Source organism: Vibrio sp. 2130-1, from assembly GCF_033339515.1.
Map to the genome: position 1 here is coordinate 1 of NZ_JAWOUT010000020.1, position 57,671 is coordinate 57,671.

Consider the following 57,671-nt stretch of genomic DNA (forward strand, 5'->3'; position numbering starts at 1 on the left):
GGAGCGACACACGAGGTTCGAACTCGTGACCTCAACCTTGGCAAGGTTGCGCTCTACCAACTGAGCTAGTGTCGCATCAACAACGTTTCCGCTGTTTAGGGCTGCGAATTATAAGAGCATTTTTTTGTGATGCAAGTCCTTCCTTCAAAAAAACTTTATTTTTTTACTGAACGACGAAAAAGCAATCAAAAGCGATATAAATTACAACAATTTGGATCGCAACCTTAACAGTTAAATCTTGAAAATAGTACCTCGATAGTACTTAAGTTCTGCGATGGACTCACGAATGTCGTCCAAGGCCAAATGTGTTCCCTGTTTTGTGAACCCATTTAGCACCTCAGGTTGCCAGCGACGTGCTAGTTCTTTAAGAGTACTAACGTCAACATATCGGTAATGGAAGAACTCTTCCAACTCAGGCATATGCTTGTATAAAAAGCGACGATCCTGCCCAATGCTGTTACCACATATTGGCGACGCCCCTTTTGGCACCCATTTTTCTAAAAATTCAATGGTTTGTGCGACTGCGTCTTGTTCTGAGATTTGACTGTTTCGAACGCGCTCCACCAAACCGCTTGCCGTATGCGTATTAGTACACCAGTCGTCCATTTTCGCCAGTTCTTCTTCCGGCTGATGAATCGCTAACACTGGACCTTCAGCCAAAATATTTAGTTCGCTATCCGTGACAATAGAAGCAATTTCGATGATTTTGTGCGTTTCAGGATCAAGCCCTGTCATCTCTAAATCAACCCAAATTAGGTTTTGATCGCTAAAGGACATGGTTACGCCGCCTATTTGTTTATCGATAAAAGAGGTACTATACCTCAAAATACGAGAAACACGATACTCATACACGGAGCCAAGAGTACGGCTCAACCATTTGAGTAAATTCACATAAAGTACAGAATTGTGGCAAAGAAGAAAAAGTTAACCAAAGGTCAGGTGCGACGCGTACGTAGCAACCAACAAAAGCGTTTGAAGAAGCAAGAAGATTCCATCCAGTGGGATGAAAACATGCTAGGCGCCAGCAAGCAAGGTCTCGTGATCACTCGTTTTGGTCAGCACGCGGACATTGAAGACCTTGAAACAGGCGAAATTCAACGCTGTAACCTCCGCCGTGGTATTGAGTCTCTAGTATCTGGCGATCGTGTTTTATGGCGCGAAGGATTGGAGTCTATGGCGGGCATCTCTGGTGTTGTTGAAGCGGTAGAACCTCGCTCTTCAGTGCTCACTCGTCCAGATTATTACGATGGCCTAAAACCCGTTGCAGCCAATATTGATCAAATGGTCATTGTCTCTTCGGTATTACCAGAGCTATCGCTAAATATTATTGACCGCTATCTCGTTGCATCAGAAACACTGAATATTGCGCCATTGTTGGTCTTAAATAAAGTCGACCTTCTAGAAGCCGATGATCGTGCAATGTATGAAGAATGGCTCAAAGAATATGAACGCATTGGCTATAAAGTGCTTCTGGTCAGCAAGAAGTCTGGAGAAGGCATTGCTGAACTAGAAACCCTGCTGCGTGACCGAATTAATATCTTTGTTGGTCAATCAGGCGTAGGGAAATCCAGCTTAGTCAACGCGTTAATGCCGGAACTAGAGAGCGAAGTGGAAGAAGGCGAAGTCTCTGAGAACTCTGGCTTGGGCCAACACACCACGACGGCTGCACGTTTATACCACATTCCAACGGGTGGCGATTTGATCGACTCACCTGGAGTACGTGAATTTGGTCTTTGGCATTTGGAAGCAGAAGAAGTAACAAAAGCATTCGTTGAATTTCGACCATATTTAGGCGGTTGCAAGTTCCGAGATTGTAAACACAATGATGACCCAGGCTGCCTTCTACGCGAAGCTGTCGAGAACGGGGAAATTAACGAAACTCGCTTTGAAAACTATCATCGCATTTTGGAAAGCATGGTTGAAAACAAAGCAAATCGTCAGTATTCACGTAATAAAAAAGCCGATCTGTAATTGAGTTAAGGCTGTAACTGTGTAAAAAGTCTTCACCTAATACTGACAAGCAAATTAAATTTCAGTAACATCACGCGCCCTAAAGCGCGAATCTAACAGAAGTATCGGAATTAAAGATGGACAAGTTTAAAGTTGGACTGCAGTACTGGATCCCACAACACGGCCTCACTCGCCTAATGGGTAAACTGGCTTCAGCAAAAGCTGGCGGTCTAACAACAGCAGTTATTCGTTGGTTTATCAAACAATACAATGTGAATATGGATGAGGCAAAGCACTCAGATCCTAAGCATTTTAAAACGTTCAACGAGTTTTTCGTTCGTGAGCTAAAAGAAGGCGCACGCCCAATTTCTGAAGGCGAAAACGTCATCACTCATCCAGCCGACGCTTGTGTTAGCCAGTTTGGCCCTATTGAAGATGGTCAACTTATCCAAGCAAAAGGTCATCACTTCTCAGCACAAGAATTGCTGGGCGGTGACGCGAATTTAGCTGACGAATTTAAAGATGGTTCTTTTGCGACATTGTACCTATCTCCGCGCGATTACCACCGTGTACACATGCCATGTGACGGCACTCTGCGCCAAATGATTTACGTACCAGGTGACCTGTTCTCAGTAAACCCTCTGACAGCAGAAAACGTACCAAACCTATTTGCACGTAACGAGCGTGTGGTGTGTATCTTCGATACTGAGTTTGGTCCAATGGCACAGGTGCTTGTTGGTGCGACAATTGTTGGTAGCATTGAGCAAGTATGGGCTGGCACGATCACTCCGCCTCGTGGAAACACTGTCTACAAATGGGATTACCCAGCAGAGGGTGACAAGGCCGTGATCTTGAAAAAAGGCGAAGAGATGGGCCGCTTCAAACTGGGTTCTACTGTTATTAACCTGTTTGCCAAAGACGCGATTGAGTTTGACGCAAGCATGGAAAACGGTAAGCCAACCGTTATGGGCACACCTTACGCCTTAAAAAATTAAGTAAAACACCGTTAAGAGCCCTTTATTCAGGGCTCTTTTTATTGATAAAAAGCAAAACTCCGTTCGAAATTTAGCCTCTATTTCTCAAACTCATACCTGCCTCTAAGACCCTCATTCCACAATCAATTATCCTGCGCTTAGAATGAATATTTAGAGGGGCAGCCAATGCCAAAGATGAGTGTAAACACGTTGGCGAAATTGCTGGTGTGCTTTTTAATTCCGCTCGGTGTTTTGATGATGCCGATCGATGCTATTCCTATTGACGATCTCACTTTAATTCAGCATCGCCTGTTAGCTATTTTTCTTCTTGCTGCCCTACTTTGGGTTCTCGAGCCGGTTCCCGTTTTTGCTACGTCCATTCTTATTATCGCTCTTGAACTGATCATGATATCGGATAAAGGTTTGCATCTATTTCGCAATACACCAGCGGGGCATGATTTAGGAGAGTTAATTGCTTACACCGATATTTTCTCGGCCTTCTCTTCACCGATCATTATTCTTTTTATGGGTGGTTTTGCTCTCGCGATTGCGGCTTCCAAATACGAGCTCGACAACAACCTCGCCCGAGTTCTATTAAAACCATTCGGCACCCAACCTAAGTTCATCATGCTGGGCTTGATGTTAATTACCGCCGTTTTTTCAATGTTTATGTCCAATACTGCCACGACCGTGATGATGCTAGCCCTGCTTGGCCCCATCGTCGCTTCAGCACCTAAAGGGGATTTAGGCATTAAAGCACTGGTGTTGTGTATTCCAATTGCAGCGAATACAGGCGGCATTGCGACTCCGATAGGCACGCCACCTAATGCGATAGCGCTTCAATATCTCACTGGAGAAAACGCGATAGACTTCCTATCGTGGATGACAATGGGTCTACCCTTTGTGTTGGTACAACTCACTGTAGCTTGGTTCTTGTTGCAAAAGCTGTTTCCGTCTAGCGAACCAGAAATGAAACTAAAGCTAGATGGTACATTCAAAAAGAGCTGGCGTGCGATCGTCGTCTACATCACTTTTGCACTAACCATTTTGCTTTGGATGACAACGAAAGTGCATGGCATGAATACATATGTTGTCGCGATTATCCCACTAGCAGTGTTCACGTTAACGGGCATTATGGGAAAAGAAGAGCTCAAGCTGATTAACTGGGATGTTTTATGGCTGGTTGCCGGTGGTATAGCAATTGGTATTGCCTTAGACAAAACGGGCTTAGCCGAAGCATTAGCGCACGCCATTGATTACAGCCTGCTATCACCATTTGCCGTTGTTTTAGCCCTATCAGTAGTGTGTTGGTTAATGGCGAACTTTATGTCTAATACCGCAACGGCAAACTTATTGATGCCTATTGCTGCCGCTATTGGTACATCCATGCCAAGCCTTATTGCGGTTGGTGGCCTACAAGGTTTACTGGTTGTCGTCGCCTTCTCCGCATCACTTGGCATGATCTTACCGGTTTCCACACCACCAAACTCTTTGGCTTATTCAACAGGCCTCATCGAGAGCAAAGACATGGCGAAAGTGGGGCTGATTCTTGGTTTGATTGGTCTACTTATCGTGTATGGCGCAGTTTTGGTACTGTTTTAATCGAAGAGCTCCATGAAAAAGCGTGTTGTCATGGAGCTGCTCTCCAGCTACTGCCCTTACAGAGCGGCTTTTACATCCCATAAATTTCGTGCATATTAAGACTCCTCTACTCTACAAGGACGTCGACACATCATGGGTTACGAATGGCTTGCTTTATGCGCCGCTTTTCTGTGGGCAGTTTCTAGCCTAATTTCGGTCATTCCTGCACAACACCTAGGCGCATTTTCTTACAGCCGCTGGCGTATGGGCTGCACAGCCGTGATCTTATCAACAATGGCCTGGATAACTGGCGGCTGGTTAACGGTTTCTTGGGAACATGTAACGCCAATGATGGCCTCAGGACTGATTGGTATTTTTATTGGCGATACCGCTCTATTCGCGTGTTTGAATCGTATGGGGCCAAGACAAGCCGGGTTACTCTTCTCTTGCCACGCCGTGTTCTCTGCCATCTTGGGCTACTTCTTATTTAGCGAAGTCATGACCACAATAGAACTACTGGGCGCATCATTGGTATTTAGCGGCGTGGTGATGGCGATATTCTTTGGCCGAAGAGGTCAAGTGAATAACGTCTTGGAAGACATTAAAGGTAACATCTGGGTGGGTATTGGACTTGGCTTAACCGCAGCAATGTGCCAAGCATTGGGCGGCATCATCGCCAAGCCAGTAATGCAAACCAGTATTGACCCAGTTGCGGCTTCTGCTATTCGAATGATCAGTGCCTTTTTCGCCCACAGCATGTTGTTAATTCTAGGAGTCAAAGTCGCTCGCTCGACGCAACACATTACTTGGCGCATATTTGGTATTACTGCCCTTAATGGTTTCTTGGCGATGGCCGTCGGCATGACGCTAATCTTATACGCACTGCAAGAAGGAAATGTAGGTATGGTTGCACTTCTATCTTCAACCACGCCAATTATGTTGCTACCACTGCTCTGGATTTACACTAAACGCCGACCAAACCGATTTGCATGGTTGGGCGCAGCCCTAGCTGTGATTGGTGCGGGCATTTTGGTTCAGTAACCTTACAGACCAGCCCTTATTGCCAGATACAAAAAAGCCCGAGTTTAAACTCGGGCTTTTGTCATTCGGAGCCGTTAGTTAATTATTTATTTAACTAATACTTCACCCGTCATTTCTGCTGGGATTTCTAGACCAGCTAGAGAAAGCATGGTTGGTGCAAGGTCAGACAGTTTACCGCCTTCTTTGAATTCAACCGCTTTGTCACCTACATAGATTAGAGGCACTGGTAGGTTAGTGTGAGCAGTGTGGATGCCGCCAGTTTCAGGGTCGATCATCATTTCTGCGTTACCGTGGTCCGCAGTGATCAATAGTTGACCGCCAACTTCTTTGATTGCTTCAACCACTTTACCCACGCTTTCATCTAGAGCTTCGATTGCTTTCTCAGCCGCTTCATAAACGCCAGTGTGACCAACCATATCTGCGTTCGGGTAGTTACAAATGATGGTATCGAACTTACCTGATTTGATAGCCGCAACCATCTTCTCTGTTAGTTCTGGAGAGCTCATTTCAGGCTGCATGTCGTACGTTGCAACTTTTGGAGAAGCAACCAACTGACGCTCTTCGCCTTCGAATTCGTTCTCAACACCACCGTTGAAGAAGAAAGTCACGTGTGCGTATTTCTCTGTTTCAGAGATACGTAGCTGAGTTTGACCTTGTTTAGATAGCCACTCACCGTAAGTGTTTTCTAGAGACGCAGGTGGGAATGCGATAGCTAGAGGGATATCAGCCGCGTATTGAGTCAGCATCACAAAGTTGATTGCTGGGAATACTGCACGCTCAAAGCCGTCAAACGCAGGAACGAATGCACGAGTGATTTGACGTGCACGGTCAGCACGGTAGTTCATGAAGATAACCGCATCACCATCTTGCATGATTGCGTCTTCTTGACCTTCCGCTTTGATAGTTGTTGCTTTAACGAATTCGTCGTTTTCTTCACGAGCGTAAGCCGCTTCTAGACCTGCAACTGCCGTTTCTGCTGTGAACTCAGCTTTAGCTTGAGTTAGAAGATCGTAAGCAACTTGGACGCGATCCCAGTTGTTGTCACGGTCCATTGCGTAGTAACGACCTACTAGAGAAGCAACGCGGCCTTTACCTAGTTTCGCAAATAGGTCTTGGAAACGTTGTAGTGAGTTTTCAGCACTACGTGGTGGTGTGTCACGGCCGTCTAGGAAGCAGTGTAGGTAGATTTTCTCTGCGCCACGCGCCGCTGCCATTTCAACTGCAGCGTAAATGTGGTCTTCGTGAGAGTGAACACCGCCTGGAGACATCAGGCCCATGATGTGTACTGCTTTTTCAGCTTTCACTGCAGAGTCGATAGCTTCAACTAGCGCAGGCGTTTCTTCGAACTCACCATCCGCAATTGATTTAGTGATACGAGTCAGGTCTTGGTATACAACGCGGCCTGCACCAATGTTAGTGTGACCAACTTCAGAGTTACCCATTTGACCATCAGGAAGGCCAACATCCATGCCTGAAGCAGAGATTAATGTGTGTGGGTTATTCGCAATCAGAGCATCCATTACTGGTGTTTTCGCATTCGCAATTGCGTTACTTGCTGTGTCTTCACGGTAACCGTAACCGTCAAGGATAACTAGAGCCAGTGGCTTCTTAGCTGACATAGTGATGACCTCATCAAATTTAAGTAACTTTTGGCGTAGGGCCTCGCTGCCCTATCTAACCTTGAAACAAAACTAGCGTAATTTTACTACACTTTTTAACCAAAACTGTAGGTTAAGATCAAATAATGTTTGCGATTTATTGTTGCTATCTTACAAGTTAAGCGAACAACGAGTCAGTGCCGACAATCGTGTTCCACAAGCATAGTCATTTCTAATACGCTTTGTACACCCCAGTCTAAGTTCGGTTTTCTTACGCTTCTCATTCTTATTTTTGCACTTGAAACAGCGCTAATTTAAAGCAACATCAAACAAGATGGGTTAATACCTATTGTTCTCTTTTCTCAGTAAAACAGAAGTCACTTAAACCGATAAGTCCAATAGGCCAAAGCAATCAAGCTACCAGAGCGAAATGTACGGATAGTAAGGGCATAACGGGATTATAGAGATCTCAATTATTCGTTAGAAAATTTTAACCCTCTCGCCTAAGAGCCGTAACCTCGCTATACTCCTGCTTTATTTTTCCGCCAACAGCGTAAGAGCTCAAGACATGCAAGAGTACATTGAATTTTTCCAACAGAACATGATTCTATCTTTGGTTTGGGTAGGTCTTCTTGTCGCCTTTATCATGAACATCGTGAAATCAGCGACAGCCGCATACAAAGAAATCAACGTAAACCAACTGACTCATCTTATGAACCGTGAAAACGGCGTTGTAGTGGATATCCGTACCAAAGACGAGTTCAAAAAAGGTCATATCACCGACTCACTTCACATTTTACCGTCAGACATCAAAGCGGGTAACTTGGGTAGCCTTGAAAACCACAAATCAGACCCAATCATTGTTGTATGTAAGACAGGACAGACCGCTCAAGAAAGCGCAAACCTACTAGTAAAAGCTGGCTTCGAAAACGTGAGCCTACTAAAAAATGGTTTGATTGCGTGGAACGAAGCGAACCTGCCGTTAGTTCGCGGTAAGAAGTAGGAACGTGGCAAGAACGAAAGTTCGCGTTTAAACGCGCTTTTACCAAGCCTCGCGGACAAAAAACTGAGCAAATTGAAAGCAGTTGGAGCACTAAGTTGTGACGCTTTGCACGTAATACACGCTTCATCTAGTCAAGGTAGATTGGCTCAGTTAGTCTCAGGACATACCAGTTTTCTGAGCTTAGACGTTTCTAGGCTCAACAAATATTGATTTAAGGATTAAAAAATGGCTGAAGCAGCACCTCAAGACGCACAACAAAACTTCGCAATTCAACGCATCTTCCTAAAAGACGTTTCTTTTGAAGCGCCGAACTCTCCAGTAATTTTCCAGAAAGAGTGGAACCCAGACGTTAAACTAGACCTAGACACTCAAAGCCGTGAGCTTGGTGAAGGCGTTTACGAAGTTGTTCTACGCCTAACCGTTACTGTGAAGAACGAAGAAGAGACTGCGTTCCTATGTGAAGTTCAACAAGGTGGTATCTTCACTGCTGAACAAATGGAAGCTGGTCAACTTGCACATTGCCTAGGCGCATTCTGCCCGAACATCCTATTCCCATACGCTCGTGAAACTATCTCAAGCCTAGTCGTTAAAGGTACGTTCCCTCAACTGAACCTAGCGCCAGTAAACTTTGACGCGCTATTCATGAACTACCTACAACAGCAAGCTCAACAAGGCGAAGCTGAAGCGTAATTCACGTTTTATAAGTGACGAATAGCCACAGTGCTGACGTCACCGACTCAAATAAAATGCACAGAGCGTCTACCATTCGATGCAATGTGCATTTTTTATTTCTGACAAAAGTTCCTAGTTCCTAATCGCCAGAAGGCGTAAAATTTGACGATTAGGAACTAGATTCTACTAGTAGCAAGACAATTAGGCGGTAGCATGACACAAGCAAATACAAACAATGCTTACGGTAAAGACATCGCAATGACTGTGATTGGCGCAGGCTCATACGGCACCTCTTTGGCGATCTCACTCGCTCGTAACGGCGCGAACGTTGTCCTTTGGGGACACGAGCCAGAGCACATGGCTCGCCTAGAAGCAGACCGAGCTAACCATGCCTTCTTACCAGGTGTTGATTTCCCTGAAAGCTTGATCATTGAATCGGATTTAGAAAAAGCCGTTCAAGCAAGCCGAGATTTGTTGGTTGTGGTTCCAAGCCATGTCTTTGGCATCGTGCTAAACAGCTGTAAACCATTCTTGCGCGAAGACTCTCGCATCTGTTGGGCAACCAAAGGGCTTGAACCTGAAACGGGACGCCTGCTGAAAGACGTCGCTTATGACATTATCGGTGAAAACTACTCACTAGCAGTATTGTCTGGCCCAACGTTTGCGAAAGAGCTCGCAATGGGTATGCCGACTGCAATTTCAGTTGCGTCTCCAGATTCTGAATTTGTTGCGGATCTACAAGAAAAAATCCACTGTAGCAAAACCTTCCGCGTATATGCCAATAGTGACTTTATTGGTATGCAATTGGGCGGCGCTGTGAAAAACGTTATTGCGATTGGTGCGGGTATGTCTGATGGTATCGGTTTTGGCGCCAACGCCCGTACTGCATTAATTACTCGTGGCTTGGCTGAAATGAGTCGCCTTGGTGCTGCGCTAGGTGCACAGCCAGAAACCTTTATGGGCATGGCGGGTTTAGGCGATCTTGTCCTGACATGTACCGATAACCAATCACGTAACCGACGCTTTGGCTTGGCATTAGGCCAAGGTAAAGACGTTGATACGGCTCAAGAAGAAATTGGCCAAGTGGTTGAGGGTTACCGCAATACAAAAGAAGTATGGCTACTTTCTCAACGTATGGGTGTTGAGATGCCGATAGTTGATCAAATTTATCAAGTATTGTATCAAGGAAAAGATGCGCGCTTAGCAGCGCAAGATTTACTTGCTCGTGACAAAAAAGCCGAAGGAAAGTAGCAATCTACCGCCCTTTGCAGCTCATCTGAGAAAAATTGAAGTTGTCGGGTCACGGAAGAACCACTCTGGATATTGAGAATGAAACACTGCGAAAAACAAAAAGTCTGGAACAAAATTGTCTCAGAAGCCCGTGAAATGTCAGAACAAGAGCCTATGCTGGCGAGCTTCTATCATGCCACCATTATCAAGCATGAAAGTTTGTGTGCCGCTCTGAGTTATATTCTGGCTAACAAATTGAACACCGCTTCCATGCCAGCGATGGCTGTGCGTGAAGTGGTTGAAGAAGCCTTTGCGGCTGATCCAACCATCACTGACGGCGCGGCTTGTGATATTTGTGCCACGGTCAATCGCGACCCTGCTGTTTCAATGTACTCAATGCCATTGCTGTACCTAAAAGGCTATCACGCACTGCAAGGCTACCGAGTAGCAAACTGGCTGTGGAAGCAAGGTCGTCACGCTCTTGCGACTTACCTACAAAATCAGATTTCGGTAGCATGTCAGGTCGATATCCACCCTGCAGCGCGCATTGGTAGTGGTATCATGCTCGACCATGCAACAGGCATCGTGATTGGTGAAACTGCCGTGGTCGAAAACGACGTGTCTATACTGCAAGATGTCACCCTTGGTGGTACTGGTAAAGAATGCGGTGATCGTCACCCGAAAATTCGCGAGGGTGTGATGATCGGAGCTGGTGCAAAGATTCTTGGCAATATCGAAGTCGGTGAAGGCGCGAAAATCGGATCTTGCTCTGTGGTATTGCAAGCCGTGCCTCCTCACACAACGGTGGCTGGCGTGCCTGCAAAAATCGTCGGACGTCCAAAAACAGACAAACCCTCTCTCGATATGGATCAAGGCTTTAACGGCAAGTCGCAAAGCTTTATCCATGGAGATGGTATTTAATCGTCAACAAACCTTTTTGACAACAACGTGGTAGGTAACTCTCAAGTGCGAAAACAAAATCACCCTGTTCTACGCTCGGCTATTTTATTAACTTGTGCTTTATCTGCCACTTATCCCATTACCTCCTCTGCTGTGAGTCAGCAAGAGCTCAAAGGCGTATCCAGTGAGATAAGCCGTCAGCGCAAATCGCTCTCTTCCCAAGAAAAGCAGCTCAATGAGTTACAGAAATCACTAAAAGATCAAGAGCTTGGTATTTCTAAGCTTGAGCGTGAAATACGACAAACCAAGTCTAACCTCGCACAAGCAGACAAAAACATAGAAAACCTGGAAGAGAAAATTGCCTTGCAAGAAGCACAGCGTCAAGAGCAAGAAGAAGAACTCAAACAGCTGCTGCAAACGTATTACGTAACCGAGCGAGCGAAGGCCAATGGTCACTTGTTAAATCAAGGTGTGGAAGAAGACCGCATGAGCCAATACTTCCAGCATTTAGCTAAAGCACGTGCTGAAGTGATTGATGCGATCACCAAAATAACCCAAGAATTAGCGCACAACAAAAACCAGCTCGAGCTAGAAAAAGAGCAAATCGAGACTCTGCTCAAGCAGCAATCCGAAAAACGTACAGCGCTAGCGAGTACACAATCCAAGCGTAAGCAAACCCTGAATAAAATTCAGAGCAGTATCAAGAATGACAAACGCTACTTAGCCGAGCTGCAACGCAACGAAACCCGTTTAAAAGCAGAGATCGCCAAAGCAGCGAAGCGTAATGCGGTGCCAATGGACGGACTCGGCAAACAGCGCGGTAAGTTGCCTTGGCCACTCAAAGGCAGTGTGTTACACAACTTTGGTACGCGACAAACTGGGCAGGTAAACTGGAAGGGTATGGTGTTGTCTGCCAACTATGGTCAACAAGTGAAAGCCGTTTATCCTGGTACTGTCGTATTTGCTGAGTATCTGCGCGGATACGGTTTAGTGGTACTGCTCGACCACGGAAAAGGTGACATGACCCTCTATGGTTACAACCAAGCGTTAACTAAAAAAGAAGGCGATCGAGTCACCGCCGGCGAAGTGATTGCTCTCGCGGGTGATACGGGTGGTCAAGACAGGCCATCGCTGTACTTTGAAATTCGTCGTAATAGTGAAGCGCAGAATCCGAAATCTTGGTTAAAACGCTGATTATCTGACTCATCGACTTATAATAAAAAAGGAGCCACTCGGCTCCTTTTTTGCATTCATATTTTGGAAAATGCTATGCGTAGTAGGTTCCTACCGCATCAATAAAAGCATGCACATCATCTTTGCTTAACGCGTTGATTCCTGCCGCCGCCTCTCGGCCCCCACCTGTCGGGAACTGACCACACACGGCCACGGCACCTTGTTTATTGTTTAACGGGGCACGAAGTGAAACCGTATAAGTCCCATCTGCATTTTCAGTAAGTACCGCATGCGCAGAGTCAGGGTTTTGGTTTGCCAGCCAGTTGCCATAAACACCACTGATTCGGCGTGATGCCGCCGTGTTTGGTAACTCAAACAACTTTAGCTTACCGCTCTCATGCATGGCAGGCACTGCGAGAGCCGCCTCCATGTCTTGTTGGTAAGCCGATTGCAATTGGTAGTATGGCGAGGCCGTATCTTCAATAGCTTCAAATGGTGACATGTACTTCAGCAAAGCTCGGTACAGCTCCGCAGGATGAAAGTGTAAATCTTCGACTTTCGAGCCGTAGCCGTTGTAGTTAATTAAAGTACCCAGCTCTTTTAGCTGCTCTTTCTGTTGCTGCGACAAGCCCGCGTTATTCGCTAACTCATCGGCTTTAGCAATCATGTTATCGCCATAAGCCGCCGTAATCGCCCAGTCATGAAAACGCCCATCAAGCAACTTATCGACAATCAACGCCGTGCACATGTTGGCATCGAGATCGATGTGCGCATACAAATTACCATGCTGAGGAATGTCACCCGCTTTGTGATGGTCGGCGTAAAAGACGTGAGCGCCTTGAGCCAAAGCTTGCTCTAGACCTGCCATGTTCTTTTCCATCGAAATGTCTAACACAGTCAGCTCATCACCCGCTTGCACGTCTACTTTTTCCACCAGTTTGATGTCGCGCTTTACACCGGTTATTAACTGGGCATCGACAGGATCAGCCAAACGTAATTGCAGAAGAGCAATGATGCCATCAGCATCACCATTAAAAATGTCGTACTTCATGGGGCGATAGTTCCTTTATCGAGAATCTTATCCCTGCAAGGGTTTTTAGCGTATGGGACTATTGTGCGCGGCATATTTGACAAGTCAACTCGAGCCACGACTCGAAAATGAGAGCGACTCTCGAAATATTAAGCAGTTTGACGTTTAACTGTGTAGATTGCTAACCGCATCTTCTAATAACAGTAGCTGCTCTAAGCCCTGCTCAGTTGCTAATGGCTTAACGACATTAAGCATCTGCAGCATCCCTTGCTTCACCATTTGCTCGGTAATGTTGGTTTTTGAAGCCATCGCGGATTGATACGCCAACCAACTACACGCAATCAAGTGTAATGTACATACCAATGACTTCAACTGTTGTTGATCGACATTCAACAGCTTCATCGTTACGAACTCTTGCATAATAGCAATGAGGTTCGCTTGCAGCTTCTCTTGCACATCGATGTACTGCTCGTGTAGCTGTTCATCTCGTGACAAGATTTCTGGTAGGTTTGCGTAGAAAAAGCGGTATTTCCACATCAAGGTAAAAATAGAGTCTAGGTAGCTCTTCAGCATAGTCAGGCTCTCTTGCGAACCTTGAATAGGGGTAAATCTTTCTAAAAGTTCTGCTGAATAAAGCGCAAAGATCTCACGAACGATTTCTTGCTTATTGCGGAAGTGGTAATACAGATTACCAGGGCTAATTTCGATGTGATCGGCAATGTGATTGGTGGTGATGTTTCGCTCACCATGTTGGTTGAACAACTCCAGTGCCGCGTAGACGATTTTGTCGCGCGTTTTCATTGTTATCGTGTTCCCTCTTCATTAACGAATCGAGTATAGCGACTTCACCAACCTAGGTCGATAGAGGCTCCAAATACGGTAACATAACAGACCAGTTAAGATGCCAGTTGAGTTGGCGACAAGGTCTAACCAAGAAGTTTGTCGCCCTACATACCCTTGCAACCACTCAATAACGGCGCTGAATAGCAAAATACTAATCGCCACCGCCCAACGTTGACGCCAACGCCACACACAAAAACAACCTAAAAACGCAAAGCCGCTGTACGCCATAGCGTGCTGAATTTTGTCGAGATACGCGATATTGCCCCAGTCTTGCAGTTCACCTGAACTCAGAGATAAAAAAGCGATCAATATGGCGTAGCTAAAGATAACGAAACGTGCAGCCGTCAGGTTCATTGGACGTCCTTATGCAATTGGAAATGGAAAGGCCGTCACTTGATCAATGTGGTCACAGCCTAGCGCCAGCATGATCAAACGATCGATACCCAACGCGACCCCTGCACAATCTGGCAACCCTGCTTCCAGTGCAGAGATCAGATGATAATCGATCGGCTGTGGTTTTAAACCCATTTCGATACGCTTTGCGTTATCTTGTTCAAAGCGCGCTAATTGCTCTTTCGGGTTATCCAGTTCATGAAATCCGTTCGCCAGCTCTATCCCCTTAAAGTACACTTCAAAACGATCCGCGACGCGATGATCTTGAGGATTGATTTTCGCAAGCGCCGCCTGTGATGCAGGGAAGTCGTACACAAAAGCCGGCACGTCCTGACCAATTTTGTTTTCTACTCCCACGCTAAATAGTAGTTGCAGCAGCGTATCGCGATCTTCTTCTGGCTCAGCAATGTCACTCAAACCCAGCTTGCTTGCCGCCGCTTTCAGCTCAGTCATCGAGCCTTCCAGTGGACACACACCCAACACATCAATGAAGGCTTGCTGATACGTCATGCGCTGCGCTGCGCCACACTTCAATACCAGCTGCAACAGGTCATCCATTTCATCCATCAATTTATGATGGTCAAAGCCAACGCGATACCACTCCAACATCGTGAATTCAGGGTTGTGGTAGCGACCATTCTCTTCATTACGAAATGCTTTGTTGATTTGATAAATACAACCGCTGCCCGCAGCCAAAAGGCGCTTCATATGGAATTCTGGGCTGGTCATAAAAAACAGCTTACTGCCATCGGCATAGCCTGGGCCAACAAACTCGGTTTGGAAAGTATGCAAATGGATGTCAGTCACGGTTGCGTGACTCATGGCTGGCGTATCGACTTCCATCACCTGTCGGTCAGCGAAGAATTGTCGAATCGACGCGATTAACGTCGCACGTTGACGAAGTTGGTCAATGGAAGCAGTAGGTTGCCAGTTGGTTTGCATAACAAGTCTCTCAAACTTTAATTCAGCGAGGAAAGGCTCATTCTACATGCTTTTTACTCTTCAAGAAGAGAGGAATATCCCTTCTTCTTTTTACTAATGTGCTCGCCAATTTGAGGCAAGAATTACTCGTGCCGCAGAACAAAAAACACTCAGTTAAAATCCTATTATCCATGCGGTTAATGTCACGCAACACGGGTTTAACATCCCTAATATTAATGCTTGAGGACCAAAACCTCGATGCCGTGATAGCAGTCACATAACCTATAAATTCTATGCCCTTAAGTGCATTACCGAAGCAAAAACCCAATTACATCAATTTTTCTGCCATGTGGCTCATCTACACTAACCCTACTACTTTTGGGGAGTTCTTTTTAAGGAGCGCCTCGTAATGACAATAACAAGCGGATTTCCGCAATCACACACTGGAGGATAACTGTGCAAATTATCACCACAGATATCGCAGTCATCGGCGCAGGCGGCGCTGGTCTTCGTACTGCTATTGCAGCGGCTGAAGCAAACCCAGACTTAGAAGTCGCTCTGATTTCTAAAGTTTATCCAATGCGCTCCCACACGGTCGCTGCAGAGGGTGGCTCAGCAGCAGTTATCAAGGATGAAGATAGCTTAGACAACCACTTCAACGACACTGTTGGCGGTGGTGACTGGCTATGTGAACAGGATGTTGTTGAATACTTTGTAGAGAACGCGACTCGCGAAATGATCCAAATGGAGCAATGGGGTTGCCCATGGAGTCGTAAAGAGAACGGTGAAGTCAACGTACGCCGCTTTGGTGGTATGAAGGTTGAACGTACCTGGTTCGCTGCAGACAAAACTGGCTTCCACATGCTTCATACGCTATTCCAGACATCAATGAAGTACAGCAACATCAAACGTTTTGATGAGTACTTTGTGGTGGATCTGCTTGTTGATGAAGGCGAAGTTCAAGGTCTGATTGCTATTCACATGTCTGAAGGCGAGCTTGTTACTATCAAAGCAAAATCTGTTGTTCTAGCAACAGGTGGCGCGGGCCGTGTTTACCACTGTAACACCAACGGCGGTATCGTAACGGGCGATGGTATGGCAATGGCTTACCGTCACGGCGTTCCTCTACGTGATATGGAATTCGTTCAATACCACCCAACCGGTCTTCCTGGTACAGGTATCCTGATGACGGAAGGTTGTCGTGGTGAAGGCGGTATCATCGTTAACAAGAATGGCTACCGTTACCTACAAGATTACGGCATGGGTCCTGAAACTCCAGTTGGCCAACCGAAGAACAAATACATGGAACTGGGTCCTCGTGACAAAGTTTCTCAAGCTTTCTGGCACGAACAACAGAAAGGCAACACCATCAAACACCCACTGGGTGACGTGGTGCACCTAGACCTTCGCCATCTTGGTGAAGAGTACCTACAAGAGCGTCTACCGTTCATCTGTGAGCTAGCAAAAGCTTACGTAAACGTGGACCCTGCAAAAGAGCCAATTCCAATTCGTCCAACCGTTCACTACACCATGGGTGGTATTGAAACGGACGGCGGATGTGAAACTCGCATTAAAGGCCTATTCGCGGTGGGTGAATGTGCGTCTGTTGGTCTTCACGGTGCAAACCGTTTAGGGTCTAACTCACTGGCTGAGTTCGTGGTATTTGGCCGCGTAGCGGGTGAAAACGCAGTGAAACGCGCAGCAGAATTCAAAGGTTGGAACGACGCGGCAATTGACGCGCAAGTCAAAGCCGTTGAAGAGCGCATCGCGAAACTGATGAACCAAGAAGGCGACGAAAACTGGGCAGAAATACGCACAGAAATGGGCCACACCATGGAAGCGGGCTGTGGTATATACCGCCAAGAAGATTTGATGCAAGCGACTATCGACAAAATCACTGAGTTGAAAGAACGCTACAAACGCATCAGCATCAAAGACAAAGGTAAAGTGTTCAACACAGACCTTCTATACGCAATCGAAGTGGGTTACGGCCTAGAAGTCGCAGAAGCGATGGTTCACTCTGCGATTCTACGTAAAGAGTCGCGCGGCGCGCACCAACGTCTAGACGACGGTTGTACAGAACGTGATGACGTGAATTTCCTAAAACACTCACTTGCTTTCTACAAGCCAGAGTCAGCACCAAGTATCGATTACAGCAATGTGACCATCACTAAGTCACAGCCAAAAGCTCGTCTATACGGTGAAGCAGCAGAAAAAGCAGCGGCTGAAGAGAAGAACGCAGAGGAGCAAGCATAATGTCAGCAAATCGCATTCAAAAAGTAGACATCCTGCGTTACGACCCAGAGAAAGATGCAGAACCATACAAGCAAACATTCGAAGTCCCATTCGATGAAACCATGTCTGTACTTGACGCACTTGGTTACATCAAAGACCACCTAGACAAAGATCTGTCTTACCGTTGGTCTTGCCGTATGGCGATCTGTGGTTCTTGCGGCATCATGGTGAACAACGTACCGAAACTTGCTTGTAAGAGCTTCCTACGTGACTACCCAGACGGTGTGACTATCGAGCCTCTAGCGAACTTCCCAATCGAGAAAGACTTGATTGTTGATATGACGCCATTCATCGAGCGCCTAGAAGCAATCAAACCATACATCATTGGTAACGATCGTAAACCAGAAGACGGTACGAACTTGCAAACGCCAGAACAGATGGCGAAATACAAACAGTTTGCTGGCTGTATCAACTGTGGTCTGTGCTATGCAGCATGTCCTCAGTTTGGTCTTAACCCAGAGTTCATCGGTCCTGCTGCACTAACGCTAGCCCACCGCTACAACCTAGACAGTCGTGACAACGGTAAAGATGAGCGCATGAAGCTTATCAACGGTGAAAACGGTGCTTGGGGTTGTACGTTTGTTGGTTACTGTTCTGAAGTTTGTCCGAAGAACGTTGACCCAGCAGCGGCAGTAAACCAAGGCAAAGTGGAGTCTTCTATGGACTTCGTGATTGCTATGTTGAAACCTGATGGTTCACCAAAGAAAGTGGAGGCATAAGGATGAGCAATCGTAAACCTTACGTTCGTGAAGTAAAACGCACTTGGTGGAAGAACCATCCTTTCTACCGCTTCTACATGCTACGTGAAGCTACGGTGCTTCCGTTAATTCTATTCACTCTGTTCCTAACTTTCGGTTTAGGTTGCTTGGTGAAAGGTCCTGAAGCATGGCAAGGTTGGTTAGCGTTCATGGCGAACCCAATCGTAGTCGCAATCAACATCGTTGCACTACTCGGTAGCCTATTCCACGCTCAAACTTTCTTCAGCATGATGCCACAAGTAATGCCAATTCGTTTGAAAGGCAAACCAGTGGACAAGAAGATCATCGTATTGACTCAGTGGGCCGCGGTTGCGTTCATCTCACTGATCGTTCTCATCGTGGTGTAAGGAGCTGAGCAATGAAACCGAATTATAGTGTAAACACATCACCAAAACGTTCTGATGAGCCAATCTGGTGGGGTCTGTTTGGCGCAGGTGGTACTTGGTTCGCGATGATCACGCCAATCACCGTTCTTGTGCTAGGTATCTTGGTCCCACTAGGCGTGATTGACGCAGAAGCGATGAGCTACGAGCGTGTCTCTGCCTTCGCAACCAGCATCATCGGTGCGCTATTCATCATTGGCACGCTAGCATTGCCAATGTGGCATGCAATGCACCGTGTACACCACGGCATGCACGACCTTAAATTCCACACTGGTGTGATTGGTAAAATTGCATGCTATGCATTTGCAGGCCTCATCACTGCACTAGCAGTTATCTTTATCTTCATGATTTAAGAGACTGACCAAAAAAGAAAAAGCTGGCTAAATGCCAGCTTTTTTATTGCTTTGGGTTACCCATGATCTTTTTGCTTTTTAAGCTTTTGACCACCCATGATCTTATTGCTGTGCGACCTTCTTTGTCTGGTCCATAAGACCCAGAGCACCAAAGCCAGTAATCACATCTAGGTTTGTTTTCAAGCCCGTTTCGTCACTTCCACCAATGTAATTTTGTGGCATCTGAACTTGGAAGTTTTGCAAATTGTTGTACAGCGAGTTCGCTACGTCTCGATTCAATTCTGCCAAGTAAACTTCACGGTTTGCTCCTAACGCCGCATACTTACCTTTTAGGACTTCAGATTCTGCGCGACCTTTCGCTAATATCGCTTTCGCTTCAAACTCAGCAGAAAGTGCGTTCGCTTTTTGAATCGCTAAGTTAGCCTCTGCGATAGCTAGCTCTTTCTCCTTCTCGACTTCAGCAAGTCGTTTGGTTTTTTCCACTTCAACGATTTCACGCTCTGCAATCTGACGTGCAACTTCCACTTCTTTTTGCTGAGCAATAATTGCGAGTTCTTTACCACGCTGAGCGTCTTGCACCTCACGTGTTCGTTGAATCTCTTTGCGTAACTGCTCGGTCTCTGCCTGTGCTTTCGACGTTTCTTGTTCCTGAATCGCGCGAATACGATCCGCCACTAAACGCTTTTTATCTGCCAATAGCTGATCTAATTGCTTTTCTGGCTGCGGGTCACCAATGGTCACCTGCGTCACTTGAATACCGTATTGTTGTAACGGATTGTCTTGACGAATCGGTTGCCCGGTTTTGTCTACGACAGGTACGGTTTTCCAAACCAGTTGATTGGTGCGCTGTAATTGGTTCGGATTAGCTTGATTCGCCCCAACAGGCGCAAGATCCAACTCTTCCACTTCAACCTGACGTCGCTCTGTTAGATAAATCCCCTCTCGTAACTGATCGCCAAGTTTCGATTTGAACTGGTTCAAACCACCTTGGAAAAACTCTTCACCCGTGTATTGGGTTGCGGTAATCACCGTTACGTTACGTGCGTTCTTTACAAGCAGCGCATCGATCAAGTTACTGTTGTTGCGGAACTCTTTATGCATCTTCTTCACCGCTTCAGGGTCATTACTGAGCTTAAAGCGGAATGTTACGGGGATCTGACCAATATAGGTGTCGGCAAATCGAACCTGAATCGCATCAAGACGTTGATAAAAATCTTCGCCCTTGCTGTTACCGAATGACACGGTGATCACTTGGTCATACTTGGTGATTTTGGACAGAAATGGCATACGAAAATGAATGCCAGGTTCAGTAAACACATCCAACTCACCAGTAATATTATTCTGATGCACGTAGCTGTAACCCGCATCGGTCATCAGCACCGAGCTATTAATCGTTAAGCCTATTGCCAACAGCGGTACGCCAAATACGGCTGCTTTTAATCCTTTATGTAGTAACTGACGTCTTTCTTCCACCTTTAAACCCCTTCCTAAACCTCTGCTTTCCATTTTGTTCTCCTTTTTTGGATTGTTACTGAGTTAAATCGATAAAAATCAGATTGCTATGCAACTCAGCAACAAGTACTAATGTATCAAAATGTTACATTAAGGAATAATCGACAGATTCATGGAATAAATAAGATTTTTACGAATAATACAAAATCATCAAAAATTTGCGGAGGATATCGATGTTTTACGCAGAGGGATTAAAAGAGAAGAATCACAGGCAATAAAAAAGGCCGCCGAAGCGACCTTTCTAACAATCATATAAAGTGCTTACTTCACACGACCTACGTATTCAGCAGTACGAGTATCTACGCGAATCACTTCACCAATTGAGATGAACAGAGGAACACGAACAACAGCGCCAGTTGATAGCGTCGCTGGTTTACCGCCAGTACCTTGAGTATCACCTTTCAGGCCTGGGTCTGTGTCTACAACTTCTAGCTCAACGAAGTTTGGTGGAGTAACAGTAATTGGGTTACCGTTCCAAAGAGTGATCATACAAGTGTTGTTTTCTACCAACCACTTAGCGTTTTCACCTACCGCTTTTGCATCCGCTGCGATCTGTTCAAACGTTTCACTGTTCATAAAGTGGTAGAATTCGCCGTCTGAATATAGATAATCTAGGTCGATATCCATTACGTCTGCCACTTCACAAGTGTCACCAGACTTGAATGTTTTCTCTAGCACTTTACCAGAAAGAAGTTTACGAATTTTAACACGGTTGAACGCTTGGCCTTTACCTGGTTTAACGTATTCGTTTTCCAGAATTACACAAGGCTCGTTATCAAGCATTAACTTAAGACCGCCTTTAAATTCATTGGTGCTAACTGTAGCCATTTTTTCCTCTTACATTCTTAGAGCTAAATTCAATGCCGCACATAATAACCCGAAAAGTCGAATCTGTTGAGCAAAACTGGCTCAAACAGTTGGCGAATGGGATCTCTGATCCTGCAAAATTGCTCGAAATACTGGAAATTGATCCTTCACCGTGGCAAGACGGGTTTGCCGCGCGCAAGCTGTTTGCACAGCGTGTACCGCAAAGTTTTGTCGATAGGATGGAGAAAGGCAACCCTAAAGACCCTCTTTTACGTCAGGTTTTACCACTGAGCGACGAATTTGAGGTGCATCCGGGTTACTCCAATGATCCATTGGAAGAGCAGGACAATGAAGTCCCTGGCCTGCTACACAAGTATCGCAACCGCGCCCTGATGATTGTCAAAGGTGGCTGCGCGGTAAATTGCCGTTACTGCTTTCGTCGTCACTTCCCTTATCAAGAGAACAAAAGCGGGAAACAAGCCTGGACCAAGTGCTTAGAGTACATGGCACAACAACCAGAGTTGAACGAAGTCATCTTCTCAGGTGGTGATCCATTAATGGCAAAAGACGATGAGATTCATTGGCTTTTAGAGCACATTGCTCACATTCCTCACATCAAACGTCTGCGTATTCATAGCCGTTTACCTGTGGTGATTCCTGCTCGAGTCACTGATGAACTATGCCAACTTCTGCAAGCATCAAGGTTACAAATCATCCTCGTCACTCACATCAACCATGCCAACGAAATCAATGACGAATTTGCTGAACAGATGTTCAAGCTCAAAAGAGCGGGCGTTACGCTTCTAAACCAAGGCGTTCTGCTGAAAGGCGTGAATGATTCGGTAGAAGCTCAAGTGGCGTTAAGTGAGGCCTTATTTGACGCGGGTATCTTGCCTTATTACCTCCACGTTCTTGATAAGGTGCAAGGCGCAGCGCACTACTTTATTTCGGACGCAGAAGCGAAAGCTATTATGCGCGGACTCATCACGCGTGTATCGGGTTATCTGGTACCAAAACTCACACGAGAAATTGGTGGCAGGCCAAGTAAAACGCCGTTGGATTTGCATTTAGAGTAAGCTCTGACGCTCAATTAAATTTGTCGTCTAGATTGATTATTTTTGTTCGCTTTGCACGGTAAGTCTATGCATACTCCGCACTTTTGGAGGTCAAGATGCATACAGCATTCGAACAAATTTTCGATCTTGGCCCATTCAGTTGGCCTGCCCTACTATGCTGCGCCATTAATGGGCTCATGATCGGTATAGAGCGCCAAACTCGTGGTAAACCGGTTGGCATTCGCACAGCAATATTAATTATTTCAGGCACCTACCTGTTTATGTCGATGGCAGTGTCGTTATCGCCAAATACACTTGATCAAGCACGAGTGCTTGGTCAGATCATTACTGGCGTCGGCTTCTTAGGCGCTGGCGTTATGATGACACTTGATGGAAAAATCCATGGCGTAACATCCGCGGCTGTAATATGGGTACTAGCAGGTTTAGGTTTGATGATAGGTTTGGGTTATTTAACGCAGTCGGTGGTTATTACTCTCCTGACACTAACCGTGTTGTTAGGTGTGGATAAAGCAGAAAACCACATCAAAGCATTACGCCGCGGTGTTCATCAAAGAATTCAACAACGCAAAACTTCATCACGATTAATTAAATAGTTAACGCTCCGAGACACTCGCTTCATCTCATCAGTAATTAAAGAACCCTCGACGAACATCGAGGGCTTTCTGTATATAAAGATTCTGACTTTCTCAGGGATTACTTAGCAAAGTTGATGAGTGGGAAACACTTGAAGAAACCGTTATCCGCACAGTTCAAAAGACCAATTTGCACACCATCGATTTGATCGGTCATGTTGAAGAAACCAAACTGGAAATTAGACTTCTTAGAGATACTCGCTAAGCCCACATCCGCCATGGTGTAACCTTCAGAATAGTTCACCGCGCTCCAGTTCAAGCCTTTTACGTTGTTCGTAATGTTAACAGCACCCAAGTTAACACCCGTCGTCTGACCTTGGTTCCAGTTAACTAAGCCTAAAGACGCGCCTTTCATTTCTTGATTTACTTTTGCTGCGCCAAAAAACAGACCGAAGTTCACACCTGTCGTACGATCCGTTTCTGACATACCAAGCAGTGAAAAGTCGACACCTTTAACCTCATTTACCTGCCCATGCAGCACAGCTAAACGAACGCCACCTACTGAAGAATTAGAGGGTGCGTTTGTGTTGTCGATAGTAGAGAACATCACAGGTGTACTGTCGGCAAAAGCAACAGGTGATGCGATAGCGGCTGCAACCGCCAATGACGTCATAAGCTTTTTCATTTTCATCTCCATGATGGGAAGCAACAATTTACAACATAGTGTAATGTTCAGATTTTGCTCTGTCCCCGTTCAAAAAGTGTTAGCAATAGGTCAGATTTAACCATCTGACTCAAAAGAAAAAATATTTCTCTTCGATTTTTTGCTTCTGAAATGGCGCTTTTTACGCTCAAAAATTTCATGATAAGCCACACCAGAACGTCATGTTTCTCAGGTGATACGCATAAAAAAGTCGAGGCATCTGCCTCGACTTTTAAAGGTTTGGTCGGTTATCTTTCCGCTATAAGGGCTTCCTTAGAGCGATGAGATAAGCTGGCTTACATCATGCCGCCCATACCGCCCATGCCACCCATGCCGCCCATGTCAGGCATCGCTGGCGCGTCTTTTTGCGGTAGGTCAGTAACCATCGCTTCAGTTGTGATCATCAGACCTGCAACCGATGCTGCGAATTGTAGTGCAGAACGAGTAACTTTAGTTGGATCTAGGATACCCATTTCTAGCATGTCGCCGTATTCGCCTGTTGCCGCGTTGTAGCCGTAGCTACCTTCACCCGCTTTCACGTTGTTCGCAACAACTGAGTCTTCCTCACCAGCGTTCTTCGTGATTTGACGGATTGGCGCTTCCATTGCACGTAGTGCAACGCGGATACCAACGTTTTGTTCTTCGTTGTCACCCGTTAGGTGAGCAATCTTAGATGCCGCACGGATAAGTGCAACACCACCACCAGCAACAACACCTTCTTCAACCGCTGCGCGAGTTGCGGCTAGCGCATCTTCTACACGGTCTTTCTTCTCTTTCATTTCAACTTCGGTCGCTGCACCGACTTTGATTACTGCAACACCGCCAGCTAGTTTAGCAACGCGCTCTTGTAGTTTCTCTTTGTCGTAGTCTGAAGTTGCGTCTTCGATTTGTTGACGAATCTGAGCAACACGGCCAGAGATCATCTCTTCTTCACCGATACCATCGATGATAGTCGTGTTTTCTTTCGTGATAGAAACACGCTTCGCTTGACCTAGATCTTCTAGTGCAACTTTTTCTAGCTCTAGACCGATCTCTTCAGAAATCACAGTACCGCCAGTTAGGATAGCGATGTCTTGTAGCATTGCTTTACGGCGGTCACCGAAACCAGGTGCTTTCACAGCTGCAACTTTTACAATGCCACGCATGTTGTTCACAACCAATGTTGCTAGCGCTTCGCCTTCTACATCTTCTGCAATGATAAGCAGTGGACGAGATGCTTTCGCGACAGCTTCTAGCGTTGGAAGAAGCTCACGAATGTTTGAGATCTTCTTATCAACAAGAAGAATGAATGGGTTTTCTAGATCAACACTGCCTGATTCTTGGTTGTTGATGAAGTAAGGAGACAGGTAACCGCGGTCGAACTGCATACCTTCTACTACGTCTAACTCGTCTTGTAGCGCCTGACCTTCTTCAACCGTGATAACGCCATCACGACCCACACGCTCCATTGCTTCTGCAATGATATTACCTACGCTTGCGTCTGAGTTTGCAGAGATAGTACCAACCTGCGCGATCGCTTTTGTGTCGTTACATTCAACAGAAAGCTCTTTTAGTTGCTCAACTGCCGCGGCAACAGCTTTGTCGATACCACGCTTAAGATCCATTGGGTTCATGCCCGCTGCGACTGCTTTTAGACCTTCGTTCACGATAGATTGTGCTAGTACCGTTGCTGTTGTTGTACCGTCACCCGCTGCGTCGTTTGCTTTAGACGCAACTTCTTTAACCATTTGTGCGCCCATGTTCTGGAATTTATCTTCCAGCTCGATTTCACGCGCTACTGATACACCATCTTTAGTGATAGTCGGTGCACCAAAAGATTTGTCTAGAACGACATTACGTCCTTTAGGACCCAGTGTTACTTTTACTGCGTCAGCCAGAACGTTTACACCTTCCAGCATTTTAACTCGTGCGTCATTACCAAATTTAACGTCTTTAGCAGCCATCTTTGATTTCCTTTCTAAAATTCTTTGTGTGTAATTTCGTAATTGAATCTGAGCAAAAAATTACTCAATGATTGCTATTATTCAACGATCGCCATGATGTCGTTTTCAGACATGACAAGCACTTCTTTACCGTCGATTTTTTCAGTTTTTGTACCGTAACCTTCAGCGAAGATAACGGTATCACCGACTTTAACATCTAGTGGCAGTACGGTGCCGTTTTCTAGGATGCGGCCTTTACCCACAGCTAGAACAACACCGCGAGTCGATTTTTCTGCAGCAGAACCAGTCAGAACGATGCCACCAGCAGACTTAGATTCAACTTCTTTACGTTCAACGATAACTCGGTCATGTAATGGACGAATGTTCATCGGTCGTCTCTCCTGAAAATTTCCATGTTTATTTGATAATTGTCCTTAGGGACTGTAGCCCCAGACACGTGATCCCTATATAAGGGGTCGAAGCAGCGATCCCAAGGGGGTGGCACAAAATTTTTGTGACTTAGTTAAAATAACGAACAACTAGGCAACGGTTTGCGTTAGAAATGCTCACTCGCTCGGCATCTCGCTTTCTTGTATCCTTGCAGTTTGCTCACCAGATAGTTGTCACACATGCAGGAAAATAACAAGCTGGAACCCCAAGCGACCGATAAGCATGGTTTGTTGACCGCACCCATTCCTGAAACGCTGCGGAAAATGACCGTACCCATGACCATGGGCATGATCGCAATTTTGATGTTTAACTTGGTGGACACGTTTTTTATCTCGTTGCTTGGCACTCAAGCGCTAGCAGCTATCAGCTATACCTTCCCTGTAACCTTTGCGGTTAACTGCATTACGATGGGGATTGGGATGGGACTATCGACCAATATTGGTCGCTTGCTTGGGCAAGGTCATGCACCACAAGCTGCTCGGTTCACCACCCACGGTTTGTTGTTAGCCGTGTTACTTGTGGCTATCGCGTCTTCTATTGGCTTTACCACCATTGCGCCATTGTTTCGTTTTCTTGGTGCGTCTGATGATCTCATCCCTCTTATTGAGCAATATATGCAGGTCTGGTATCTCACCATTCCTCTGCTAGTGATCCCAATGGCGGGCAACAGTGCTATCCGAGCTACTGGCGACACAAAAACACCAGCAAAAGTCATGATGTTGGCTGGTTTGATTAATGGCATGCTCGATCCATTGTTGATTTTCGGTTATGGCCCTTTTCCGGAACTTGGCATTCAAGGCGCAGCCATAGCAAGTGCCTTTAGCTGGTTAGGTGCTTTGTGTGGCTCATTCTATGTGCTAATTAAACGGGAAAAATTGCTTGCTCAACCCCAATGGGCTTTGCTGAAACAAGACTGGCAACAGACACTAAAAATTGGTACCCCTGCAGCGCTATCAAACGCGATGAATCCGTTGTCCGGTGCCATTCTGATGATGCTGTTATCCAACCACGGTACAGCGGCGGTTGCTGCTTACGGCGCAGCGCAGCGTATTGAGTCTATATTGATTTTAGTATTGATGTCGCTGACCTCTGCCCTCACACCGTTTATGGCACAAAATTTAGGAGCCAAACAACCGCAACGAGCCTTTTCCGGTTTATTTATTAGCATGCGTTTTGCAGTGGTATTCCAAGGGTTTATCTTCTTGATGATGGTGCCACTGAGCATTCCTCTGGCTGCGCTGTTTTCTCAGGAAGATGCGGTGAAAAACCTGCTTTGGCATTATTTACTGGTGGTGCCATTTAGTTATGGCTTCCAAGGCATCGTAATGATGTTAGTCAGTGGTTTGAATGCGATGCACAAGCCATTGCGTGCATTCCAGTGGAGCTTTATGCGGCTGTTCATTTTTACCTTGCCTTCGGCGTGGGTCGGGAGCCAAATCTACAGCATTGAAGGCTTGTTTATCGGTATCGCGGTTGGGAATACGTTGGGTGGGCTACTGGGCTACTTGTTTGCGCTGCGCGAGCGCAAATTAACGCTCATAGAGCAGAGCAGCGTGTCTTAACACTCGTCTATCACTAGTTTCTTTTTGTTGATTCTCAAATACAAAAAACCGCGGAAAGCCGCGGTTTTGTTTATCTATTTCAAGCTTACTTAGAACAGTTCTTCAGCAACTTTGTATAGATCGTTGCGTACTGGACGCTTCATGTTTTCGATTGCGTCGATGATATCGTGGTGAACAAGTTGCTCTTTCACGATACCTACACAACGACCACCATGACCTTCGATCAATAGGTGAACAGCGTAGTTACCCATACGAGATGCTAGTACGCGGTCAAATGCAGTTGGACGACCACCACGTTGGATGTGACCAAGTACTGTTGCACGAGTTTCACGACCTGTCGCGGCTTCGATGTCACGTGCTAGTTCATTAGCATCCATCATTAGCTCAGTAAGCGCGATGATCGCGTGTTTCTTACCTTTAGCGATACCATCTTGGATGTTGCTGATCAGCTTGTCTTTGTCTAGACCAGTTTCCGGAGTGATGATGTATTCACAACCGCCCGCAATTGCAGACATCAGAGTCAAATCACCACAGTGACGGCCCATGATTTCTACAATTGAAATGCGTTGGTGAGATGAAGAAGTATCACGTAGACGGTCGATTGCATCGATAACGGTGTTTAGTGCACTTAGGTAGCCCACAGTGTAATCCGTACCTGCGATATCGTTGTCGATTGTGCCCGGAAGACCGATACATGGGTAACCCATTTCAGTCAGTTTCTTCGCACCCATGTACGAACCATCACCACCGATTACCACTAGTGCATCGATACCATGTTTTTTCAGGTTCTCAATCGCTTTTTCACGAACTTCCACTTGTTTAAATTCAGGGAAACGTGCAGAACCTAGGAACGTACCACCTTTGTTGATCACATCTGAAACGCTAGAACGATCTAGCTTCTCGATGCGGCCTTCGTATAGGCCTAGGTAGCCGTCGTACACACCGAATACTTCCAATCCTTCGGATAGTGCTGTACGTACTACGCCGCGTATCGCAGCGTTCATACCAGGTGCGTCACCGCCACTTGTTAAAACACCGATCTTCTTAATCATGCTCACCCTCGATCTTTGGCAATCAATTATTTAATTTTCTTTTAGGCCCCTTGTTACCAAGCAACCTGCATAATCCAGAACTGTGCGTTATGTTACATTTCCTCTACAGGATTACCAATGAAAACGCACTTTTTTATGTAACTTTTCTACTTATGTAAGAGTATTACAGTTTCTCTATGAAACTTTGTTGATTCATATCAGGATCACGAATCTTAATAAGTATTGATGGAAAGATAGTCAATAAGTACCTGTTTGTCGTCGGGCACTGATGGATTTTTCAAGCCTACCAATCTTGCGCTTTCTGCTCTTTCTCTGGTCCGAAAACGACAGACAATGGATCTTGATGGATCAATACATCCGCATCAGGAAACAGAGCCAATAAATTATCTTCCACTTTATCAGCAATGTAATGCGCCTCAATTAATCTTAAGTTATCGTCTAGCTCTAAATGCAACTGTATAAAGCGCGTCGGTCCGGACATTCGCGTGCGTAACTGATGCACGCCCAATACCCCTTTTACGCTCAAACAAGCTTGGTTAATTTGCTCAAGCTCTTCATCGGGCAACTTTCTATCAAGTAAGGTTTGAATCGCTTCGCTGACCATTTTGAAAGCGCTATAAAGAATGAAGACACCAATACCAATCGCAAACACAGCATCCGCTTGAGTCACTCCAAAATAACTGAGCCCCAGAGCAACCATAATCGCAGCATTCATATACAAGTCAGTCTGATAATGCAGAGAATCCGCCGCTATTGCTTGGCTCCCCGTCACGCGAACCACATGTTTTTGGAACATCACCAAGCCAAGTGTGACCACAATCGCAAACAGCGATACATACACACCTAACTCCGGTGCGTGTAAAGCATGTGGGCGGAAAAATCGGTCAATCCCGTTAAGAATCAAAAATACTGCCGAGCCCGAAATAAACATTGCTTGGGCTAGGGCCGCTAAGGACTCAGCTTTACCATGTCCAAACGTATGTTCGCGGTCTGCCGGTTGTAAGGCGTAACGAACCACCACAAGATTCACAACCGAAGCCGCGATATCTAACATGGAGTCAATCAATGACGCCAATAAGCTCACTGAGCCGGTTACCCACCACGTGATGACTTTTACTATCAGAAGAAGCGTCGCCACAATGGTTGCAGTCCAAGCGGCGGTCGTAACTAAACGTGCGTATTGCTGTTTCATAATCAAAGAGTTAACTAAAACCATACGTTGAGTATATTGAATGACCATGAAATAACCAGATCAAAAAGAGGCAACCAATGGCTGCCTCTTTATATAACATCAATTCATGACTTAATTATTGCGCGACTTTTCCATGCGCTTGTGCATTCTGTCGCCACACTCTTGCATACGTTCATTTTGTAGCTCAACAAATTTCGCTTTCTGCTCAGGTGTTAATACGCTAAGCATTTGGTGCTTTCTTTCTAGCATTTGCACGCGACGTTCCGTTTGGCGCTCAACCATCTCTTTTGCTAATTCGCTAGCTTGAGCTTCATCAAAGTTATCCGCCAGCAAAAGCGATTGTACTTTTGCGTGATGCGCTTGACGCTCAGCCATACGTGCTTCTTTGCCATCAGCGAATTTTGCTTTCATTTCTGCTTTGTTTGCTTCACGCATTTCTTTTAGCTGATCTTTTTGTGCATCAGTCAGGTCTAGTTGACGCATGACACCTCGGTCCATACCCATGCCGCATTCGTCACGAGGACCTTTATGATGGTTTTTACCACCGTAAGCGAATGCGCTTGCGGCGCCAAGAGTAAGAGGTAGAACAACAGCAGCTAACACAAGTTTTTTTGCAGACTTCATAATACGATTCCTTACACAGGTGAGTGGTTCTTCTGAGCTGTTCTCACAGCGCTTGAGTATAGAATACGACCCGCTAGGTAAAGCGACGTATAGGGAGCGTAAAGAATCGTAAAGAGTGATTTTTCTCCTCTTCGTTGCGCATCATTCCAATGTAATATTAGGCTATCGGTAACTTACTATAGGTGCCCCCATGGCAAACATTCTTTTAATCGATGACGATATCGAGCTAACCAGCTTATTAAAAGAAGTACTCAGTTTCGAAGGGTTTGACGTCAGCGAAGCAAATGACGGTGAAGCCGGCTTAGCCGCGCTCAATGATAAGATTGATTTGATTTTGTTGGATGTCATGATGCCAAAACTCAATGGCATGGAAACGCTGAAACGCTTACGTGAAAATTGGGAAACTCCCGTCTTGATGCTGACCGCTAAAGGGGAAGAAATTGATCGCGTGATCGGCTTGGAACTGGGCGCGGATGATTATTTACCAAAACCTTTTAGTGACCGAGAGCTGTTAGCGCGAATCCGCGCGATTTTACGCCGCACTAGCAGCACACAAAAAAATACCAAAAACAGCGATTGCATTGAGTATCAAGAAATCCGCCTCTATCCCGGTAAGCAAGAAGCGTATTGTGAGCAACAGTTACTCGATCTCACAGCAACCGAGTTTGCGCTACTCACCCACTTCGTACAAAACCCAGGACAAGTGCTGACCAAAGAGACACTGAGCTTAGATGTGCTTGGTAAACGACTCGCTGCTTTTGATCGCGCTATCGATATGCATGTCTCGAACTTACGTAAAAAATTACCAGATCAAAGCAATGGCAAGCCGCGAATTAAAACCCTGCGTGGTCGTGGCTACATGCTGCTTGAGGAGGATTAATGCGCCTATCACGCATCAAACTGCCAAACATCAATAGCCTGTATGGACGCATCTTTGCCATTTTTTGGTTCACCATGTTATTAGTATTGATAGCCGTGCTATCACTGCCACATTTGGACCCACGCAAAGCTCGCGATATTCCAGAAGAACACTACAAACGTATGGTAGAAACGCGTGACTCAATCCAACAAAAATACAGCCAGCAAACAGATTTAGGCCGCATACTTTTTCGTATCGAGGGCAACCGTCACGGCAAGCACGACCCTCGCCCACGAGTCTTTTTTTCTGACTACAGCGGTAATGTTCTTACGACAGAAAAACGCAGCAATTTTCAATTGCGTGCCATGCAAAACTTTGTCACCAGTATCGAAGATTACAATAATCCAAAGCAGAAGCTGTATGGTCGATACATGATTGCGGGCCCAATTCCTATTACTTTGGCAGGTTCCGATATCTTGATGTACGTGGGCTTCAAATGGAATGAGCCACCACCTCTACTCCTGCGTCTGTTTGATCACCCATTCCAGCTCTTGCTTGCGGTCATGTTGGTTAGTACACCATTGCTGTTATGGCTTGCTTGGGCTTTGAGTCAGCCTGCACGTCGTCTTGAAGCCGCTGCTCAACGTGTAGCGAAAGGTGAATTTGTCACAGACCCAAATTTAGAAAAAGGTACGGCGGAATTTCGTCAAGCAGGCAGCAGCTTCAACCAGATGGTCGAAGCGGTTAATCAAATGATTTCAGGACAACAACGTTTGCTATCCGATATCTCTCACGAGCTGCGCTCACCTTTAACTCGTCTGCGCATGGCAAGCGCATTAGCGACGCGTAAACAAGGCGAAAGCCCAGAACTGACTCGTATCGATACCGAAGCGCAGCGCTTGGAACAGATGATCAGCGAACTATTAGAGCTTTCTCGCATGCAGGCGAACAGTCATATGACTCGCGAAACACAGCCACTAGAAAGTTTATGGGAAGAAATCATTAAAGATGCGCAGTTTGAAGCAGAGCAAATGGGCAAACAGCTACACTATTCAGAATTACCTAAGCGCAATATTTCCGGTAACCCTAAACTGCTGATGAGTGCGGTGGAAAATATCGTTCGTAACGCCATTTACTACGGAAAAGATGAGGTACAAATCGACATCAAGGCCGATGACGATACGCTTCGTATCACGGTTGACGATAATGGAGAAGGTGTACCAGAAGAGGAACTGGCCGCAATTTTTCGCCCGTTCTATCGCGTTTCCACGGCACGCGATCGCCACTCTGGCGGCACAGGTCTCGGCCTAACCATTACCGAAAGTGCCATTCGCCAGCACAGTGGCACGATCGCAGCCAGCCGAAGTCCTTTAGGCGGATTGCGCATGAGTATCACCTTACCGATCAATTGTTAGTCTCAATTTGATGAACTAACAATAATTCGCACCATATTTCTAGAGTGAGTGATTCACAGCCCCACCCTCACTTTAGAAATTGGTGAGGCTTCTTAGAATACCCTTACAAAGATCAAAGTTGATAATAATTATCGTTAGCATTAAAGTAAATTTTCCAATTAAGGAGGATTTACTATGTCACATACATTTCCCGCTCTGCCTTACCCGTACGATTCACTAGAGCCGTACATCGACGCGAAAACCATGGAAGTGCATTACAGCAAACACCACAAGACGTACTTTGATAAGTTTGTAAATGCCGTTGAAGGGAGCGAGCTCGAAACTCAGTCATTAGACGAGATCTTTGACAATATCTCTAAGCTCAGTCCAGCAGTACGTAATAATGGTGGCGGCTATTACAACCACATCATTTATTGGAATTGCATGTCACCAAACGGTGGCGGAGAGCCTCAAGGCGCGCTTGCTCAAGCAATTAACGATAAATTTGGTAGCTTTGCGCAATTTAAAGAGGCGTTTGCCCAAGCTGCCATCAATACCTTTGGGTCTGGCTTTGCATGGCTGATCGTAAAAGATGGTGAGATTCACATTACGTCCACCAGCAATCAAGATAACCCTCTGATGGACGTAGTGGATGTACGCGGTGAACCAATCCTCGCATTAGACGTGTGGGAGCACGCGTATTACATCAGCTACCAAAACCGTCGCCCAGAATATATTGATGCGTGGTGGAACGTCGTCAACTGGCGAGCAGTTGAAGAAAACTATGCTCACGCTCTCTTATAAAGAGCATCGCTACTTACGGTATTAACATCCGCGCTAATGCCTGCTTTCATACCCAGGTCAATCTTGCTGAATCTCGCATATTTCGGTGACTTGGGTATATACTGCCCCTCTCTTTGACCAACTCTATTTCAATACCATGTTTGATATCGCTTTATACGAACCAGAAATCGCGCCGAACACCGGCAACATCATTCGACTATGCGCCAACTGCGGTGCAAACCTTCACTTAATTGAACCTCTGGGTTTCGATCTTGAAGAGAAAAAAGTCCGCCGTGCTGGTTTGGATTACCATGATTTAGCTCGCGTAACACGCCATAAAAACTATCAAGCGTTCTTAGAGTATTTAGAGACAGAGAAGCAAGGTAACTACCGATTGTTTGCCTGCACCACCAAAACCACAGGTCACCACGTTGATGCACAATACCAAACAGGTGATGTTTTGATATTTGGTCCAGAAACTCGTGGTTTGCCTGCTGAAATCATCGATAGCTTGCCAATGGAGCAGCGTATTCGCATTCCAATGATGCCAGATGCGCGCAGCCTAAACCTTTCGAATGCCGTTGCGATCATTGCTTTTGAAGCATGGCGTCAAATGGGCTTTGAAGGCGCATTGTAAGCAGCACGAATTCCAAATACAGAAAAGGGCGCTTGGCGCGCCCTTTTGTTTTCTTTACTGTCTAACTCAATCAGTTGAGCTTGTTGCGATCATCATCGTCTTTACGCTCGTATTCCCCTTCGAAGGTATTGCCATTATCTGACTGGGAATCAAATGGGTCACGACGGAACGGGTCTTGCTCATATGGCCCCTGGTTAGAGAAACCACCTTGGAAGCCACCGCCATGCATGGTTTTCACCACCATTTTGCTCATCAAGTATTTAGCTATCGCGGCGCGTGGCGCAGGAAGCAACACCAACATACCAAGGGCATCGGTCATAAAGCCCGGGGTTAACAGTAGCACGCCAGCCACCGCTAGCATTACGCCTTCAAAAATTTGCTGGGCTGGAATTTCACCTTGTTCAAGACGCCCCTGTACTGACATCAGTGTTTGTATACCTTGGCTACGAACCAACGATGCACCAACAAATGCCGTGATTAAGACTAGTGCAATGGTCGGCCATAAACCTAAAAAGCCGCCCACCTGAATAAATAAGCCGATTTCAATGATCGGAACAAAAATAAACGCTAATAATAAGATAGGAAACACACGCCCTCCTTTGTTTAATTCAGTGTAATGGTAAAAGCAGACTAAGCTCAAACGAATCGTTGTAAAAAAGCGTGTTCATACTGGTCTCCTTCTCTTTTAGACAAAGTAGCGGGAGCGCGTTTCATTCAATTGCGTACCGATTTTTTCGTGCTTTTAAAGTGCTAATTTCGAACTCTAAAAACTCATGTTTGTCGAGGAAAATCGAGTACCCATAAAGGGTTATTAATAACCCGTTCATACTTTGCAAATTATTGACTCATTAAAAACGAAAAAGGTGATCTAGTTACTATTTTTATGCGCTAGGTGCAGTATCATGTGCCACATAAGTCAGGACGGATTTTCCAGCCAAAAATTCTGATGAATGGATTCTAGATTGCAGAAATGGCTAATAAATAACTTTATTATCAGAATTATCATCTAAGGATCCTGCTATGGCTACCCTATCTGATGCTCCAAAAACAGCAAACCCAGCCACTCGTATTGAAGAAGATCTATTAGGTCAACGTCATGTCCCTGCAGATGCGTACTACGGTATTCATACGCTACGTGCGATCGAGAACTTCAACATCTCTAATATGACCATCTCTGACGTACCAGAATTTGTACGCGGCATGGTAATGACCAAAAAAGCAGCAGCGTTAGCAAACAAAGAACTTGGCGCTATTCCAAAAGACGTTGCAAACTACATCATCGAAGCGTGTGATTTGATCCTAGAAACTGGCAAGTGTATGGATCAGTTCCCATCAGACGTATTCCAAGGCGGTGCAGGCACTTCAGTTAACATGAACACGAACGAAGTGATCGCAAACGTTGCGCTTGAGTTGATGGGTAAAGAGAAAGGCCAATACGAATTTGTTAACCCAAATGACCATGTAAACAAAAGCCAATCAACCAACTGTGCGTACCCAACAGGTTTCCGTATTGCGGTATACAACAGCGTACACAAGCTAATGGAAGCAATTGAGTACCTAAAAGGCGCATTCGAACTTAAAGCCGTTGAGTTTAAAGATGTACTGAAAATGGGCCGTACTCAGCTTCAAGACGCAGTACCAATGACAGTAGGTCAAGAGTTCCATGCGTGGGCGGTAACACTAAACGAAGAGATTCGTGCTCTAGATTACACATCTAAACTCCTCCTAGAAATCAACCTAGGCGCAACCGCAATCGGTACTGGTCTAAATACACCAACTGGCTACCAAGCGCTTGCAGTAAAACACCTAGCGGAAGTAACAGGCCTTGACGTTGTTGCAGCAGAAGACCTTATCGAAGCAACGTCTGACTGTGGTGCATACGTAATGACTCACGGCGCGCTAAAACGCCTAGCAGTGAAACTATCGAAGATCTGTAACGACCTTCGTCTACTTTCTTCTGGTCCTCGTGCGGGTCTAAATGAATTGAACCTACCTGAAATGCAAGCAGGCTCTTCAATCATGCCAGCTAAAGTAAACCCAGTTATCCCAGAAGTAGTAAACCAAGTTTGCTTCAAAGTTCTCGGTAACGACAACACGGTTTCTTTCGCAGCAGAAGGCGGTCAGCTACAGCTAAACGTAATGGAACCTGTGATCGCACAAAGTGTGTTTGAGTCTATCTCTCTACTACACAACGCGTGTGTGAACCTACGCGATAAATGTATCGACGGCATCACTGTGAACAAAGAAGTTTGCGAAAACTACGTTTACAACTCTATCGGTATCGTCACTTACCTAAACCCATACATCGGCCACCACGAAGGTGACATCGTAGGTAAGATTTGTGCAGAAACTGGTAAGAGTGTTCGTGAAGTCGTGCTAGAGCGCGGTCTGCTTACAGCAGAGGAGCTTGATGAAATCTTGTCAGTAGAAAACTTCATGCATCCTACTTACAAAGCAAAACGTTACGAGTAATAACGAATCCGAAGGGGGCCACTCAGGCCCCTTTTTTAGGCTCTCATACGGTTAACCACATTTTTTATATGCTTTTATTGCCGCTAAGCCACTAGGTTCTCATTCTCTGAGCATTTACTCCTGTTCCTGAGTGTTCAAAAAATCAGAATCAAATAAAAAACTAAAGAGGTATCAATATGGTCATGGTCGAACTCTTCGTGGTTCTGCTCTTCATCTATTTGGGGGCAAGAATCGGTGGTATCGGCATTGGTTTTGCCGGTGGTGCTGGGGTCATTGCGTTGTCTTTGATCTTGGGCGTACCAACAAGCCAAGCTTACATTCCCGTTGACGTAATTTTGATCATCATGTCTGTAATCACCGCTATCGCAGCAATGCAAGTAGCTGGTGGTTTAGACTGGATGGTGCAAGTTGCTGAAAACTTTTTGCGCAAGCATCCTGAGCGCATCACCTTTTATGCGCCTATCGTAACTTACCTAATGACATTAATGGCGGGTACTGGCCACACGGCATTCTCTACTTTGCCAGTGATTGCAGAAGTAGCGAAAGGCCAAGGCGTGCGCCCTTCTCGTCCACTGTCTATCGCGGTCGTAGCATCGCAAATCGCTATCACCGCATCACCAATCTCAGCGGCTGTTGTAGCGTTCGCGGCAATGCTGCACCCATTTGGCGTTGACTACCTAACACTACTAGCAATCTGTATCCCAACGACGTTCATCGCGTGCATGATCGGTGCGTTCGTGGCGAACTTCATGGGCTGTGAGCTAAAAGACGATGCTGAATACCAAGAGCGTCTAGAAAAAGGCTTAATCAAGCTAAATACAGAAGCAAAACGCGAAATCCTACCAACAGCGAAGAAAGCAACCTTCATCTTCCTAGGCGCAATCGCATTTGTCGTGTGTTACGCAGCAGCAATTTCTGGCTCTGTGGGTCTTATCGAGAACCCTGCTCTAGGCCGTAACGAAGCTATCATGACGGTAATGCTAGCAGCTGCGGCAGCTATCGTAATGAGCTGTAAAATCGATGCTGGCAAAATCCCAGCCGCAGCAACATTCCGCTCTGGTATGACAGCGTGTGTGTGTGTTCTTGGTGTGGCATGGCTAGGTTCTACGTTCGTTAACGCGCACGTTGACGGCATCAAAGAAGTTGCGGGTGCGCTACTAGCAGACTACCCATGGATGCTAGCACTCGTTCTATTCTTCGCTTCAATGCTGCTTTACTCACAAGGTGCAACCACTGTTGCGCTGATGCCAGCAGCACTAGCAATCGGTGTCGCACCACTTACCGCAGTTGCATCTTTCGCAGCAGTAAGTGCGCTATTCGTGCTGCCAACTTACCCAACGCTTCTAGCAGCGGTTGAGATGGACGACACGGGTTCAACTCGTATCGGTAAGTACGTATTCAACCACCCATTCTTTGTACCTGGTGTGGTAACCATCGCTTCTGCGGTAGCACTTGGCTTCGCATTCGGTGGTCTACTGATCTAGTAGAAACAGAGTCTTACTCGGGGAGCTTCGGCTCCCTTTTTTATTGCCTGTTGTCTTGATTTATGCTCAATAAATCTTCATTTTCATGAAACTTATTGACTCGCCTCCGGGTCTGATTGAGTTACACTAACGGCAATTATCTAAGATGAATTGACTCTTTTATGCGCGCATTACTTTCCGTTGTACTCTTAGGGCTCATTACCTTTTCCACTCCGTCTTTAGCTTTATTTGGCAAAGACCAGTTTAACAATAGCCAGAACAACAGTTTTGGTAGCAGCAGCGACAGCTTTGTTCCGGTTGATCAGGCGTTTCCATTTAACTTCTACCAGCAAGATGACAAATTGATGCTCGATTGGCAGGTACGTGACGGGTACTACCTATATCAAGAGCGCTTGTCTGTAGCTGGTGAGAAAGTATCGCTAGGCGAACTGCAAATGGAAGACGGCACACCGCATAAAGATGAATTCTTTGGTGACGTGCATATCTATACTCAACCTCTCTTCGTTAATGTACCAATGCATGATTGGCAAGACGGTGCGCGCGTGGTGGTGCAATACCAAGGTTGTGCGAAAGCAGGCTTCTGTTACCCGCCAGAAACTCGCGTGATTCCTATCAGCGCGTTTACTTCGTCGAACTCAGATTCAACAACGGCGACAACTGCATCAAAAGCAGAACAGGCACCAACAGCAACGCCACCAGCGGCGCAATCATCTACGTCTGGTGACACATCATCGGCGCCAGTAACACAGCAAGATAGCCTTGCAGCCAACCTTGCTGATAACTGGTGGACACCACTTCTGTTCTTAGCGCTTGGTGTGGGCTTGGCGTTTACACCTTGTGTGCTGCCGATGTACCCAATTCTGACCAGCATAGTGCTTGGCAGTGGCAAACTAAGCCAACGCCGTGCGCTAGGCTTGTCATTCGTCTACGTGCAAGGCATGGCGCTGACTTACACCCTACTCGGCCTTGTGGTGGCATCTGCAGGTATGCAGTTCCAAGCGGCAATGCAACACCCTTATGTGCTGATTGGCTTGAGCGTACTGTTCATCACACTCGCTTTTTCTATGTTTGGTCTGTACTCATTACAGCTACCAAGCAGCGTGCAAACGTGGCTGAATAACTTAAGTAACAAGCAGCAAGGTGGTAGCAGTGCTGGCGTGTTTGCAATGGGGGCAATATCTGGCTTGGTTTGTTCTCCGTGTACTACCGCCCCACTCTCTGGTGCGCTGCTTTACGTCGCACAAAGTGGCGACTTACTCACCGGTGGGGTCGCCCTTTACGCGCTAGCGATGGGCATGGGTATTCCGTTGATCCTTGTAGCGGTATTTGGCAACAAGTTGCTACCAAAAGCCGGCGGTTGGATGGACCGCGTGAAAACGCTGTTCGGCTTTATTCTGCTTGCCGCACCTATCTTCTTACTAGAGCGTATCATGCCAGAAATGTGGTCAACGATTCTGTGGTCAGCACTGGGTATTGCTGCTTTTGGTTGGCTATACCACATCAAAAACAGTCTAGAGTTTGGTGGCTGGAAACAAAGTGCCGTGGGCATAATCGCCGTCTTAGGTTTGCTAGCCTCAGCACAACCTATCTTAAATTACTGGTTTGGCAACAACACAACACAAACTCAGCAAGCCACTGTTAGCTTTACTCGCATTGCTAACGTGGCGGAGCTTGAAGAACAACTGGCACTTGCGAAAGCGGCAGGTAAACCCGTCATGCTCGATTTCTACGCCGATTGGTGTGTAGCATGTAAAGAGTTTGAAAAGTACACCTTCCATGACCCAAGCGTCGAAGCCAAACTGCAAGACTTCGTTCTTCTGCAAGCGGACGTGACCAAAAACCAAGTGCAAGACATCGAACTACTGAAGCACATGAATGTACTTGGTTTACCAACAATTGAGTTTTGGGATGCCAGTGGCGAACACGTTTCAAACGCTCGTTTGACGGGCTTTATGCAAGCCGAGCCTTTCTTAGAGCATATCAAGCAGTTCTGATAACCAGATATTCAAACGCCAGTGATGTCCACTGGCGTTTTTTATTGCTCAGATTTGAATAAGAACATTGCGTTTATATGCAATTTTCCTAATAAAAGTCGATTTGGTTCAGACTTTTAGCGAATAAATATTGTCCACTCTCTCAAAGCTGGACAATAATAAATTTAACGAAATAGTCAAAAGTGTTTAACGTCATGGATTCGACCTACACCATCATTATTGCAGATGATCACCCACTCTTCCGGAATGCCTTGTTTCAATCTATCCACATGGCTATTAGTGGTGCAAATTTGCTGGAAGCGGACTCACTCGACGCACTTCTGGCTTTGTTGGAGCGAGAGGAAGAGCCAGATTTAGTGCTATTGGACCTCAAAATGCCAGGAGCAAATGGTATGTCTGGCTTGATTCATTTGCGAGCAGAGCATCCAGATTTACCTATCGTCGTCGTTTCAGCGAGTGAAGAGCCGGCGATCGTGACGCAGGTGAAAAGCCATGGTGCATTTGGTTTTATTCCCAAGTCCAGCGACATGCGCGAATTAGTGAACGCACTCAATCAAGTGCTAAATGGCGACCCATATTTCCCTGAAGGGTTGATCACCAATAACGCGGCATGTAATGACTTAGCGGAAAAGATTGCTGCGCTAACACCACAGCAATATAAAGTGTTGGGAATGTTGTCCGATGGCTTGCTGAACAAGCAAATCGCTTACGAATTGAATGTTTCAGAAGCCACCATAAAAGCGCACATGACAGCGATTTTCCGTAAGCTCGGCGTAAAGAACCGCACGCAAGCCGTGATTATGCTGACGGAAATGAGCGACTAGATTGACGTCTTATCGTCCTTACTTTTTTCGTTTGGCAATCGGATACCGACTTTCGTGACCTGCTGATCAACAACATCAGCGACGATCCAATGCAAACCTTGCCACTCGAAATGGTCTCCCAATACTGGCGTGCTACCTAATTGCTCTTCGACAAGGTTTCTCAAACTTTTATCCAGCGGTTCATCCCCCAGATTCAAACCGTACATCACGGCAATATCGGCAAGCTTCACTTCAATATCGAGGAAGAAGTCACCGAAGAATCGCGCTAGCGACGCTTTCTCTGGGGCTTCACTAAACAGTAAGCTCAGTGCATCTAAATCCTTTTCTTGTGCTAATACACACAAGGTATCATCTTCCTCAAGGCGCGTACTGCCGGATGGGTGCAATAGCTCTTTACTGCGAAATACAGCGGCGATACGCGTTCCTTCCGGCATCGAAAGACTACGTAATGGCTCACCAATGCACCATTTATCTGCTTTAAGTCTATAGATAAACAGCTCCCACTCACTGGTCGGGTAAATCTCCACCCCCGTACGCGAAATTGGCTCAGGCTTAGAAGGTAGCTCGACCTTTGCAAGAGACATCGCCTTGGTCAACGTGCCCCCTTGTACTATCAAAGACACCATTACTACAAAGAATGCCAAATTGAAGTACAGTTGAGCATCTGGCAACCCTGCCATCATCGGAAATACCGCGAGGATGATAGGTACAGCGCCACGCAATCCTACCCAAGAGACAAACCACTTTTCACGTGGCGTGAAACTCTTGAATGGCAGTAAACCAATCCAAACTGAGATTGGTCGGGCAAACAAAATCATCCCGAAGGCAAGCGCAAGACCTGGCAACGCAATAGAGAGTAAATTGGATGGTGTAACCAACAAACCAAGCACCAAGAACATACCAATTTGAGCTAGCCACGTCATACCATCTAAAACATGAAGAATAGAGTGTCGGCTGCGTGTTGGACGGTTACCTAATAAAAGACCAACGAGGTAAATCGACAAAATACCACTGCCACCTAAAGTGTTAGATAAAGCAAAAATAAGCAAGCCACCACTGACCGTTAAAATAGAATACAGCCCATCTGGTAATTGATTGCGATTGATAACTTTCCATAAGATCCAGCCACCAGCGAAGCCAAGTAACGCGCCGATACCAAACTGCTTAAGAAAACTGAACGCCAAAAAGCCCGCACTTAAATCTGCGCCAGGGTTCGCTAAAATAGCAATCAGAGTTACGGTCAGAAACACCGCCATTGGGTCATTGGTGCCGGATTCAATTTCCAGCGTTGAACCAACACGTTCGTTCAGGCTACGACCTTTGAGTAGAGAGAAGACCGCGGCAGCATCGGTGGAACCAACAATCGCACCAACCAATATGCCTTGCAATAAATCTAAGTCGAATAACCACGTTGCCATCAGCCCGGTCAAAATGGTGGTGATCGCAACGCCAAATGTCGCCAAAGAGACCGAGGGCCATAACGCAACCCTAAAGCTGGCGACCCGCGTTCTCATCCCACCATCAAGCAAAATGATGGCTAATGCGAGGTTACTAACCAAATAAGCGATCGAAAAGTTATCGAATAAGATGCCGCCTAAGCCGTCTTCCCCCGCCAGCATTCCAACGGCTAAAAATACCAAAAGAATTGGGATCCCCAACTTAGAAGACACTGGGCTTAAAAGAACGCTAAGTGCGATTAACAACGCACCTATTAGAAAAAAACTGTTAATGGTGTCTGCGTCCATTCTCACCCTCCCTTAATGAAAAACGATAATAATTGTGATGAGCAAGGCTACTTCGTTAATGAGGTAATGCCCTAATCTGCCTCCCCTTTACACCGTCTCAAAATGCGAGGTTGTACGAGAATGACTCAGTTATATTACTTTATTGTGCGTTAAAACGGTGATTTGATGCGAAAACTTTATGTAAATAAATTACTTGAGAGCTTTCTTATCTACGCCTTCTCTCTTTAAGAGCCACAAGATCACCACCAATATTTACACAGCATCTCCAAGTTCAATGAAGAAAAGATTAATGGCCAGTCTTAATCATGCTTGTTTATCCAATCAACCTTTAGACCTTTGGCTAACTTAACAGTTTATTAACATAACATTTTACCCCTTTGTTCGCTGCAAAAGCCCATAGCATGGGGATTCTTCATTTTTAACACCCCGACTAAAGTTGAAAAGAGTTATTGCCAACACCTTGCTAATGTACACATTGAAACATTTCATTAACAACAATACCAATCGTAAGGAGACGGCAATGGCATTTGAAAGCGAAGAAAGAGCCAAAGCCTATTGGGACAAAAACGTGAAGCTCATGATCGGCCTAATGGTCATCTGGTTCGTCGTGTCTTTCGGCTGCGGCATCTTATTTGTCGACGTACTAAATCAATTTCAACTAGGCGGTTACAAACTCGGTTTCTGGTTTGCTCAACAAGGCTCCATCTATGCCTTCCTAGGAATTATTTTCTATTACGCATGGAAGATGCGCCAAATTGACCGTGAATTCGGCGTGGACGAATAAGGAGTCACTCAGATGGATTTGAAAACTATTACCTACCTGGTCGTTGGCGCCACGTTCATCCTGTACATCGGGATTGCTATTTGGGCTCGCGCCGGCTCAACCAAAGAGTTTTATGTCGCTGGTGGCGGTGTAAACCCGATTGCAAACGGTATGGCAACCGCAGCCGATTGGATGTCCGCAGCGTCGTTTATCTCAATGGCAGGCTTAATTGCCTTCATGGGCTATGGCGGCTCAGTATTTCTAATGGGTTGGACTGGTGGTTACGTTCTGCTTGCGCTGTTGCTAGCACCTTACCTACGCAAATTTGGGAAGTTTACGGTGCCAGAGTTTGTTGGTGAACGCTTTTACTCCAATACCGCACGTATCGTAGCGGTTGTTTGTCTTATCATCGCATCAGTGACTTATGTTATCGGTCAGATGAAAGGCGTAGGTGTTGCGTTTGGTCGCTTCTTAGAAGTGGACTACTCCACTGGCCTATTAATTGGTATGTGTATCGTTTTCATGTACGCGGTTCTTGGCGGCATGAAAGGCATCACTTACACGCAGATTGCTCAATATTGCGTACTCATTCTTGCTTACACTATCCCTGCAATCTTTATCTCTCTGCAACTCACTGGTAACCCAATCCCACAAATTGGTCTAGGGAGTACCATGGCTGGTACCGATGTCTATCTACTCGATCGGCTTGACCAAGTGGTGACCGAACTCGGATTCAGTGAATACACGACCCAAGTACGTGGCGACACACTTAATATGTTTGTCTACACCATGTCACTGATGATTGGTACTGCCGGTCTACCACACGTAATTATCCGTTTCTTTACCGTGCCGAAGGTTCGCGACGCACGTACATCAGCAGGCTGGGCTCTGATCTTCATCGCAATCCTTTACACTACTGCACCAGCGGTATCAGCGATGGCTCGTCTCAACCTAATGAATACGGTAAATCCAGCTCCGGGTCAGCACCTAGCGTATGACGAGCGTCCTGCGTGGTTCAAAAACTGGGAAACAACTGGACTACTCGGTTTTGACGATAAAAATGGCGATGGCAATATCCAATACACTTCAGATGCGTCCACCAACGAACTGCGCGTTGATAACGACATCATGGTATTGGCTAACCCAGAGATCGCTAAACTACCAAACTGGGTGATCGCACTTGTGGCAGCAGGTGGTCTTGCAGCTGCACTATCTACCGCAGCAGGTTTACTACTCGCCATTTCTTCAGCTATTTCCCATGACTTAATCAAAGGGGTTATCAATCCGAACATATCCGAGAAAAAAGAGCTACTTGCTAGTCGAATATCAATGGCAGTAGCGATAGCAGCCGCAGGCTATCTCGGTTTAAATCCGCCTGGATTTGCCGCAGGTACGGTAGCACTCGCCTTTGGTCTTGCCGCTTCATCCATCTTCCCTGCATTGATGATGGGCATCTTCAGCAAGAGCATCAACAAAGAAGGCGCAATCGCCGGTATGATTGCAGGTATCAGTATTACGCTGTTCTACGTATTCCAACACAAAGGCATCCTTTTCGTTGCTGATTGGAAATATCTAGAAAGCTGGGGAACAAACTGGTTCCTGGGTATTGAGCCAAACGCGTTTGGTGCTATTGGCGCACTATTTAACTTCATCGTCGCATTCGCTGTCTCCAAAGTAACAGCAGAAACGCCACAAGAAGTAAAAGACCTAGTCGAACACGTTCGCGTGCCAGTAGGTGCTGGTAGTGCAGTGGATCACTAAAAACTAATCAAAACCACAAAAGCCCCGTTTGGAACCAGCCGTCCGGGGCTTTTTTATTCTCACTTTTCAGTTACCATATTCGCAGTATGTCGTTGCAAGGAAGCCAAGATGTTCAAAAACAAGCACTTTATTCTCGCTCTACTGATTGCGCCAGTTCTCTCTTTGATCGCTTACTTCGGTACCGATATGGCCCTCAGCGAGAAACCCCACGCGGCGCAAGAAGGGGAAACTTACAAACTCGCGAGTAAGTCTAATTGTCGTTACACCAGTGGTCTGTGTGATATGGAAAATGGCGATTTTAAAGTGAAATTTCGCTCTGAAAAACTCACTAAAAATAACTTAGAATTGTCACTCAACGCCGCTTACCCACTTGAAGGGGTTAAAGTTTCTATTGTGAGTGACAAAGAGAAAAACGCTCAACCGATTGATATGAAGCCCGCCGATCAAGCAGGCCAAAGCTGGTACATCACCTTACCAAAGCCTGCATCTGCAGAAAGCTGGTTAAGAGTCGTCATTCAATCAGGCGGCACACTATATTATGGTGAAACACAAACCGCATTTGTGAAGTACGAAACCTTATTTACTGAATAACGGCGACAAGCTAATTCACCGGTATTCAAACGACAGTGACTTAGTTTCACTCAGCATAAATGAATTCCTACTCAGCCGACGCCTTTGCGTCGGCTTTTGTTTCCGTAATTCTTTCTTCAACAACCTCTTACTCTAAAAAGGGTTGCCAACTCACAAGTTAGTTGATAATAATTATCATTACATTTAATGAGAGGTGGTTATGGACAACAAACGGGACATCTTTAACGCATTTTTTAAAGCCCAAGATAGATTCCTTCTCGCCGCACCACATGGCTTTGAGCCAGACGTGATTCATGACTATATTCATTGGGGAATGGTGTTGTCTTCCTGTTATGAACACGATGCCGATGAAGAAAATCTATTGTTGTGTGAGCTGTTTTTACGTCAGGTTTATTTCCATTTACTAGACGCAATTCAAGACTCAACTCGCAGTCGTATCTTCCGTCGTGTCTGTCTCGATTCTATCCATACGCCATTATTTTGCCTCAAACGCTATTACTACCAGTTTGAACAAGGCGACGTGAAATTTCTCGCACTACAACAACAATTACGCCTGATTCAAATCTCACTCGATTAACCAAAAGGATCCCTACCATGAGCACCGAATTCCGCATAGAAACTGACAGTATGGGCGAAGTAACGGTCCCTGCAGATGCTCTCTACCAAGCCCAGACTCAACGCGCCGTCGATAACTTCTCATTCAGTCAACATAAAATGCCATCTGGTTTTATCAAAGCGTTAGCACACATCAAGCAGACTGCGGCACTCACCAACGCACAGCTAGGGCTGCTTGAGGGAGATATTGCCAACGCGATTGCTGACGCAGCTCAAGCAATTATCGAAGGCAATCATATTGAGCAATTCCCAATTGACGTATTTCAAACGGGATCAGGCACTAGCTCAAATATGAATGCGAATGAAGTAATTGCAACACTGGCCTCCCAGCATCTAGGCGGCACTGTCAGCCCTAATGATCACGTCAACATGGGGCAAAGCAGCAACGATGTGGTACCAACGGCCATTCAAGTTAGCGCAGCATTAGCCATCGAAAAACAGCTCTTCCCGGCCCTGTCACACCTCAGCCAAACACTAGAGTCTAAACAGCAAGCATTGAAAGATGTTGTAAAAACCGGTCGCACCCACTTAATGGACGCGATGCCAATTACCTTTGCTCAAGAACTTGGCGGTTGGCAGTTCCAAATCGAGCATGCAAAACAAGCGATTGAACAAGCTCTTCCTGCTGTAAAAGCCTTAGCCCAAGGTGGTACGGCGGTTGGAACGGGGATCAATGCTGATCCACGCTTTGCAGACTTATTCGCTAGCAACCTAACCCAGTCAACTCGTATTCAGTTCACGGCCAGTGATAACTTCTTTTTCAATTTAAGCAGTCAAGATGCGATCGTCGCTCTGTCGGGACAGCTCAAAACAGCAGCAGTTGCGATCATGAAGATCGCAAACGATCTTCGTTGGATGAATTCAGGCCCATTGGCTGGTTTAGGTGAGATTGAATTACAAGGCTTGCAACCGGGTTCTTCCATCATGCCTGGCAAAGTAAATCCTGTGATCCCAGAAGCCGCAGCTATGGCATCAGCGCAAGTCATTGGTAATGACACCACCATTACCGTCGCAGGCCAAGCGGGCAACTTCCAGCTTAACGTCATGCTGCCAGTTATTGCTCATAACGTATTGGAGAGCGTCGAGTTACTCTCTAACAGCGCAACCGCTTTAGCTGACAAAGCCATTGCGACGTTTGAAGTTCGCCAAGATAACTTGGATGTAGCACTCGCCAAAAACCCAATTTTGGTCACGGCTCTCAACCCGGTCATTGGTTACCTAAAAGCGGCAGAAGTCGCGAAAAAAGCCTACAAACAGGGACGCGCGATTATTGATGTCGCGGAAGAAGAAACTGATTTGGATAGAGCCACACTAGAGCGATTACTTAATCCAGCCAAACTGACTCAAGGCGGCGTCGCAGAATAAGCGGCAAACTCAGCCTATCAACTAAGATTACAAACATCGAGACCTCCATTCGGAGGTCTCTTTTTATAGCGATTTTTCAAACACTCCAATCCTAAGCGACTCGATTGAGCACCGAACGCAGCTTAAGCGGCTTAACTGGCTTAGCAATAAAGCTGAACCCATTTGCTTTGATGCCATCAAGCATATCATCGGTACGATCTGCACTGATGATGACGCCTTCAAAGCTGTGGCCTAATCTCAGGCGGCATTGCTGTAGCACTTCTAAACCAGTACGACCATCATCAAGTCGGTAATCGGAGAAAATTACATCCGGAATCCAACCATCCTCAAGCGCTTGTAGACTTTCAACTAAATCAATCGCAACTCGTGTATCGCAACCCCATCGGGAAAGTAAGTTTTCCATGCCGACTAGAATGTCAGGCTCATTATCGACACAAAGGATTCTCAGATGACCAAGTTCAGATTGCTTATTCATCGCCACGTGAACTGGATGAGGCTGAACATGATCAGCTTTATCTAGGGTGATGGAAAAAACACTGCCTTTTCCAACCCAAGAGCGCATCGAAATTTCATGCCCAAGTACCTGAGCAATTCCTTTCGAAATCGCCAAACCAAGTCCGAGGCCTTGGTCGGAACGAACTTGAGTTCCGCGATTAAACTCTTCAAAAATCTCTTGCTGCTTCTCTTCTTCAATCCCCACTCCATTATCCCATACATCAATACGCACTCGCCCTTTCACGCGGCGAACACCGAGTGCGACTTTGCCATTCGGGTTATAACGAAACGCATTGGTCAGGAAGTTTTGCACCACACGGCGCAGCAGTTTGGGATCCGACTTAACCATGAGTGAGGACGGAATCATGGTGAACTCTATACCTTGCTGTTTGGCTAACGCACTAAACTCAGCATTCAAATTCGATAACACATCATTTAACGCAAAGCCATGCACGTTGACTTCCAACTTGCCCGATTCCAAGCGCGAGATATCCAGCAAATCTCCAATTAAGTCTTCGGCAGCCTCTAAAGCACTTTCAATGTGTGCTGACAGCTTTTTGGCTTCGCTGTCTTTGGCGACTTCCGATAGTGAAGATGCGAATAGACGCGCCGCGTTGAGCGGTTGCATCAAGTCATGGCTTACTGCCGCCAAGAACCGTGATTTGGACTTCGATTCCAAATCCGAGCGCTGCGTCGCTTCCACCAGCTGCTTGTTAAGTTGTTCTAATTCTCGAGTCCGCAGACGTACCCTTTCTTCCAATGTCTCGTTGGCGTCTTTCAGTGCTTGCTCTGCATCACGGAATACGGTGATGTCGGTAAAGCTCATCACAAAGCCACCACCTGGCATTGGGTTACCTTGCACCTCTATCACGCGACCATCGGGACGAACCCGAGAAGAGGTGTGCCGAGTCCCTTGCTCAAGGTGATAAACACGGCGACGGACGTGGTCATCAGGGTCACCAGGGCCACACAACCCCTGCTCTGCATTGTGCCGAATCACATCCGCAATCGGTCGACCTACTTGAATCAGGCCTGGCGGAAATTCAAAGAGTTCTAAATAGCGTTGGTTCCACGCAACCAAGCGTAGTTGCTTATCGACGACCGCAATACCTTGTCCAATATGCTCAATCGCGCCTTGGAGTAAACCCCGACTAAAATCGTACAGTTCAGAGGCTTCATCGACGATAGTCGCCACCTCTTCAAGCTGCATGTTTCTTCCTTGCAGAGCGGAAGTAAGTACTAACTTAGCAGAAGATGCTCCAAATACCCCTGCTAGCACACGCTCCGTATGCCGAATCAGAGAAGATGGCGCTTGTTGATTCGGCATCAACTCTTCTCGTTGCTGGCTCCAGTAGGCTTGAAACGCCGCTTTAACTCGCGTTCGTCCTACAAATCTGGACGCTAGCATTTCCAGTTCTGCAACCGTAACGCGGCTCTGGTACAGGCTCATATTTTCGCTTTCAGGCAACGGTGTACCAACGAATGATGCCGATTGTAAGCGCTCACTTAGGCTTGGTCGGGTAGCCATAGAAACCACAACAAAACACACTGCATTAGCGACCACGCTGAGGATCATCCCCCAATCTGAAATCGCGATATCAAAGCTAGCCAATACCTCTGGTGGCGTAATCAACCAGATCAGGAAGTTATTACTGGCGTCTCCGGCAAGCATGTCTGTTTGGCTCATTAACGTAATCAACCAGGTAGCAAAACCCACCGCGAGGCCAACATACACACCTTTCTTATTCCCTTGACGCCAATACATACCGCCAACCAGCGCAGGAGCGAATTGCGTGATAGCCGCGAACGAGAGAAAGCCGATAGCAGAAAGTGAATGAATGGTGTCCAACGCTTGATAGAAACACCACGCGCCAATCAACAAAACTAAAATCAAACCACGGCGGATCCGCAGTAATAATTCAGAAAAATGGTGATGGTTACGCTGCGTCAGTCGCATGCGACGCAATAGCAATGGCATAACCAAGTCATTCGAGACCATGATCGCTAAGGCAATCGTCGATACGATAACCATGCCACTTGCCGCTGAAGTACCGCCTAGAAACGCAAGCAAGGCGATTTCACTCGCCCCTACCGACATCGGCACACTGATGACATAAGTATCAGGCGAAGCGCCACTCAAGAGACCTTGCCCTACCCACGCAATAGGTAAAACAAAAATCCCCATTAAGATCAGATAAATGGGGAACAACCAACGAGCCACATGCAAATCTTGAGCACGTTCATTTTCCACCACCATCGTATGGAATTGTCGCGGAAGGCAAACGATCGCCAGCATCGTGAGTACAGTATGAATCAATATAGTCGGGATATTTGGTGACTGATACGTCTGTGCGGCAACATCAATTAAGCTCAAATTCTCGGTGTTCATCGCCAACCAAACAATGAAGACACCAACCACTAAAAAAGCCAGCAGTTTGATAATGGATTCGAAGGCAATTGCCATCATCATCCCACGATGGTGTTCCGTGTTATCAATGTGGCGGGTACCGAATAGCATCGTAAAAATCGCCAATGCGACCACAACAAACCACGACACGCTATCGTTTTGATAACCAAAATCAGTAGCCAGCTCCGGAGCAATAATTTCAAGCCCCATAGTGATACCACGCAGCTGTAAAGCGATGTACGGCAAAATTCCCGCAACCGCTATGAGCGTAACAACCACGGCCAAACCTTGGGATTTACCGTAGCGTGCTCCGATAAAGTCAGCAATCGACGTGATGTGTTCCCGTTTAGCAATCAAAATAAGCCGAGCTAAAACGCGCCATCCGATGGTAAACACTAAAATGGGAGCAATATAGATGGGCAAGAAAGACCAAGGATTACTGCTGGCCTGCCCGACCGTGCCGTAGAAGGTCCATGATGTACAGTACACCGCAATGGAAAGGCTATAAATCCAAGGCCGCCAGCGCGCTAGCCACCTTTTCTGAATGTCGCCGTACCACGCGATGATAAATAAAGCTCCCAAATACGCTAAAGAAACGGGAACCACCAGCCATCCTTGCATCCGATATCCTTTCTTGCCTTTCTTGCTACTTTTAAAGCAAGAGAATAAAAAAACCTCTCCATGAGGGAGAGGTTTCATTTAACACTGCTTTGATAACGGAGACAAAGCTTAGTTTTTAACCTTTGTTACATAAGTCTAATTCTGTGTTTCAAGTGGCTTGTCTGATACATCAACCACCTGATGTGGGTCTTGCGAATCAAGCTTGATGAACAGAGCCAATAACCCCATCGCGGCCATGCCCCAGAACACAAGCGGTCCCCAGTGCTCATAACCCCAGCCACTCAATACGGTCATTAACGCGATAAATGCGCCCAACGGAATCGCGTTATACAACGCTTGCAACGCTACGATCTTATTTTCTTCGGAGTTTTGGATATATTGGATCGCGGCAATGTGTGCGGTAGCGAAAGTCACACTATGCAATAGTTGAACAACCACCAAAGCAATAATTGATGTTGTCGACGCCGTAATACCCCAACGCATCATTACACCAACGGCAGCAGCAATAAACAGCGCGCGTATTGACCAACCTACGAATAAGCGCTTACTCAATGCAAACACTGCCACTTCTGCGGCCACTCCTAAGCTCCACAAGTAGCCAATGACATCTTCCGAGTGACCAGCGGCCTTCCAGTGAATCGCACTAAAGCCGTAGTAAGCCGCATGACTGCCCTGAATTAGTGACACCAACACTAAGAATTTTAGTATCGGCTTGTCGGTCAAAAGAGCGGTCAGCTTTGGACGTTCTGCGCTTTGCCCACCATGCGTTACAGGCATTGGGTTAGTCGGTCGCATAGCAAACAGCAACGAGATAAACACGCCGAACATCGCAGTGTACAAGATCATATCGGAGCCAAATTCAGCCACCAGGTAGCCCACTGCCGTCGAGCCTGCGATAAAGGCAATCGAACCCCATAGCCGCGTGCGGCCATAATCGAGCATTTTCAGGCGAGCGTAGTAATTTGCCATCGCGTCCGACAACGGAATAATCGGTCCACAACAAAGATTGAACAACACTGTCGCTAGTGCCATTAACCAAAAGCTACCACCCGTAAAAAAGTGAAATCCAACAAAAAGGAGGGCAGCGAAACTCAACCAACGTAAAGCAGGCATAAGATGTTCGACTTTGTGTACTCGTGGGGTGATCACGATATTGGCAACACAACGTGTCGCAAGGCCTAACCCGACCAGCAAACCGATATCTGTCGAAGATACTCCTTGCTCCTTAAACCAAAGTGACCAAAATGGCAGATACACGCCATACGCAAAGAAGAATCCGAGAAAGTACTGGGAAATCCAGCCATACGGAGAAGGTTTCAACATTACTAATATCCTAAAACGGGAACACCAACGTTCGAGCCGGGAATTATGGATCGCCATGCGTATTATAAAAAGGGAAGAATAAGAAACTTATCGTTTCCTCGATGGAATACTAACTTTGCGACATTTGGCATCTTCAAGCGAAAACATCGTAATTTAGACCAAAGTCGTCTGGCTTCCGGTAAGAAATTTGTCAGACTTAGAGAGTGTTCCTTCCATCATTATTGGGTGTTCTCATGCCTGACAAATTTAACATGCAATCTCCACCGTTCGATCGCTTAACTGAAGCACAACAAACGCGACTGCGATCGTCTCTGGACGTTGCCTACTATCGAGCTCGAGATGTTATTTTATCCTGCGGACAGAAGAACCCCCACTTACATATTCTGATCAAAGGCGCGGTAGAAGAGCGCTCCAACGATCAACAGGAAGTGTTCGCACATTATGCCAACGACGATATGTTCGATGTACGCTCGTTACTTGAAGACAAGGTACGTCATCACTACATCGCGCTTGAGGACACGCTCTCTTACCTACTGCCGAAAGAAGTTTTCCTTGCCCTTTACAACGAAAATGGCCAGTTTGCAGCCTATTTCGATAACAATTTATCGAAACGGCAAGAGCTCATCGAAGCGGCCCATCAACAGCAAAACTTAGCGGAGTTTATTCTCACTAAAGTTGACCGCAGCATTTATCACCCACCGATGATCCTTGAACCAAATACACCAATTAACGAGGTAACACGTGCCTTAAAAGAAAATGGGATTGACGCTGCATTGGTTCAACTCCATGGCGATGATCCACGATTGGAAAAATGGCCATCAGCCCACCCGTACGCAATAGTGACTCGTACTAATATGCTGCATTCTGTGATGATAGATGGTTGCGCGCTCGACACACCAGTGGGTGAGATCGCGAGCTTTCCTGTTTATCACGTTGATGATGGTGACTTTCTATTCAACGCCATGATCACAATGACCAGAAATAGAATGAAACGCCTCATGGTATGTGAAGGCAACCGAGCCGTCGGCATGCTGGATATGACCCAAATTCTCAGCGCGTTTTCAACCCACTCTCACGTGTTAACGCTCAGTATTGCTCGAGCAAGCAGCGTGGAAGAGCTCGCTTTGGCCTCAAACCGCCAACGTCAATTGGTCGAGAGCTTATTGAAAAACGGCATCCGCACTCGCTTCATCATGGAGCTGATCTCAGCTGTAAACGAGCAAATTATCGAGAAAGCGTTCGAGTTAGTAATACCACCAGCCTTGCACGACCATTGTTGCTTGATCGTACTCGGCTCTGAAGGCCGAGGAGAGCAAATTCTCAAAACCGATCAAGACAATGGCCTGATTATTCAAGATGGTCTGGAATGGCCTCATTGCGAACAAGTGATGCAATCCTTCACACACACCCTACAACAGCTCGGTTATCCACTTTGCCCTGGCAAAGTGATGGTTAACAACCCGAAGTGGGTCAAAACACAGCAAGAATGGATAAGCACCCTAAACCACTGGATAGCTAAAGCCGAACCAGAACAAATCATGGACTTAGCCATTTTCAGTGACGCCCATGCTATTGCTGGGAATTGCGAGCTGCTGGCTCCAATTGCGGCGCATCTTCGTGACACAATGAAAGATCGCATGTTGATATTGTCTGATTTTACTCGCCCTGCCTTGCAGTTTTCGGTGCCCCTAACTCTATTTGGCAACGTAAAAAGTGCTAAAGACGGATTGGACATTAAACGCGGCGGTATTTTCCCAATTGTACACGGCATTCGCACCTTGTCTTTGGAGTATGCCATTGAAGAGAAGAACACGTTTGAACGCATTGAAGCTCTGAGAAATAAGCGCATCTTAGAACCCGAAACAGCAGATAATCTCAACGAAGCACTAAAATTGTTCTTTAAACTTCGCCTTAATCAGCAACTCAAAAAGCAAGAAGCGTTGAATAACATTGATATTAAACAACTGGATAGAACTGAGCGTGATTTGCTTCGCCACAGCTTACATGTAGTGAAGAAATTTAAGCAATTTTTAGGCTTCCATTATCAATTTCGTGATTAACCCTGATTTTCATAAATCACAGAGGCGTAAGCAATGAACTGGTTACAACGCAAATACTGGTACTACAAATTGAAAGGTTCGCCTTATCAGTCGCTGTTTTGCACGCCAGATAAAACAGAATACGTCTCTCTTGACTGCGAAACCACCAGCCTTGACCCAAATCGCGCCGAGCTGGTGACTATTGCAGCCACCAAGATCATCGACAACCGTATCATCACCAGTCAACCATTTGAAGTCCGCTTACGCGCGCCGCAATCGCTCGACTCTGGCTCAGTCAAGATCCATCGAATTCGCCACCAAGACTTAGTCGATGGCATCAGTGAAAAAGAGGCGCTGCTCGAGCTGCTCGACTTTATCGGCAACCGACCACTTGTGGGCTATCACATTCGTTACGATAAAAAGATCTTAGACCTTGCTTGTCTGAGGCAACTTGGCTTCCCACTTCCTAACCCACTCATCGAGGTCAGTCAGATTTATCACGATAAGTTGGAACGACATTTGCCGAATGCCTATTTCGACTTAAGTCTGGATGCCATTTGTAAACACCTCGAACTTCCTATCCAAGACAAACACGACGCCTTGCAAGACGCGATTTCTGCCGCTTTGGTCTTTGTCCGCTTAACGAAAGGCGATTTACCCAACCTAACCGCACCGTATACATAAAAATCAGTTGACCTAGCTCCCAGAAATACTTTTGTTTCAGCGATTTCCCGGCGCTTCTATCACTCTCATCCTAAAGTCTAATTGTGGAAATACGCGCGGTGACTGACAGTTATAAGCACAACGTCGTCATTACCACGACCAAGTTATTTAGAACCAAAAAACAGCCCTACAAAAATATATTCAAAATCTTATCTAGATTGGTGTAAGGCCGAGAAATAAGGCACAAGGAGAGAAGCCATGAGCGAAGCCCACGTTTATCCGGTAAAAGAAAATATTAAAACTCATACACACGCGGATAATGATACTTACTTAGCCATGTATCAGCAGTCGGTAACCGATCCAGAGGGCTTCTGGAACGAACACGGCAAAATCGTTGATTGGATCAAACCTTTCACCAAAGTAAAAAGCACTTCTTTCGACACTGGCCATGTTGATATTCGCTGGTTTGAAGATGGCACACTGAACGTCTCGGCTAACTGTATTGACCGTCATCTCGCAGAACACGGGGACGACGTCGCCATCATTTGGGAAGGCGATGATCCAGCCGACGACAAAACACTCACTTTCAACGAACTACACAAAGAAGTGTGTAAATTCTCCAACGCATTGAAAGACCAAGGCGTACGCAAGGGCGACGTGGTGTGTCTATACATGCCAATGGTGCCAGAAGCCGCAGTGGCTATGCTCGCTTGTACTCGTATTGGTGCGGTTCACACCGTAGTATTTGGCGGTTTCTCACCAGAAGCACTATCCGGCCGTATCATCGACTCTGACGCTAAAGTCGTGATCACCGCTGACGAAGGCGTACGTGGCGGACGCGCTGTTCCACTGAAAAAGAACGTGGATGAAGCACTAACCAACCCAGACGTAAAAACCATCAGTAAAGTCGTCGTGCTTAAACGTACAGGTGGTGATGTAGAATGGCATGAACACCGTGATGTTTGGTGGCACGAAGCAACAGCCAACGTTTCTGACGTTTGTCCACCAGAAGAGATGAAAGCCGAAGACCCGCTGTTCATCCTCTACACATCTGGCTCGACAGGTAAACCTAAAGGCGTACTACATACTACAGGCGGTTACCTCGTCTACGCGGCAATGACCTTTAAATATGTCTTCGATTATCAACCAGGTGAAACCTTCTGGTGTACCGCGGATGTGGGCTGGATTACAGGCCATACTTACCTAATTTATGGTCCACTAGCGAACGGGGCCAAAACCATTCTGTTTGAAGGTATTCCAAACTACCCAAGCACGGCTCGTATGAGTGAAGTGGTTGATAAGCACCAAGTGAACATTCTCTACACTGCGCCAACCGCTATTCGTGCACTAATGGCAAAAGGTAACGAAGCGGTAGCAGGGACATCTCGTTCAAGCTTACGTGTGATGGGTTCAGTAGGTGAGCCTATCAACCCTGAAGCGTGGGAGTGGTACTACAAAACGATTGGTAACGAGAGCTCGCCTATCGTTGATACTTGGTGGCAAACAGAGACCGGCGGTATCTTAATTGCACCACTACCAGGCGCAACAGACTTAAAACCAGGCTCAGCAACTCGACCATTCTTCGGAGTCCAACCTGCACTGGTTGATAACATGGGCAACATCATTGAAGAAGCCGCAGCAGAAGGTAACTTGGTGATCCTTGATTCATGGCCAGGTCAGATGCGTACTGTTTATGGCGACCACGAGCGCTTTGAACAGACCTACTTCTCAACCTTCAAGGGAATGTACTTTACGAGTGATGGTGCTCGTCGTGACGAAGACGGTTACTACTGGATCACAGGCCGTGTTGATGACGTACTAAACGTGTCGGGTCACCGCATGGGTACCGCTGAAATAGAATCGGCTCTTGTCGCACATCATAAAATTGCTGAGGCCGCGATTGTTGGTATTCCACACGACATCAAAGGCCAAGCTATCTACGCTTACATTACCTTGAACGATGGTGAATTCCCGTCAGCAGAGCTACACAAAGAAGTGAAAGATTGGGTGCGTAAAGAGATTGGTCCAATTGCAACACCAGATGTACTGCACTGGACGGATTCCTTACCGAAGACTCGTTCTGGTAAGATCATGCGTCGAATACTGCGTAAAATTGCAACGGGTGATACCAGCAACCTCGGAGACACATCAACGCTTGCCGATCCGAGCGTTGTAGATAAACTTATCGCAGAGAAAGCAGAATTGGCATAAATTCAACCAACTGTTTTAAAAGCACTTTAAAAACCGCCATCACTCATGGCGGTTT

The 57,671-nt window shown here is 46.2% G+C and carries 50 protein-coding genes and 1 tRNA gene; 32 read left to right on the forward strand and 19 right to left on the reverse strand.

Annotated elements, in window-relative coordinates; all coding sequences use genetic code 11:
- Positions 1 to 2: 2 nt before the first annotated feature.
- Both R7Q09_RS21390 and orn read right to left on the reverse strand, forming a co-directional pair.
- Positions 3 to 75: transfer RNA gene (locus R7Q09_RS21390), tRNA-Gly, on the reverse strand.
- Positions 76 to 231: 156 nt separating this feature from the next.
- On the reverse strand, positions 232 to 777 hold the full coding sequence (gene orn / locus R7Q09_RS21395; RefSeq protein WP_017635574.1) for an oligoribonuclease: 546 nt from the start codon (positions 775 to 777) through the stop codon (positions 232 to 234).
- A gap of 129 nt (positions 778 to 906) precedes the next feature.
- Here orn and rsgA point away from each other — a divergent pair, with 129 nt between their 5' ends.
- The 4 genes from rsgA (at position 907) to R7Q09_RS21415 (ending at position 5,546) form a co-directional block, all read left to right on the forward strand.
- A complete protein-coding gene (gene rsgA / locus R7Q09_RS21400; protein ID WP_005386419.1) occupies positions 907 to 1,971 on the forward strand; it encodes a small ribosomal subunit biogenesis GTPase RsgA in 1,065 nt (354 codons plus the stop codon).
- A gap of 116 nt (positions 1,972 to 2,087) precedes the next feature.
- Positions 2,088 to 2,945, forward strand: a complete 858-nt coding sequence (gene asd, locus R7Q09_RS21405) for an archaetidylserine decarboxylase (protein ID WP_033907177.1) — start codon at positions 2,088 to 2,090, stop codon at positions 2,943 to 2,945.
- A 165-nt stretch (positions 2,946 to 3,110) separates the two neighbouring features.
- Entirely contained in the window at positions 3,111 to 4,526 is a 1,416-nt protein-coding gene (locus R7Q09_RS21410; protein WP_213970971.1) for an SLC13 family permease, read from the forward strand.
- Positions 4,527 to 4,658: 132 nt separating this feature from the next.
- Positions 4,659 to 5,546 (forward strand): DMT family transporter, encoded by an 888-nt coding sequence (locus R7Q09_RS21415; protein ID WP_005386417.1) that lies wholly within the window; start codon positions 4,659 to 4,661, stop codon positions 5,544 to 5,546.
- 86 nt (positions 5,547 to 5,632) lie between these two features.
- On the opposite strand, the gene gpmM is transcribed toward R7Q09_RS21415, so the two are convergent.
- A complete protein-coding gene (gene gpmM, locus R7Q09_RS21420) occupies positions 5,633 to 7,165 on the reverse strand; it encodes a 2,3-bisphosphoglycerate-independent phosphoglycerate mutase (protein ID WP_033907178.1) in 1,533 nt (510 codons plus the stop codon).
- Between the two features lie 547 nt (positions 7,166 to 7,712).
- Between gpmM and R7Q09_RS21425 the strand changes: the two genes are divergently transcribed.
- From R7Q09_RS21425 to R7Q09_RS21445, 5 genes are all read left to right on the forward strand, one after another.
- Positions 7,713 to 8,147 carry a rhodanese-like domain-containing protein gene (locus R7Q09_RS21425; RefSeq protein WP_005386415.1) on the forward strand — a complete coding sequence of 145 codons (435 nt, stop codon included), beginning with the start codon at positions 7,713 to 7,715 and terminating at the stop codon, positions 8,145 to 8,147.
- A gap of 225 nt (positions 8,148 to 8,372) precedes the next feature.
- Positions 8,373 to 8,837, forward strand: coding sequence for a protein-export chaperone SecB (gene secB / locus R7Q09_RS21430; RefSeq protein ID WP_005386410.1), 465 nt, complete (start codon positions 8,373 to 8,375; stop codon positions 8,835 to 8,837).
- 195 nt (positions 8,838 to 9,032) lie between these two features.
- Entirely contained in the window at positions 9,033 to 10,070 is a 1,038-nt protein-coding gene (gene gpsA / locus R7Q09_RS21435; protein WP_005381474.1) for an NAD(P)H-dependent glycerol-3-phosphate dehydrogenase, read from the forward strand.
- A gap of 78 nt (positions 10,071 to 10,148) precedes the next feature.
- Positions 10,149 to 10,970 (forward strand): serine O-acetyltransferase, encoded by an 822-nt coding sequence (gene cysE / locus R7Q09_RS21440; protein ID WP_005381475.1) that lies wholly within the window; start codon positions 10,149 to 10,151, stop codon positions 10,968 to 10,970.
- Between the two features lie 27 nt (positions 10,971 to 10,997).
- Positions 10,998 to 12,143 carry a murein hydrolase activator EnvC family protein gene (locus tag R7Q09_RS21445; protein WP_005381476.1) on the forward strand — a complete coding sequence of 382 codons (1,146 nt, stop codon included), beginning with the start codon at positions 10,998 to 11,000 and terminating at the stop codon, positions 12,141 to 12,143.
- A gap of 73 nt (positions 12,144 to 12,216) precedes the next feature.
- On the opposite strand, the gene R7Q09_RS21450 is transcribed toward R7Q09_RS21445, so the two are convergent.
- The 4 genes from R7Q09_RS21450 to epmA all read right to left on the reverse strand — a co-directional run bounded on the left by R7Q09_RS21450 (position 12,217) and on the right by epmA (position 15,330).
- Positions 12,217 to 13,173 (reverse strand): DHH family phosphoesterase, encoded by a 957-nt coding sequence (locus R7Q09_RS21450; RefSeq protein ID WP_213970970.1) that lies wholly within the window; start codon positions 13,171 to 13,173, stop codon positions 12,217 to 12,219.
- Positions 13,174 to 13,317: 144 nt separating this feature from the next.
- A complete protein-coding gene (locus R7Q09_RS21455; protein WP_005381480.1) occupies positions 13,318 to 13,953 on the reverse strand; it encodes a TetR/AcrR family transcriptional regulator in 636 nt (211 codons plus the stop codon).
- A gap of 21 nt (positions 13,954 to 13,974) precedes the next feature.
- Positions 13,975 to 14,349: a VanZ family protein gene (locus R7Q09_RS21460; protein ID WP_213970969.1), complete on the reverse strand. Its 375-nt coding sequence runs from the start codon at positions 14,347 to 14,349 to the stop codon at positions 13,975 to 13,977.
- 9 nt (positions 14,350 to 14,358) lie between these two features.
- Positions 14,359 to 15,330 (reverse strand): elongation factor P--(R)-beta-lysine ligase, encoded by a 972-nt coding sequence (gene epmA / locus R7Q09_RS21465; RefSeq protein WP_005381485.1) that lies wholly within the window; start codon positions 15,328 to 15,330, stop codon positions 14,359 to 14,361.
- 435 nt (positions 15,331 to 15,765) lie between these two features.
- Here epmA and frdA point away from each other — a divergent pair, with 435 nt between their 5' ends.
- The 4 genes from frdA to frdD are packed head-to-tail and all read left to right on the forward strand — an operon-like array spanning position 15,766 to position 19,098.
- Positions 15,766 to 17,565, forward strand: a complete 1,800-nt coding sequence (gene frdA, locus R7Q09_RS21470; protein ID WP_005381487.1) for a fumarate reductase (quinol) flavoprotein subunit — start codon at positions 15,766 to 15,768, stop codon at positions 17,563 to 17,565.
- Positions 17,565 to 18,323, forward strand: coding sequence for a succinate dehydrogenase/fumarate reductase iron-sulfur subunit (locus R7Q09_RS21475; RefSeq protein ID WP_005381489.1), 759 nt, complete (start codon positions 17,565 to 17,567; stop codon positions 18,321 to 18,323). The genes frdA and R7Q09_RS21475 overlap by 1 nt, the downstream gene beginning before the upstream one ends.
- Before the next feature lie 2 nt (positions 18,324 to 18,325).
- Positions 18,326 to 18,709, forward strand: a complete 384-nt coding sequence (frdC, locus tag R7Q09_RS21480) for a fumarate reductase subunit FrdC (protein WP_005381491.1) — start codon at positions 18,326 to 18,328, stop codon at positions 18,707 to 18,709.
- Between the two features lie 11 nt (positions 18,710 to 18,720).
- Complete coding sequence (gene frdD / locus R7Q09_RS21485; RefSeq protein WP_005381493.1) at positions 18,721 to 19,098, forward strand: fumarate reductase subunit FrdD; 378 nt, start codon at positions 18,721 to 18,723, stop codon at positions 19,096 to 19,098.
- A 102-nt stretch (positions 19,099 to 19,200) separates the two neighbouring features.
- On the opposite strand, the gene R7Q09_RS21490 is transcribed toward frdD, so the two are convergent.
- Positions 19,201 to 20,604 (reverse strand): SPFH domain-containing protein, encoded by a 1,404-nt coding sequence (locus tag R7Q09_RS21490; RefSeq protein WP_005386397.1) that lies wholly within the window; start codon positions 20,602 to 20,604, stop codon positions 19,201 to 19,203.
- Positions 20,605 to 20,871: 267 nt separating this feature from the next.
- Positions 20,872 to 21,438 (reverse strand): elongation factor P, encoded by a 567-nt coding sequence (gene efp / locus R7Q09_RS21495; RefSeq protein ID WP_005381500.1) that lies wholly within the window; start codon positions 21,436 to 21,438, stop codon positions 20,872 to 20,874.
- Between the two features lie 32 nt (positions 21,439 to 21,470).
- Here efp and epmB point away from each other — a divergent pair, with 32 nt between their 5' ends.
- Positions 21,471 to 22,493 carry an EF-P beta-lysylation protein EpmB gene (gene epmB / locus R7Q09_RS21500; RefSeq protein WP_213877749.1) on the forward strand — a complete coding sequence of 341 codons (1,023 nt, stop codon included), beginning with the start codon at positions 21,471 to 21,473 and terminating at the stop codon, positions 22,491 to 22,493.
- Between the two features lie 95 nt (positions 22,494 to 22,588).
- A complete protein-coding gene (locus R7Q09_RS21505; RefSeq protein ID WP_005381504.1) occupies positions 22,589 to 23,086 on the forward strand; it encodes an MgtC/SapB family protein in 498 nt (165 codons plus the stop codon).
- 100 nt (positions 23,087 to 23,186) lie between these two features.
- Here R7Q09_RS21505 and R7Q09_RS21510 read toward each other — a convergent pair whose 3' ends face one another.
- From R7Q09_RS21510 to R7Q09_RS21520, 3 genes are all read right to left on the reverse strand, one after another.
- On the reverse strand, positions 23,187 to 23,750 hold the full coding sequence (locus R7Q09_RS21510) for a VC2662 family protein (RefSeq protein WP_005381507.1): 564 nt from the start codon (positions 23,748 to 23,750) through the stop codon (positions 23,187 to 23,189).
- A gap of 314 nt (positions 23,751 to 24,064) precedes the next feature.
- Positions 24,065 to 25,711, reverse strand: a complete 1,647-nt coding sequence (groL, locus tag R7Q09_RS21515; protein ID WP_005381509.1) for a chaperonin GroEL — start codon at positions 25,709 to 25,711, stop codon at positions 24,065 to 24,067.
- Between the two features lie 77 nt (positions 25,712 to 25,788).
- The gene (locus tag R7Q09_RS21520; RefSeq protein ID WP_005381516.1) at positions 25,789 to 26,079 is read right to left on the reverse strand and encodes a co-chaperone GroES; all 291 of its coding nucleotides are present in this window, start codon (positions 26,077 to 26,079) and stop codon (positions 25,789 to 25,791) included.
- A 240-nt stretch (positions 26,080 to 26,319) separates the two neighbouring features.
- On the opposite strand from R7Q09_RS21520, the gene R7Q09_RS21525 reads away from it, so the two are divergent.
- Positions 26,320 to 27,702: an MATE family efflux transporter gene (locus R7Q09_RS21525; RefSeq protein WP_017635565.1), complete on the forward strand. Its 1,383-nt coding sequence runs from the start codon at positions 26,320 to 26,322 to the stop codon at positions 27,700 to 27,702.
- An 89-nt stretch (positions 27,703 to 27,791) separates the two neighbouring features.
- Here R7Q09_RS21525 and pfkA read toward each other — a convergent pair whose 3' ends face one another.
- From pfkA to R7Q09_RS21540, 3 genes are all read right to left on the reverse strand, one after another.
- Positions 27,792 to 28,754 carry a 6-phosphofructokinase gene (pfkA, locus tag R7Q09_RS21530; protein WP_005381521.1) on the reverse strand — a complete coding sequence of 321 codons (963 nt, stop codon included), beginning with the start codon at positions 28,752 to 28,754 and terminating at the stop codon, positions 27,792 to 27,794.
- A gap of 283 nt (positions 28,755 to 29,037) precedes the next feature.
- Positions 29,038 to 29,946: a CDF family cation-efflux transporter FieF gene (fieF, locus tag R7Q09_RS21535; RefSeq protein ID WP_025768809.1), complete on the reverse strand. Its 909-nt coding sequence runs from the start codon at positions 29,944 to 29,946 to the stop codon at positions 29,038 to 29,040.
- 111 nt (positions 29,947 to 30,057) lie between these two features.
- Positions 30,058 to 30,570: a CpxP family protein gene (locus tag R7Q09_RS21540; RefSeq protein WP_005386388.1), complete on the reverse strand. Its 513-nt coding sequence runs from the start codon at positions 30,568 to 30,570 to the stop codon at positions 30,058 to 30,060.
- A gap of 190 nt (positions 30,571 to 30,760) precedes the next feature.
- Between R7Q09_RS21540 and R7Q09_RS21545 the strand changes: the two genes are divergently transcribed.
- The 4 genes from R7Q09_RS21545 (at position 30,761) to trmL (ending at position 34,243) form a co-directional block, all read left to right on the forward strand.
- A complete protein-coding gene (locus tag R7Q09_RS21545) occupies positions 30,761 to 31,450 on the forward strand; it encodes a response regulator (RefSeq protein ID WP_213886885.1) in 690 nt (229 codons plus the stop codon).
- Positions 31,450 to 32,844 (forward strand): envelope stress sensor histidine kinase CpxA, encoded by a 1,395-nt coding sequence (cpxA, locus tag R7Q09_RS21550; protein WP_005382383.1) that lies wholly within the window; start codon positions 31,450 to 31,452, stop codon positions 32,842 to 32,844. The genes R7Q09_RS21545 and cpxA overlap by 1 nt, the downstream gene beginning before the upstream one ends.
- Positions 32,845 to 33,018: 174 nt before the next feature.
- The gene (locus R7Q09_RS21555) at positions 33,019 to 33,627 is read left to right on the forward strand and encodes a superoxide dismutase (protein WP_005382382.1); all 609 of its coding nucleotides are present in this window, start codon (positions 33,019 to 33,021) and stop codon (positions 33,625 to 33,627) included.
- Positions 33,628 to 33,763: 136 nt separating this feature from the next.
- Positions 33,764 to 34,243 carry a tRNA (uridine(34)/cytosine(34)/5-carboxymethylaminomethyluridine(34)-2'-O)-methyltransferase TrmL gene (gene trmL / locus R7Q09_RS21560; RefSeq protein ID WP_138940512.1) on the forward strand — a complete coding sequence of 160 codons (480 nt, stop codon included), beginning with the start codon at positions 33,764 to 33,766 and terminating at the stop codon, positions 34,241 to 34,243.
- Between the two features lie 70 nt (positions 34,244 to 34,313).
- On the opposite strand, the gene R7Q09_RS21565 is transcribed toward trmL, so the two are convergent.
- Positions 34,314 to 34,832 carry an FxsA family protein gene (locus R7Q09_RS21565; protein WP_130545484.1) on the reverse strand — a complete coding sequence of 173 codons (519 nt, stop codon included), beginning with the start codon at positions 34,830 to 34,832 and terminating at the stop codon, positions 34,314 to 34,316.
- 431 nt (positions 34,833 to 35,263) lie between these two features.
- Between R7Q09_RS21565 and aspA the strand changes: the two genes are divergently transcribed.
- From aspA to R7Q09_RS21585, 4 genes are all read left to right on the forward strand, one after another.
- Entirely contained in the window at positions 35,264 to 36,715 is a 1,452-nt protein-coding gene (gene aspA, locus R7Q09_RS21570) for an aspartate ammonia-lyase (protein ID WP_005382379.1), read from the forward strand.
- 176 nt (positions 36,716 to 36,891) lie between these two features.
- Entirely contained in the window at positions 36,892 to 38,199 is a 1,308-nt protein-coding gene (locus tag R7Q09_RS21575) for an anaerobic C4-dicarboxylate transporter (protein ID WP_005382378.1), read from the forward strand.
- Between the two features lie 161 nt (positions 38,200 to 38,360).
- Positions 38,361 to 40,193: a protein-disulfide reductase DsbD gene (locus R7Q09_RS21580; RefSeq protein WP_318071197.1), complete on the forward strand. Its 1,833-nt coding sequence runs from the start codon at positions 38,361 to 38,363 to the stop codon at positions 40,191 to 40,193.
- Positions 40,194 to 40,387: 194 nt separating this feature from the next.
- On the forward strand, positions 40,388 to 41,017 hold the full coding sequence (locus R7Q09_RS21585; RefSeq protein WP_005382375.1) for a response regulator: 630 nt from the start codon (positions 40,388 to 40,390) through the stop codon (positions 41,015 to 41,017).
- Here the strand turns inward: R7Q09_RS21585 and R7Q09_RS21590 are convergent.
- Entirely contained in the window at positions 41,014 to 42,762 is a 1,749-nt protein-coding gene (locus tag R7Q09_RS21590; protein WP_213874998.1) for a potassium/proton antiporter, read from the reverse strand. The genes R7Q09_RS21585 and R7Q09_RS21590 overlap by 4 nt on opposite strands.
- Before the next feature lie 520 nt (positions 42,763 to 43,282).
- Between R7Q09_RS21590 and R7Q09_RS21595 the strand changes: the two genes are divergently transcribed.
- The 5 genes from R7Q09_RS21595 to R7Q09_RS21615 all read left to right on the forward strand — a co-directional run bounded on the left by R7Q09_RS21595 (position 43,283) and on the right by R7Q09_RS21615 (position 47,857).
- A complete protein-coding gene (locus R7Q09_RS21595; protein WP_005382373.1) occupies positions 43,283 to 43,546 on the forward strand; it encodes a DUF4212 domain-containing protein in 264 nt (87 codons plus the stop codon).
- A gap of 12 nt (positions 43,547 to 43,558) precedes the next feature.
- Positions 43,559 to 45,286, forward strand: a complete 1,728-nt coding sequence (locus tag R7Q09_RS21600) for a sodium:solute symporter family protein (RefSeq protein ID WP_005382372.1) — start codon at positions 43,559 to 43,561, stop codon at positions 45,284 to 45,286.
- Between the two features lie 108 nt (positions 45,287 to 45,394).
- Entirely contained in the window at positions 45,395 to 45,877 is a 483-nt protein-coding gene (locus tag R7Q09_RS21605) for a hypothetical protein (protein ID WP_005382371.1), read from the forward strand.
- Positions 45,878 to 46,076: 199 nt separating this feature from the next.
- Positions 46,077 to 46,454 carry a hypothetical protein gene (locus R7Q09_RS21610; protein ID WP_005382370.1) on the forward strand — a complete coding sequence of 126 codons (378 nt, stop codon included), beginning with the start codon at positions 46,077 to 46,079 and terminating at the stop codon, positions 46,452 to 46,454.
- Between the two features lie 17 nt (positions 46,455 to 46,471).
- On the forward strand, positions 46,472 to 47,857 hold the full coding sequence (locus R7Q09_RS21615) for a class II fumarate hydratase (RefSeq protein ID WP_176311193.1): 1,386 nt from the start codon (positions 46,472 to 46,474) through the stop codon (positions 47,855 to 47,857).
- Positions 47,858 to 47,948: 91 nt separating this feature from the next.
- On the opposite strand, the gene R7Q09_RS21620 is transcribed toward R7Q09_RS21615, so the two are convergent.
- A complete protein-coding gene (locus R7Q09_RS21620; protein ID WP_085570088.1) occupies positions 47,949 to 51,380 on the reverse strand; it encodes a PAS-domain containing protein in 3,432 nt (1,143 codons plus the stop codon).
- Between the two features lie 135 nt (positions 51,381 to 51,515).
- A complete protein-coding gene (locus R7Q09_RS21625) occupies positions 51,516 to 52,703 on the reverse strand; it encodes a 3-phenylpropionate MFS transporter (RefSeq protein ID WP_318071195.1) in 1,188 nt (395 codons plus the stop codon).
- Between the two features lie 233 nt (positions 52,704 to 52,936).
- Between R7Q09_RS21625 and R7Q09_RS21630 the strand changes: the two genes are divergently transcribed.
- From R7Q09_RS21630 to acs, 3 genes are all read left to right on the forward strand, one after another.
- Complete coding sequence (locus tag R7Q09_RS21630; RefSeq protein ID WP_318071194.1) at positions 52,937 to 54,763, forward strand: DUF294 nucleotidyltransferase-like domain-containing protein; 1,827 nt, start codon at positions 52,937 to 52,939, stop codon at positions 54,761 to 54,763.
- 33 nt (positions 54,764 to 54,796) lie between these two features.
- On the forward strand, positions 54,797 to 55,426 hold the full coding sequence (locus tag R7Q09_RS21635; RefSeq protein WP_025768818.1) for a 3'-5' exonuclease: 630 nt from the start codon (positions 54,797 to 54,799) through the stop codon (positions 55,424 to 55,426).
- Between the two features lie 237 nt (positions 55,427 to 55,663).
- On the forward strand, positions 55,664 to 57,616 hold the full coding sequence (gene acs / locus R7Q09_RS21640; RefSeq protein ID WP_318071193.1) for an acetate--CoA ligase: 1,953 nt from the start codon (positions 55,664 to 55,666) through the stop codon (positions 57,614 to 57,616).
- Positions 57,617 to 57,671: the final 55 nt, after the last annotated feature.

Bases quoted from the DNA above. Each gene is read 5' to 3' on its own strand.
- orn (WP_017635574.1), bottom strand. From the start codon at position 777: ATGTCCTTTAGCGATCAAAACCTAATTTGGGTTGATTTAGAGATGACA.
- asd (WP_033907177.1), top strand. From the start codon at position 2,088: ATGGACAAGTTTAAAGTTGGACTGCAGTACTGGATCCCACAACACGGC.
- R7Q09_RS21410 (WP_213970971.1), top strand. From the start codon at position 3,111: ATGCCAAAGATGAGTGTAAACACGTTGGCGAAATTGCTGGTGTGCTTT.
- R7Q09_RS21415 (WP_005386417.1), top strand. From the start codon at position 4,659: ATGGGTTACGAATGGCTTGCTTTATGCGCCGCTTTTCTGTGGGCAGTT.
- gpmM (WP_033907178.1), bottom strand. From the start codon at position 7,165: ATGTCAGCTAAGAAGCCACTGGCTCTAGTTATCCTTGACGGTTACGGT.
- R7Q09_RS21425 (WP_005386415.1), top strand. From the start codon at position 7,713: ATGCAAGAGTACATTGAATTTTTCCAACAGAACATGATTCTATCTTTG.
- secB (WP_005386410.1), top strand. From the start codon at position 8,373: ATGGCTGAAGCAGCACCTCAAGACGCACAACAAAACTTCGCAATTCAA.
- gpsA (WP_005381474.1), top strand. From the start codon at position 9,033: ATGACACAAGCAAATACAAACAATGCTTACGGTAAAGACATCGCAATG.
- cysE (WP_005381475.1), top strand. From the start codon at position 10,149: ATGAAACACTGCGAAAAACAAAAAGTCTGGAACAAAATTGTCTCAGAA.
- R7Q09_RS21450 (WP_213970970.1), bottom strand. From the start codon at position 13,173: ATGAAGTACGACATTTTTAATGGTGATGCTGATGGCATCATTGCTCTT.
- R7Q09_RS21455 (WP_005381480.1), bottom strand. From the start codon at position 13,953: ATGAAAACGCGCGACAAAATCGTCTACGCGGCACTGGAGTTGTTCAAC.
- R7Q09_RS21460 (WP_213970969.1), bottom strand. From the start codon at position 14,349: ATGAACCTGACGGCTGCACGTTTCGTTATCTTTAGCTACGCCATATTG.
- epmA (WP_005381485.1), bottom strand. From the start codon at position 15,330: ATGCAAACCAACTGGCAACCTACTGCTTCCATTGACCAACTTCGTCAA.
- R7Q09_RS21475 (WP_005381489.1), top strand. From the start codon at position 17,565: ATGTCAGCAAATCGCATTCAAAAAGTAGACATCCTGCGTTACGACCCA.
- frdC (WP_005381491.1), top strand. From the start codon at position 18,326: ATGAGCAATCGTAAACCTTACGTTCGTGAAGTAAAACGCACTTGGTGG.
- frdD (WP_005381493.1), top strand. From the start codon at position 18,721: ATGAAACCGAATTATAGTGTAAACACATCACCAAAACGTTCTGATGAG.
- R7Q09_RS21490 (WP_005386397.1), bottom strand. From the start codon at position 20,604: ATGGAAAGCAGAGGTTTAGGAAGGGGTTTAAAGGTGGAAGAAAGACGT.
- efp (WP_005381500.1), bottom strand. From the start codon at position 21,438: ATGGCTACAGTTAGCACCAATGAATTTAAAGGCGGTCTTAAGTTAATG.
- epmB (WP_213877749.1), top strand. From the start codon at position 21,471: ATGCCGCACATAATAACCCGAAAAGTCGAATCTGTTGAGCAAAACTGG.
- R7Q09_RS21505 (WP_005381504.1), top strand. From the start codon at position 22,589: ATGCATACAGCATTCGAACAAATTTTCGATCTTGGCCCATTCAGTTGG.
- R7Q09_RS21510 (WP_005381507.1), bottom strand. From the start codon at position 23,750: ATGAAAAAGCTTATGACGTCATTGGCGGTTGCAGCCGCTATCGCATCA.
- groL (WP_005381509.1), bottom strand. From the start codon at position 25,711: ATGGCTGCTAAAGACGTTAAATTTGGTAATGACGCACGAGTTAAAATG.
- R7Q09_RS21520 (WP_005381516.1), bottom strand. From the start codon at position 26,079: ATGAACATTCGTCCATTACATGACCGAGTTATCGTTGAACGTAAAGAA.
- R7Q09_RS21525 (WP_017635565.1), top strand. From the start codon at position 26,320: ATGCAGGAAAATAACAAGCTGGAACCCCAAGCGACCGATAAGCATGGT.
- pfkA (WP_005381521.1), bottom strand. From the start codon at position 28,754: ATGATTAAGAAGATCGGTGTTTTAACAAGTGGCGGTGACGCACCTGGT.
- fieF (WP_025768809.1), bottom strand. From the start codon at position 29,946: ATGAAACAGCAATACGCACGTTTAGTTACGACCGCCGCTTGGACTGCA.
- R7Q09_RS21540 (WP_005386388.1), bottom strand. From the start codon at position 30,570: ATGAAGTCTGCAAAAAAACTTGTGTTAGCTGCTGTTGTTCTACCTCTT.
- R7Q09_RS21545 (WP_213886885.1), top strand. From the start codon at position 30,761: ATGGCAAACATTCTTTTAATCGATGACGATATCGAGCTAACCAGCTTA.
- cpxA (WP_005382383.1), top strand. From the start codon at position 31,450: ATGCGCCTATCACGCATCAAACTGCCAAACATCAATAGCCTGTATGGA.
- R7Q09_RS21555 (WP_005382382.1), top strand. From the start codon at position 33,019: ATGTCACATACATTTCCCGCTCTGCCTTACCCGTACGATTCACTAGAG.
- trmL (WP_138940512.1), top strand. From the start codon at position 33,764: ATGTTTGATATCGCTTTATACGAACCAGAAATCGCGCCGAACACCGGC.
- aspA (WP_005382379.1), top strand. From the start codon at position 35,264: ATGGCTACCCTATCTGATGCTCCAAAAACAGCAAACCCAGCCACTCGT.
- R7Q09_RS21575 (WP_005382378.1), top strand. From the start codon at position 36,892: ATGGTCATGGTCGAACTCTTCGTGGTTCTGCTCTTCATCTATTTGGGG.
- R7Q09_RS21580 (WP_318071197.1), top strand. From the start codon at position 38,361: ATGCGCGCATTACTTTCCGTTGTACTCTTAGGGCTCATTACCTTTTCC.
- R7Q09_RS21585 (WP_005382375.1), top strand. From the start codon at position 40,388: ATGGATTCGACCTACACCATCATTATTGCAGATGATCACCCACTCTTC.
- R7Q09_RS21590 (WP_213874998.1), bottom strand. From the start codon at position 42,762: ATGGACGCAGACACCATTAACAGTTTTTTTCTAATAGGTGCGTTGTTA.
- R7Q09_RS21595 (WP_005382373.1), top strand. From the start codon at position 43,283: ATGGCATTTGAAAGCGAAGAAAGAGCCAAAGCCTATTGGGACAAAAAC.
- R7Q09_RS21600 (WP_005382372.1), top strand. From the start codon at position 43,559: ATGGATTTGAAAACTATTACCTACCTGGTCGTTGGCGCCACGTTCATC.
- R7Q09_RS21605 (WP_005382371.1), top strand. From the start codon at position 45,395: ATGTTCAAAAACAAGCACTTTATTCTCGCTCTACTGATTGCGCCAGTT.
- R7Q09_RS21610 (WP_005382370.1), top strand. From the start codon at position 46,077: ATGGACAACAAACGGGACATCTTTAACGCATTTTTTAAAGCCCAAGAT.
- R7Q09_RS21615 (WP_176311193.1), top strand. From the start codon at position 46,472: ATGAGCACCGAATTCCGCATAGAAACTGACAGTATGGGCGAAGTAACG.
- R7Q09_RS21620 (WP_085570088.1), bottom strand. From the start codon at position 51,380: ATGCAAGGATGGCTGGTGGTTCCCGTTTCTTTAGCGTATTTGGGAGCT.
- R7Q09_RS21625 (WP_318071195.1), bottom strand. From the start codon at position 52,703: ATGTTGAAACCTTCTCCGTATGGCTGGATTTCCCAGTACTTTCTCGGA.
- R7Q09_RS21630 (WP_318071194.1), top strand. From the start codon at position 52,937: ATGCCTGACAAATTTAACATGCAATCTCCACCGTTCGATCGCTTAACT.
- R7Q09_RS21635 (WP_025768818.1), top strand. From the start codon at position 54,797: ATGAACTGGTTACAACGCAAATACTGGTACTACAAATTGAAAGGTTCG.
- acs (WP_318071193.1), top strand. From the start codon at position 55,664: ATGAGCGAAGCCCACGTTTATCCGGTAAAAGAAAATATTAAAACTCAT.